The organism is Photobacterium lutimaris (assembly GCF_003025555.1).
GTDB classification, from domain to species: domain Bacteria; phylum Pseudomonadota; class Gammaproteobacteria; order Enterobacterales; family Vibrionaceae; genus Photobacterium; species Photobacterium lutimaris.
The window spans coordinates 689,291-746,961 of the sequence record NZ_PYMH01000002.1; the positions used below are offsets into that span (position 1 = coordinate 689,291).

The window sequence follows — 57,671 nt, forward strand, 5'->3', positions numbered from 1 at the left end:
AGCCCATTTCGAATGTACCGCACGGAACCGTATCATCACCCGAGATGGGCCGGTCGATGGCTTGCTGTTTTCGCTGATCCCCAGTGACATTGCCCCTTCGACACCGCCGAGCCTAGGATTGCCATAATCTCGGCTGAAGTCCCCCTTTCCCCCACCTTTCACCAGCGGGTGAGCTCTGCTACTATCAGCAAGTATATTCAGCTTTGTATTACGAAATAAGGAACTTACGTGTTTAAAATTATCCTGGGTATCGCCCTTATTGCGCTAGTTATCTTCTTTATGCAACGCTCGCAAGGTAATAAGCAGGCAGCAGCTGAAAACATCACAGCTGGTGAAACCTTCCTTGCCGAAAATAAGGAAAAGGAAGGGGTACAAACAACGGCATCAGGCCTACAGTACTTGGTTCTGCAAGAAGGAACAGGTTCGGTGCACCCTAAGGCAAGTGATAAAGTGACCGTTCATTACCATGGCACCCTACTTGATGGCACGGTATTCGACAGCTCAGTCGAGCGCGGTGAGACCATCCAGTTTGGCCTCAATCAGGTTATCAAGGGCTGGACAGAAGGCGTCCAGTTGATGGTTGAAGGTGAGAAGACACGGTTCTTCGTCCCAGCCGATCTGGCCTATGGCAACCGTTCGATTGGCGCTATCCCACCAGGCTCAGTACTGATTTTTGATGTTGAGCTGTTTAAAATCAACTGATCACCACGGTTAGACGACATAAAAAAACGCCCCTAAATAGGGGCGTTTTTCATTCAAGCTTATAACTGACGGACGTCAGGATGTTGACTACTCGCCTGCTCATGATAGATATCCGCGAGGTACGTCGCCAAATCAGCGTCTTCCAGCTCGGGGGGAATAGCAACATCATAAATACGGGCACGCATTGCGGTCTCTGATTCTTTGAACAGCAACCAAAATCCATCTTTTTTCTGCACTGACATCTTGGTGCCGAATACATCAAACATTAAGAACATCATTGTTCTCCTTTTTGTGCCCCGTATAGCGTTACTCGCTTAGTGAAGCTTCAGGTTTGGGCGCAACACGCGGTTAATGCGGCCTACCAGCATCATCAGGCTGGTTTTAATCACGCCATGAAGAGCGATTTGGTGCATGCGGTACAACGAAATGTATACCACGCGAGCAATACGGCCTTCAACCATCATCGAGCCTTTGGTCAGGTTCCCCATCAGGCTACCTACAGTCGAGAAGCGGCTCAACGAAACCAACGAGCCGTGGTCACTGTAAGTATATGGCTTCTGCTCACGATCTGTGATCTTAGCAACGATATTTGAAAAACAGCGGCTTGCCATTTGGTGAGCGGCCTGAGCACGTGGCGGAACAAAGCTACCGTCTTCCTGAGCACAAGACGCCAAATCGCCAATCACGTAGATATCGTCATCGCGCGTGGTCTGTAGCGTCGGTTTAACCACCAGCTGGTTTATACGGTTAGTCTCAAGGCCTGCAATATCCTTGATGAAATCAGGCGCTTTGATACCTGCCGCCCATACCATAATTTGGGCTGGGATATGATCGCCATCTTTGGTCGTCAGACCTGTTTCATCGGCCTTGGTTACCATAGTCGCAGTGCGAACATTCACACCAAGCTTGGTCAGTTCACTGTGGGCAGCAGAAGAAATGCGCGGCGGCAGAGCAGGCAAGATACGCTCACCGGCTTCAACCAAGTTAACATTCAAACGTGAGCTGTCCAGATCACCAAAACCATAGTTTTTAAGTTCTTGTACTGCATTATGAAGTTCTGCCGATAGCTCAACACCTGTTGCACCGGCACCGACAATTGCGATATCGACTGTTTTTTGCTCTTTGTTGGCATGCAGTTTCAGGAACTGGTTGTTCATTTTTGTACGGAAGCGGTGTGCCTGCTCTGGGCTATCCAGGAAAATACAGTTCTCACGTACACCAGGGGTATTGAAATCGTTTGAAGTCGACCCAATAGCCATAACAAGAATGTCATACTCCAGCTCACGCTCAGGCATCAGCAGTTCATTTTTCTTGTCATGCAACGGAGCGAGTGTAATCACCTTGCGCTCGCGGTCGATATCTTTCAGGCTGCCCATCTGGAAATCAAACGAGTGGTTTTTCGCATGTGCACGGTAGCTAAGTGCATCAACGCCTGCATCCATCGAGCCGGTTGCAACTTCATGCAACAGTGGCTTCCACAAATGACTTCCCTTACGGTCGACCAACGTTACTTTTGCGCGGCCTTTACGGCCCAATGTACGCCCCAGCTTCGTTGCTAGCTCCAACCCACCGGCACCACCACCGACAACAATAATTCGCGTCATCATGACACTCCTTCCAAAAATATAAAAAATCACAAATTCGATCTGACCCGACCTCGATCCAGTCAGCATAATTCTTTTTTTTCAACAGCTTAACTTTAAATATATCTGGGATGCTTGCTACATCTTCTTGATTAGATTAACTCAACTTTTTTTGATCCATCTCAAAAAAAGTTAAGATTTGCATTATAAGCGAATATTATTTCAAGGCAAGAAATAATTGATTAGGATCAAGATAGCAGAGGATTTTCGTGCCAGTATCAGAGGGTGATTTTAAGCAGACGGACCAATGCCGCCTGCTTGCAGGAAAGTGTTACGCGCTTTCTTTGAATGCTTTTATTGTTTGGAGGTGCTGGGAGATTTTCTTGAATTTATGTGTTTCTTTTTCATCCCAAATGATTTTGTAAAAATCACCTAAGGCATCTTTGGTAAGATTATTGTCTAAAACTTCATCATTTTTTGAAAGTATGCAAAGGCAATTACCCGCATTTTTTGTACGAAAATCTGTGACGCATTTGGTTGAAATATCAGCATACTCTTCAGGACGATCGATACGACCTTCCATGTTGCGTTCTGGGGACAGGTTAGGATTGAAAATAACTTGCTTCATACCGCACAGAAAACCAATCCGCTCAGACCAATACCCGCCAAGCCCCACACCACAAATCAGCGGGTGCTCATCAGCAGACTCTGCCTTTAATTTATGCACTTCTTTTAGCAAATGCTGCATATCATGCTTAGGATGCAAGGTACTGTAATTCACAAAACGTACGTCAGGATCAATGAACTGAAGCTGCAATACCTTTTCATGGTTACCAGGGCTTGTTGAGTCAAAGCCATGCAGATAAATAATCATTTTTCTTCCCTATTGTGATTATCAGTAAAATCAATCTACCACGTTTTGTATGGTTTGTTGACACTCCTTTCACAGGAAATAATCGCTATTGATTGATAAGTAGAGCGACATCCTTACGCAGGTCGATAAGCTTACGGTTTAGGTAAGATTGCTGCTGCGGTGACATCGTATGGTTGAGGCGGCGCATTAACTCAAAACGGCGGTTGAGATAAAAACGGACCTCGGCTTGGTGCTCACTGCTGTTCAGGGCCACCATATCCCGCATCAACTGGGTAAACTGTCCTTTAAATGCCGGTTGAGTCCGAGTTTTCATCAGCTGTTGCCAGCGCGTTAAGTAACCATTACGCAGAGAGCGAAAAATTGGGGCCATTTCCAGTTGGTAGCCTGCCAACTCTGTCAGTAACTCTTTTTGCCTGCTAGTTAGCGATCCGACCCAGTCTTGCGTAAAATCTTGTAGCCGCCCTGCACGTTTGGTTAATTTTTGCGAGTCGCTTAACTGACTGCGCTCTTCATCAAATTCAGCAAAACGTTGACGCAAACTCGCCTCAACCTGCGCGACCTGGGTATTGTCCAACTGAGAAAAAACGTCTGCCAGGGGATCGGCCAGTATCGCTGCAGAATCTTGCCCGAGCTGGGTGAATACCGTGTAGTATTCCTGCACTTGGCCGTAGCTCATGGGGGCGAGCAGATCGGCTTGCAGCCGATCAATCGCGCGGTGAATTTTGGGCATTTCCTGCCGCCGGTGAAGTGCCAAGGCACTGTCCAGTCCGCGATCGAACACCGACTCTTGGGAAGAGGTGAGCGTAACATAGGAAGAAAGGCGGTAACTTAGCCATACATCAATGTTGTTGTAGGCCAATCGCGTGGTACACCCAGTAACAATCACTACGCCCAAGGTGAGTACCGCCCATTTCGGGAGCCTATTACTCATCATATTCCCCTCGTTTAACCCTACGCTTGATGCCCATCAGGTCAAGTTACGTAACCGGGCGCCACATAAGATCACCCCGAACCTATAGGTACGAACTACTTGCCGTTTCTTATTGTAGACGAGGGAAAGCTAAAAGTATCGACTAATCAGATAATTGCAGTTCATTCCACAACTTACCTTGCAATACTCGTGCTTCCCAGAGATAGCCGTCATCGGGTTGTGACTGGTTTGAAAAGCATTGTGCCCCAACATAAAACCATAGCATCGCCAAATAATCACACCAAGGCTGCCAATACGTTACAGCCGTTAGCCACCGAGACTGCTCTGCCGCATCGGTGATCCCCTGTAGCTGGCAATAATGACTGACAGACACCGATAACTCCAACTGGTTGGCTGCGATAGTCAGCGCCAAATCCAATGACGGATCACCAGCTGCGGCATACTCCCAGTCAATCACTTTGTGCTGACCGTCCGGAGCCATAATCACGTTATACCACCCCAGATCATGGTGGCAGCAAGTGTCAGCAAACCATGTTGGAACGGATTTGGATTGGAAATAGGCATGAATACGGCAAAGTTGATGGTCATCCACAGCACTAGCGACATACTGCCAATAATGAGCGCCTCGCTGCTGACAGTCGAGCCGCCACGCAGGCAAAGGAAGGTGATGAATCGTCCCCAATAAAGCCATGACGGTTTCAACAGGGAGATCGGGCTTAGCGGTTTGCCCTACGGCCCACTCGACTAATAGCCCCTCAGCGAAAAGGGCAAAAGGGCGTGGTGCTACCGCGTGCTTGCCGGAAAGATAAATGGCCTGGAGTACATCATGCTCATGCTGGCGTGACACCCCGAAGGACTGTGATGAGGCAGAATGAGGCCGCCATACAAGGGTATGGCACCGGCCAGTCTGACAGTGCTTAACATCTACCTGCCAGCAGCGATTGCTGAGGCCGCCGCTGAGAGGCTGTGCACTGACGAAGAGGTATTCCGGTAACCTGACTCTGATCAGAGCCTGCACGTCATCGATACTCATGTCACCGGAATGCCCTTGTTACCAGCCCAGAAGGCTCTTCGATTCTTGCTTGCGGATCTCGGTTTCGTCAGCCCACTCAATCAAGCCCGTTTCCAAGTCCATCAAACGCATGGTCATCTTGTAGTACACGTCCTTATCACTACCGGCTGACTTAACGATGCTCGACAGGTTACCGTAAAGCATGTATTCCGCCCCGACCATTTTACCGAACTGAATGGCGGTGCTCTGGTTAACCAACTCATCGTTGTTCTGGAAATTAAGCTGCTTACGTACATCTTCTACGCGAGTCATGTCTACAAAGCGGAATTTGCCTGAGTTCAGCAAGCGCGTGCTGACTGAGTCAGTGATTGACTCGGTATCAATATGTTCGCTGGTTTTGTTTTTGATGCTATCGACAACAATGATAGGGCGCTGGCCATTACCGGTAATGTAAGCCACCGAGCCGGAGGTCAGCATGCTGTCTGTCATTTCTTCTGCAATCTTTTGCAAGTCTGTCGAGCCAAACTCAATGGTGGTTGTTTCAGCCTGCTGAGCATCACCGTAGCTCACTTTCTGGGCACAGCCGCCCATCAGTGCTGCCACACCCATTAATGCGATTACGCTTTTTTTCATTGTTTTACCTTTATTAGTCAAACAGCACTCGCAACAGTGCCAGTCCCAAAATTAATAATCTGCTTTTCGGATATATATCCGGTATTGCGTTGCCTGAGGGCTTCTGGCAACGGCTTGTAATGTCATTGTATCTTTACCGTGCAACACAACCTGGCGCCATGGGCTATCGCTGCCACTGACCTCTAGGCCCAGGGCGTCATACCAATAAAAGCGGTATTGAAGGTTGAGATCAGAATCGATCTGACTGGTAACCGGAACCCCGGCCTTCATCAGCCCATTGACGTCAGAAATGTTGGCCTGCTCAATCGATAGACGACTGGCCAATTGAGAGTTACCAATGACCACGCTTTGGTTACTGCTTTCAATGCTGATCCCAGACGTTGTCGAGGAGCATGCTGCTAGGCCCAAGACCATCCCCAATACAAGTAATATTCTCATTAGTTATTCCCCAATAAGACTGACCATCCGGTCAGCTGATTTCCCTGACGAGACACCCAAACCATGGTTGTTCTACCGGCTTTGACATCTACATCTATCTGATGGCCATTCCAAGCCAAATCATACTGCCCTGCCGCGATATCTTGCTGGGCAATTGCCACTGAGGCCGGCAAGCTTTGCCAACTCCTGGTATCTGGTTGTTCGGTAAGGGTGTTGAAAATATTGGTCAGCACGTTGCCGATATCGTCCCCTTTCCTCGCCGCTGTTTTGCGTACTTCGTTCTTGGCGGCGACCCGTAACGCCTGTCGCAGCACAATCATGGGTAAATCTTCTTGTAATCTGTAACGTGCCATGCCATCGACATTGGCGACGGTACTGTCAACAAGTGGCTTGCCATTGAGTTGTAATGGCGAATAAGCGTTATTGGACGGGTTGGCATAATAAGGCAGCGCCAAATTATAAATCACCCCATCGCCTCGGCTGTCCGTCAACCAAATAGGTAAACGCCAGCCGTCTCTTGCCGAAACCACCCCTTGCTCGTCAAACACGATAACCCTGCCAGTGCTGGCAGAAGGTGTTTGGTATTTGCCATAACGCGCTTGCAAAGATGGCAGATCATTATCCATCCGCATCCGCGTCGCCAGACGCAGTACTGTCTCTGCGACAAACGGGTTGTTAGGCGCAACAGCCAGTGCCCGTTTGTAGTCTATGTAAGCACTGTTCAGATCACCGTCGGCTTCGTACAGTACTCCAGAGAGAAAGAACAAATACCCATTCTGGATATTGCCCAGTTGGCTGCCGACATCAGGGTAGCGCGCCAAAACAGCACCGAGATTTTGATCCAACCCTTGTCGGCGTGCTTCTTTCGCCGCCTTGTTCAGTTCAGCTTCTCGCAGTCTTTTTGCGGCTTCCTGTACTTGGTTCGCACGACGTACCTCTACCAAGGCGCCGCTGAGATCTCTTTGCTGGAGGTAGTTAAGAGCCAGGTACAAATGTAAAAAGCCCAGCTCATAATCTGCCGGCTGATAGGTGATCATGTTGTCGTTGGTCAGTAACGAGCCAACTTGATTGAACCCTTCCGAAATCTGGATATTGGCCTGGCGCTGCTGCTCTTTTACCGCATTGTCAGCTAACTGTAACGCACCAAAACTTTGTGGATACTGGCCAGCGACAAAGCCAACCCGCCCTTTTTCCATTCCATCAAGAATTTCACCTGCAGGCGCATCAGGCAATACGTCCAGCGCTTGTTGATACAAGCCCTGCTGCATTGCCTGATGGGTCTTACTATTTGCCGCACTATAATGACTAAATAAGCTCTGGGTCGACAGGTTCGCACAAGCAACCAATCCCAAAGACAGCACCGCTACGACGGCATGTTTCAACATCTTATGACTAACCCTAATAAAAAGCCTGAGTGCCCTTACCGTCGGCAAACACGCCGTAAATACACGCCACTCAGACTTCAATTTGGAACAGAAGTTCACTTGTCCTCGGTTTGCCTGCTAGCTCACCAAGCCTTGTGCTAACCCACAAGCATTGGCCCGAGAGGACGACCACCCAGCAAATGCATGTGGATATGGTATACCTCTTGGCCACCATGCGGATTACAGTTCATGATCAAACGGTAACCGTCTTCAGCAATGCCTTCCTGCTCAGCCAATTTACGGGCAACTGTAAACAGGCGTCCCATCATCAACTCGTCTTCTGCTTCCACATCATTGACGGTCGGCAACAGTTTATTCGGGATGATCAAAATGTGACTTGGCGCACGCGGGTTAATATCGCGGAAAGCCGTCACCAAATCGTCCTGGTAAACAACATCAGCTGGGATTTCCTTGCGAATAATCTTACTGAAAATGGTCTCTTCAGCCATGTCTTGCTCCATTTATCGTTATCGAATCTACACTTGCAGTATGCTCGACTACGCTCACAAGAGCAATATTGAACATTGTTTTTAATCTTTTTTCCAGTGTTTTTTTTCCATCCACCACATTCAATTCCGCCAAGTACCTTGAGCTGAGCGACTCGAACGAGTTCGTGAGCAAATACCAGACAGTCGAATAACAAAGTTATTTTTTGATGCAGCGGTCAAAGAATGTAAGAAGCCAAATCATTTACTATTTGGTATTAATCTCAAGGACTATATCAATAATTTATTGTTTAACTGAGTCAAGTTTGACGTATTTTAGTTTGCTTTTTTTGCTTCTAAAAATTTAAGCGTCACATTTTGTACGAAGACCAAAACCATAATTCTAACTTCGTATTACATTGCCATAAGTAAGATCTGCTGTCGCTTGCTTGTATTTTTTAGGGATATTATGAAGACAACGAAACAGACCTCCGTCATCCGACGTATGTATACCGGAATCGCCATCATGGTAATGCTATTTGTGGCCACTCTGGTCATGATGCTCGATGGCACCAGCCGGATCCATCAACAACTCCAAATCGTCACCAACCAATCTTTACCCTTGGTATCACTGTCAAACCAAGTCAGTGTCAGGCTTTTGGCGGCAGATAAGATCTACAAGGATTTTCTCACCAGCCAAGATCTGGCTCGAATGGACAGCTACGAAGAGCAATTCGGACACGCCCACAAACAGTTTCTGGCCGCCTTCGAACAGCTTGAGAATGCCGCACAAGACAATACGGCTCTCAGCAGCCAACTTGAAGCACTTATCGCACTGGAGAATCGTTATTTCCGCGAAGCCCATACTGCAATGGATAATTACCGGGCCCAACTGATTGCCCAGGCAGATCGCCAACAGTCAGCCCGACGATTCCAGCAGCTGCATAGTAGCCTCAATAATCGGATGAAGGATTATGTTGACGACCAAGAAAGCATTTCAGTCAAAATGATCGCCAAAAACTACTTTGTCAAACTGCAGGAAACGGAGGTCGTCACGTCAGATGCGCTGGCAACTGAAGATATCGAGATCATTGATAACGCGATTAAAAGTAACAGACGTAATATCAATCACCTCAACAATGCCTATCGCTCTTTGCTAGCAATGATGCCTGATCTCAAAGCGATATTTGATAAGTCGATCACACAGTACACGCTGGACATTGGCCAATCCGGCGGGGTACTGGATGATCACTTCCAATATATCGACGCACGCAACCGGCTCTATGACAATATTGCTATTCTTGCGAATGAAATCGACCAGGCCATGGAATTACTCGCAAGCTTCAGTGCGCAGGCAAATACTCAGATGAATACTGCGATCACCAACGCTGACAGGACTTACAGCCAAGGTTACCGCAATGCAACCTTGCTTGGGGTCGGTACCACGCTGTTTGCTTTGTTTATTGGTTGGTATCTTGCGCAAAGCGTTCGTAAGCCGCTAAATGCAACGTTAGCGACCCTTGAAGCATTGGCAAGGGGTGATATGACCAAGCGCAGCCAAGTCAACCAATTCGTTGAATTCAGCAAGCTGGGCAACTACATCAATACCCTTGCTGATAACCTACAAGAGATCCTCGGCAAGCTCAGCCAAGCCTCGAGTGATCTCACGGCAGTCGCTGAAGAGAACCAATCAACCACCACCAAGGCCAAGAACCGACTGCATGAGCAACGCCAACAAACGGCCTCTGTCGCCACTGCGATGACCGAGATGGAGCAGTCTGTCACCGACGTTTCCCACAGCGCGCAAAATTCCATGGAGCGGGTCCACGAGGTTGAAAAGGCATCCGCCACTGGCCGCGAAGTCATGAGCCGAAATATCAACACCACCCACCAACTCTCGACGCGGTTGGACAAGTCAGTTCACGCGGTCTCGGATCTTCAGGAAATGAGCAGCAATATTGGTTCAATCCTCGATGTGATACGCAACATTGCCGATCAAACCAACCTTCTCGCGCTCAATGCCGCCATCGAAGCGGCGCGTGCCGGTGAGCAAGGCCGCGGCTTCGCCGTGGTCGCCGATGAAGTGCGGGTACTGGCCAAGCGAACAACCGATTCGACATCGGAAATCGAGCAGATGATCCAGCGCTTACAGTCCAGTTCGGGGCTCGCTGTCGAGGTGATGCAGAGCTGTGTCAACGAAATGGATAACAGCCTGACTCAGGCATCCGATGCCAACAGTGCGATGGAGGAAATCCAAGCGATTATCCTTGAGATCAGCCAGATGAGCAGCCAAATCGCCCAAGCCGCTGAAGAGCAGCGCAGCACCACCGGATCGATTGCCCGCTCGCTGGAAGACATCAGCCATATTGCCGATTCGAATTACCGTTCGATGGAAGAGGTCGCCGAAGCCAGCAGCAAACTTGATCACCTTGCCCACCAGCAAAACGATCTGGTCCATCGCTTCAAGCTCTAGGCTTTTTCATCACCCAGCACAGCAAAAAGCCAGCCTCCCCAGCTGGCTTTTTCATTACAACGACTTGATCACCAACGCATCCAGATTGGTATTAAACAATTCAGTACCGCTTCAGGCTTTACCACCAGAAGCAATCGTTTGCTCCTTTTGCTCCAATTAATTCAATAGTTTGAAGATGCAGCTTTACAAGCTCAACCAGAGGTTTTAGAATCGGTCGATTTTTTTTGGGAGGGAAGCAACAATGACGACTATTACGATTACACGTCCTGATGACTGGCACTTACACCTGCGGGATGGCGACGTGCTCAATGACACTGTTCGCGATACCAGCCGCTATATGGGCCGAGCCATCATCATGCCAAACTTGGTTCCGCCGGTAACCGATACTGAAGCCGCTCTTGCTTACCGCGACCGTATCCTAGCCGAAAAGCCTCAAGGCAATTTCTCTCCTCTCATGACGCTCTACCTCACCGACAACACCACGCCTGACGAAATCCGCAAAGCCAAAGCAACCGGCCATATCTATGCCGCCAAACTTTACCCTGCTGGAGCCACCACCAACTCTGATTCCGGTGTCACATCGATCGACAAGTTGATCCCGACACTGGAAGCAATGCAGGAAGAAGGGATGTTGCTACTGATCCACGGCGAAGTGACTACCCACGAGGTCGATATCTTCGACCGTGAGCAGCAATTCCTTGATACGGTACTTGGCCCAATCGTCAAAAAGATGCCTGATCTAAAAATCGTGGTTGAGCACATCACCACCAAAGATGCAGTAGAATTTGTTAACAATGCTGGACCAAATGTGGCGGCAACCATCACGGCACACCACCTGATGTTCAACCGTAACCACATGCTTGTCGGCGGGATCCGTCCACACTTCTACTGCCTGCCTATCCTGAAACGCAATACCCACCAGCAAGCACTGGTTGCAGCAGCGACAAGCGGCAGCCCGAAGTTCTTCCTAGGTACCGACTCGGCACCACATGCCCAAGGACGCAAAGAATCGGCTTGTGGCTGTGCTGGCTCTTACACGGCCCATGCCGCCATCGAACTATACACCGAAGTCTTCGAGCAGGCAGGTGCGCTAGATAAGCTTGAAGCGTTTGCTAGCTTCAACGGACCGGACTTCTACGGTTTGCCTCGCAATACAGATACCATCACTCTGACAAAAGAAAACTGGGTTGTACCTGAGACCATGTCTTTTGGCAACGATGTTGTTGTGCCAATTCGTGCAGGCGAAGACATGACGTGGAAAGTGACGGCTTAATCCGCCACCAAGACAATATCCGGTCAGCTTGACTCTCGAGTACGATTTGCCAGCCAAGCCGCGATGAACCAATAAGAAAGGGGTGCCTATATGGCACCCCTTTTGTCATTTAGGCTTTCAAGCCATAATCTGGTTTAGCTGTGCACCGGTTCCACTACGGCGGGATTACTGCCCGGCAGTGGCAAATGGTGGAACAGACGATAAAGCACAGGCACCACTATCAACGTAAGTACCGTCGCAAAACCCAAGCCGAACATGATGGTCACCGCCATCGGCTTAAAAAACACATCCGGTAACAAGGGGACCATGCCCAATACGGTGGTAATGGCCGCCATACAAACCGGCCTGACGCGGCTCACTGCCGCATCCACTACCGCTTGGTATTTTTCCTTACCACTGGCAATCTCGATTTCGATTTGATCCAACAATACAATACCGTTTTTCACCAGCATCCCGGATAAACTGAGGAATCCGAGCAAGGCCATAAAACCAAACGGTGTATTGAGCAGCAGCAAGCCTGTTGTTACCCCAATAACCGCCAGCGGTACCGTCGCCCAGACAATCAGGGCTTCCTTCACTTTATTGAACAAGAAAATCGTGATCAAGAACATCACCAAATAGCCCATCGGCATGGTCTGGAACAAAGAGGCTTTCGCATCAGCCGATGACTCATACTCCCCGCCCCACTCCAACGAATAGCCTGGCGGGTAATCCAACCCTTCAATTTTCGATTGGATCCTAGCTTGTACGGTCGCAGCCGTTTCGTCACCCAGAGGATCCGGATCAGCCATCACGGTGAGCATCCGCTTACGATCCTTACGTGCGATAAGAGGGTCTTCCCAAATGACATTAGTCCCGTTGATCACCTGCTGGAGGGGGATATAACCTTGCGTTGCCGGGCTCCAGATCTTCATCCCTTCAATAGTACTGACATCCACTCGCTCTTCATCAGGCAAGCGAGCAACAATCGGCATCAAGTTCGTCCCGTCTCGATATATCCCGACAGTTAAGCCAGAGAAGGACATCTGCAACAGATCGTCGACATCTTTTTTGGTGATCCCGTAACGACGGGCTTGGCTTTCATTGAAGATAGGTTCAATAACCTTGTTGCGCTCACGCCAGTCGTGGCGGATATTAAATGCGCCAGGATCGGCATTAAGAATATCCACAACCTGTTTGGCAAGAGTACGCAGTACAGTGGGATCGGGACCAACCAAACGCGCCTCTATTTTCGAGCCGGATGATGGGCCAAGCATGATTTGCTTGAGCTTATATTCAAGTTCTGGATGTTTTGTATCCAGCGTCTCTCCGACCTTGCCCATAACCGGCAACACATCCTCGAAATTCTTGACCCGAATAACCAGTTCGCCATAAGAGGAATAGCTCTTCTCCGGCGAGTAGGTCAGCATGAAACGTTGTGACCCCTTACCGGCACTGGTACTGACATACTCAACCCGCTCATCCTGTGCGACAAAGCCTTCTAACTCTGCCAGGGTTGCATTGGTTGCCCGAATATCTGTGCCTTCCGGTAACCAAACATCAACCATGAACATCGGCGTGGTTGATGAAGGGAAGAAAGATTGCTTGAGCAGAGTAAAGCCGTACAGGCTTGCTCCCAACATAGCAACCAATACAATCACCGTCAGCCAGGCTCGACGCATGCAGAATTCAAGAAACGTCTTGTACCAAACAAAGAGCTTACCAGCATAAGGATCAGCGTCAGGATCTTCGCTACCGCTCTCCACCCCCCTGAAGAACAAGTCACTGAAAAACGGCGTCAATGAAATAGCCGTAAACCAGCTAAGCATCAGAGAAACCAGGAGGACGGTAAACAACGTTCGACAATATTCACCGGTCGAGTCCTGGGATAAACCGATCGGCGCGAACGCCATCACCGCAATCACCGTCGCGCCAAGTAGTGGCCATTTGGTTTGGGTTACAATGTCTGAAGCGGCCTGCATCCGGGTCCGCCCCTTTTGCATGCCTATCAGCACCCCTTCAACCACCACTATCGCATTATCGACCAGCATACCCAGAGCGATAACCAACGCACCCAGTGAGATCCGCTGCAAATCGATAGCCAGCCAACTCATAAAGACAAACGTACCCAATACCGTCAGCAGCAAGATCAAACCAATAAGCAGACCTGAACGCAGTCCCATAAAGAACAGCAATACGATGATTACGATCGCTACGGCTTGGCCAAGGCTCACAACAAAGCCACTAACCGACTTGTCCACCTCAGTAGGCTGGCTGTATACCACTCCGATATCGATTCCGACGGGTTGCTGTTCCTTGAGTTCGCGCAGCCTTGTCTCAACCCGCTTACCGACATCAACAACGTTGACCCCCTCCACCGCCGAAATTCCAACATGAAGCGCCTGCCTTCCGTTGTAACTGATCAGATTACTCGGCACCTCTTGGAAGTCCCGTTTTATTTCGGCGACATCTTTAAGGTAAATCAACCCTTCGGCACCGCTATCAGTGATGATCAAATCACCCAGCTCATCGACGTTCTGGAATTCACCGGTGGGATGGACGCGGATATACTCGGTGCCGATACGCACCGCACCCGCACTGGTGACAAGGTTCTGGGTCTCAAGTGTGCTGTAGATAGTCTGCGGTGAGATCCCTAAGCTGCTTAACCGCTGCATCGATATTTCGATGAATACCTGCTCTTGCTGGGTCCCCGTCACCGAGACCTTACCGACACCATCCACCAACTCAACTTCTCGGCGTAGATAGTCTACGTAATCGCTCAGCTCTTTATAGCTGTAGCCCTCGCCGGTCACGGCCAGCAACATTCCGAACACATCGCCGAAGTCATCCACCACCGAGGGCTCATGTACGCCCGGTGGCAGTGAAGGTTTGAGGTCATTGACCTTACGTCGCATTTCATCCCAGATCTGCGGAAGATCTTGCGGCCCGTAGTTGTTCTTCATGGTGACGGTTATTTGAGAGAGTCCACGGCTGGAAACCGAGTTAACCTCATCCACATAGATCAACTGCTGGATTGCTTTTTCGATCGGATAGGTCACCTCTTCTTCAACTTGCAGAGGTGTTGCCCCAGGATAGGCGGTGATCACCATCGCATCTTTAATCGTAAATGCGGGGTCTTCCAACCGTCCTAGCCCGAAGAAAGCCATGGTACCGCCAATCAGGAAAATCAGTGTCAGCATCCAGCTGATCACTTTGTTGCGAATAAAATAAGCTGCAATATCTTGTTTCATAATCAGCCTGCCTCCTTGTCCACAATGGTGACCGACTGGCCTTCACGTAATCTATTAGCCCCTTCGACAACAATATGCTCGCCGGCTTCTAGCCCCTCCAACAGGCGAACACCTTCAGGCACCACCTTGTCGGTAACAACTTTGCGTTTGGTCACTGTGTTATCGTCGTTGACGACCCAGACAAATTTATTGTCCATCGCCAAATCATCACCGTCTTCATTGACGATGGCTTCAAGCGGTATAACCGCTTCTCCCTTTCGGTAGACTTTTAGTTTCTGGGCATCCGCTTTCACCTGAACCGCCATGCCATCGAGAATAAAGCGGTCTTCGGGCATCGGCATAGTCAACGTCACCAGGAATGACCCCAAGTTAGGATCAGGCTCGGTGGTGAACTCTTTGAGTTGGGCTTTAAATTCGGATCCATCTTCAAGCAAGATTATCGCCTTAGGTTGAGACTCCTGGACTTCCACCGCCGTGCTTTGTGAATAGATCATGTCCGGTGCCTGGATAATAATATCGACCTGGTCAGCAAGGTGCAGGTTCATCACCAACTGGCCTACTTGTACATTCTCAAATTGCTCAACAGGTACCCGCGAGATCACCCCGGAGAAAGGCGCTTTAAGCTCAGTAAACGACAGGTTGAGTTTGGCGTAATCCAAACGGGCTTTGGCAATCCTCCGTTGTGCTCTCAGCTCATCAAACTGCGACTGCGGAAGGAAGCCTTGCTTGACCAGCTTGGCCGAGCGGCGGTATTGGCTATCTGACACATTAAACTTAGCCTGAGCATCATCGACTTCCAGCTTATAATCGGTTGGGTCAAGCCGGGCCAACAATTGTCCCTTCTTGACCATATCGCCGGGACGCACTCCAATAAAACTGACCTCCCCTTGGACCCGGAATGACAAACTCGATTTGTCTGCCGCTGCGGCGACTGCCGGAAAAGTCAATTGGGGTGCCGATTGCGCCATGAACACTTCTGCTACCGAAACGGGCACAACGATGGTTCGAGGCTCTAAAGCGGCTTTGTCACAGCCGGCGAGCAGTGTTATCCCACCCATCAACAAAGGTACTAGCGTTAACTTTTTCATCCTACAGCCCCCGCTCTTTTACCCACTTGCGAACTTTCTGTCCTTCTTGCAACTCCTGCACACCAGATGTCGCAATCAAGTCACCATCATTCAACCCATTCAGTACCCGGCGTTTAGCATCAAGGGTGACTGGAACCTTACTGACAATCCCTTGTTCATCCACGCGCCACACAAAGGTACTTTCCCCTTCGGTTAAAATAGCCCGTGACGGTATAGAGCCACTGGAGCTTTGTGGAATAATCACCCGTACATGTCCTGCCATACCGGGTAGTAAGTTAAACCCCTGAGGACGTTCCATAAATAACGTTACTTTGTAACTCGACGTTTTCTCATCGGCTTCGGTATCAATTTCCTTGAACTCAGCAGAAAACGTCTGGTCAGGAATAGTATCGAAAGTAACGGTGGGATCTTTTTCAAGATTGGCATGGCGCTGGAAGCGTGACAAAAGTTGATCTGGCAACAGGAAAGTCACATTGATCAAGCCAGCGCTTTGAATATGCATCACCGGTTGTTTGGCAGCAACATATTCATAATTTTCAACTAATGATAAAGACAGAGTGCCATCGTAAGGTGCAAGCAAACTCGCATAGTTCAAATTGGCCTGAGCCTTATCCAAATCGGCTTTAGCTTGATTAAGCTCAGCTTCCGAGCGGTCGAAATCCAGTTCAGACACCACGTTGGTTTTCAGCAACTCTTTATCACGCTTGTATTGTACTGCAGCCAGTTCATAATCAGCGTTGGCCTGCTCTAGCAATAAACGAAGTTCATCGGTATTGAGATGAGCAAGGACTTGTCCCCGCTTGACAACATCACCGGGGTTACCGTTGAGCTTATCTAACTGTCCTGACACCCGGAAAGCCAGTACGGCTTTATCTCCCGCTTCGACAACCGCGGGAAATGTCCGAAAACTTTCAGTATTGCCTACTGATACAGCCTCGAGCTTGACAGGCCTAGAGTCTGGTTCAGGAATGACGACTTCTTTATCCCCGCATCCTTGTACCATTAATGCTAACAAGGCCGGGGCCCACATCATGCGTCCCATAAAATCCTCTGTATTTCTTCTTTTTTGTTGTAATTATTTATGATACCAATTGCGCCGAGCGCGATTTCGTAACACCAAAACGCTTGTTAATACTATAGCCCACATGCCGCTACAATAATGAAACAAACCTCAGGAAAACAACTAAAAACAGCTTATTAAACATAGCAACGAAACTAACAGAGCGTTGATGAGACAACGATAGGCCACAACAGGAAATCAGGAGATGTCAGTAATAATCAGGTAAAGGAAACTTAAAATAGACGAATCTGTGATTTTTTGAGGCGAATTCACCTATTTTTATATTACTCAATAACGAATCCCCTTTGGCTGTCAGCCCAAACAATAAAAAAAGGAGCCTCTCGGCTCCTTTTTCAGTAGATGAAAACCATCTCACTCGTTTTCTAAGGCGATGAAATTAGCTCTCAAGCTCTGCAATTTTCACTTTCCAGGTATCCGGCCCGGTCTGGTGAGCATTCACCCCTTCAGCATCTACCGCAACCGTTACGGGCATATCTACGACGTCGAATTCGTAAATCGCTTCCATACCCAAGTCTTCAAACGCGACCACGCGAGCCTGCTTGATTGCTTTAGCCACTAGGTAAGCAGCACCACCAACCGCCATGAGGTAAACGGCCTTGTGCTGCTTGATTGATTCAATCGCTGCAGGACCACGCTCAGCCTTACCGATCATGCCGGTGAGGCCGGCTTGCTCAAGCATCATATCGGTGAACTTGTCCATACGTGTCGATGTCGTAGGGCCCGCAGGACCGACAACCTCATCACCGACAGCATCAACAGGACCGACGTAGTAGATAAAGCGATTGTTGAAATCAACCGGAAAATCTTCGCCCTTGGCTAGCATATCCTGGATGCGCTTGTGTGCCGCATCACGGCCTGTCAGGATTTTTCCTGATAGCAGTACGGTCTCGCCAGAACGCCAATCCTGCACGTCTGCTTTGGTAATTTCATCAAGGTTGACACGGCGTACGTTGTCTCCAACTTCCCATGTCACTTCCGGCCAATCTTCAAGCTTAGGCGGAGAGAGATCTGCCGGGCCTGTACCGTCCAGGGTGAAGTGCACATGGCGTGTCGCCGCACAGTTCGGGATCATACAAACAGGCTTGGAAGCCGCGTGCGTTGGTGCGGTTTTGATTTTGACATCCAACACAGTTGTTAGACCGCCAAGGCCCTGTGCACCAATACCCAGCTTGTTTACTCGGTTGTAGATATCCAGACGCAGTTCTTCTTCTGCATTCTGTGCACCTCGCTCTTGCAGTTCATGGATATCAATAGATTCCATCAGAGATTCTTTTGCCATTACTGCTGCTTTCTCGGCGGTACCACCAATACCGATACCCAGCATACCCGGCGGACACCAGCCAGCCCCCATTAGAGGAACGGTTTTTTCAACCCATGCCGCGACATCATCCGATGGGTTTAGCATCACCATCTTGGTTTTGTTCTCAGAGCCGCCGCCTTTAGCCGCAACCTGAATTTCAACTTTATCACCTGGTACCATATCAATATGGACAACGGCTGGCGCATTATCCTTGGTGTTTTTACGGCTACCGGCTGGATCGGCTACGACAGAGGCTCGTAGCGGATTGTCCGGGTTGGTATACGCTTGGCGTACACCTTCATCAATCATTTCCTGTACAGTCAGATCGCTATCCCATTGTACATTCATGCCAATTTTGACGAAGCAGGTCACAATCCCGGTATCTTGACAGATTGGACGGCGGCCTTCAGCTGACATACGCGAGTTGATAAGGATCTGAGCAATCGCATCTTTCGCAGCTTGGCTCTGCTCTTTGTTATAGGCCTTTTCCAAAGCTTGAACAAAGTCGAGCGGATGGTAGTAAGAGATGTACTGCAGCGCATCGGCTACACTACTAATCACATCTTGTTTACGGATGACGGTCATATCTGCCCTCGTTGATTTTTTATCATTCCCTGGCGCCCGATTTTTTGCTTCCAGTGTAGGGGGTGATTCACATTAGAAGTAAGTAATGCAACCACACGGCCATGATCCTCATGGCATTTCTCCATCCAGCTTATTTAAGTGCTACCAGCTAAAAATAATGCTTTCAGGACGTCCTTGGGCGTCGGATTAAATTCTGCGTTTATGATACTCTTGCGAATAATTTCGCGCCATGCGCCAGACGTACACCTGTCACAAAAAAGAAAATGATTTGTAAATCACATCCAGAACTGAGTATCGAACAACTCGACTACCACAAAAACGCCTCGCTAGCGTGGTTTGAATCGTTAGCGGGCCAGCCGTGGGCTATGATATTACGCTCTGCAGCTTCGGATCATCCAGATAATCGATTCGACATATTAGTTGCTGATCCTTTAGCCACTTTAGAGACATATGGTGAAACAACCCGTATTAATTTTTCAAATGGTGATGAAAAGTCCAGCAGCGATGACCCGTTTGCTTTGCTCCAAGCACTACAAGCACAACTGCTTCCATCGACAACCCCTTTGAAAGATGTACCTTTTATCGGGGGGGCCGTTGGGTTGTTCAGTTATGATTTGGGGCGACGGGTCGAAAAAATAGCGACCACTGCCCAGCATGATATTGCCACCGCTGATATGGCAGTAGGCATTTACGACTGGGCACTCATTGCCGATCACCTCACCGAACAGCTCTATTTAGTCTCTCAGGAAGGCAGTGACCGCATGCAATGGCTGCAACACCATCGCCACTGTGCAGAGCAAACAACTGCCGCTACCAATTTGCAACACCCTGCTGCTTTTGCATTAACATCGCCGTGGCAAGCCAATATGGATAAAGACGAATATTGCACCAAATTCGACCGTATCCAGCAGTATTTGCTATCCGGCGACTGCTACCAGATCAACTTAACCCAGCGTTTTTCAGCCCGTTACCAGGGTGATGAATGGCAGGCGTACCGCTTACTGGAAGAACGAAACGGTGCACCTTTTTCAGGTTTTCTCCGCACCAGCGACAGTGCCATCCTTTCTGTATCACCGGAAAGGTTTCTTCAGCATCGCGAAGGCCATATCGTAACCAAGCCTATTAAAGGTACCCGCCCACGAGATGCCGATCCTTGTCATGACAGGTGGTTGGCCGATGATCTACGCTCTGCGGACAAAGATCGCTCCGAAAACTTGATGATCGTTGATTTACTGAGAAACGATATCGGACGGGTCGCCAAGCCGGGCACGGTGAAAGTCCCGTCACTGTTCGATATCGAAAGCTTTCCTGCTGTACACCATTTGGTGAGCACCGTAACAGGTGAGCTTGATCAGCAATACACAGCAACCGACCTGCTGCGTGCCTGCTTCCCTGGGGGGTCGATTACCGGGGCGCCGAAAGTCAGGGCAATGGAAATTATCGAAGAACTAGAGCCAAATCGACGCAGTGCCTATTGCGGAAGCATTGGCTATATCAGTCGCTGTGGACAGATGGACACCAGCATCACCATTCGCACCTTGGTTGCTAGCAACCAGTCACTACACGTCTGGGCCGGCGGTGGCATTGTAGCGGATAGCCAAGCGGACAGTGAGTACCAGGAAACACTCGATAAACTGAGCCGCATCCTGCCCGTTCTTCAGAACTAATCTCGCTTTACGGCACCAAAACAGCACAAGACCAAGACGAACATCATGTTTGTCTTGGTCAAAAAAGAAATTCACTAAGTGGCTGTTTCAACATCTATAGTTATTAGTATGCCGTAATAGCGACACCACGGAAGGTTTATGAATATCCAACAACAGATCATCACCCGCTTCTTATTGGCTCCGCAAGCCAACTACGACCAAAGCCACACGCTTCGTGTTCGCCAGTACAATCAGGAAAACCGTCCATTAAAACCGGCTGCGGTCTTGATCCCGCTTGTCCCCCGCCACGGCTCTTTCAGCATGATTTTCACCCGTCGGGCTGAACACCTGAAACACCATCCGGGACAAGTTTCATTTCCCGGCGGAAGGTATGAGCCACAAGATATTGATTTAATTGATACCGCTTTACGTGAAACGCAAGAAGAGACCGGGATTTTATGCAACCGTGATAGCATTATTGGACAACTGCCAAGCTTACCAACAATCAGCGGTTATATTGTCACACCCTATTTATCGGTGATCGCACCGGATTACAGGCCACATCTGGATCCTAACGAGGTTGATGAGCTGTTCGAAGCCCCTATCGAACATGTATTAAACCCGATGAATATACGGATACAAAAAGTTACCTTGAGAGGGAAAAATCACAATATTTATTCAATTCCATTCAGCAAATATTCAATCTGGGGAGCTACAGCCCAGATGCTCAAACTACTGTCAGATCAGCTCTGGTATGAGAAAATCTAATCTGACACGTTAATTCCCCTAATTTTACCCCACCAGCAAGTGTGATCAAGGTCACACTGAATTGTATTGCAATTTCATCCAGCTACAGAACGAGATCTTGATCAAGGTTTTCCTGCAATAAATCACGAAAATGCGCCCCGTTCCTAATTTCCGTTCCGTAATTAACTTTGGATATATAATCATGCAAACATCTACAAGCACCGCAGCAACTACTGCTGCAAAAGCAGGATGGACGTATAAAGACATAACATGGGCACTTTCTCTATTCGGTACTGCTGTTGGTGCTGGCGTATTGTTCCTGCCAATCAAAGCGGGTGCTGGTGGTTTCTGGCCGCTTGTTATTCTTGCCCTACTTGCTCTTCCAATGACTTGGTTTGCTCACAAGAGCTTGGCTCGTTTCGTTCTTTCTGCGAAAAACCCTGAAGCAGATATTACAGATACTGTTGAAGAGCACTTCGGTAAAGCTGGCGCAAACATCATCACTTTTGCTTACTTCTTCGCCATCTACCCAATCGTTCTTATCTACGGTGTAGGTATTACCAATACTGTTGATTCTTTCATGGTTAACCAGCTAGGTATGGAATCTCTTCCTCGTTGGATTCTGTCTGGTGGCTTGATCATGGCCATGACTGCAGGTGTTTTATTCGGTAAAGAACTGATGCTGAAAGCAACTTCAGCGATGGTTTACCCACTAGTATTGGTTCTACTAGCACTATCTGTATACCTAATCCCTGATTGGAACGCGTCTATGGTTTCTGTTAGCCCTGACTGGAGCGCAATGCCTTCAATCATCTGGCTAGCTATCCCAATCATCGTATTCTCGTTCAACCACAGCCCGATCATCTCTCAGTTCTCTAAAGAGCAGCGTCGTGTGTACGGTGAAAATGCCGTTCAGAAAACCGACATGATCACTGGTGGCGCAGCAATGATGCTGATGGGCTTCGTGATGTTCTTCGTATTCTCTGTTGTACTATCTCTATCTCCAGAGCAGCTAGCTGACGCACAAGCACAAAACATCTCAGTACTGTCATACCTAGCAAACATCCACGAGTCACCAATGATTTCCCTGATGGGTCCAATGGTTGCTTTCGCTGCAATCACATCTAGCTACTTTGGTCACTTCCTGGGTGCTCACGAAGGTCTAGTTGGTCTAGTGAAGTCTCGCTCTGACATGTCAAAGAGCAAGATCGAGAAAATCTCTCTAGGCTTCATCGTCGTAACAACTTGGATTGTCGCAGTCGTTAACCCAAGCATCCTGGGCATGATTGAAACAATGGGTGCACCAATGATTGCAGCCATCCTGTTCCTAATGCCAATCTTCGCAATGCAGAAAGTACCAGCAATGGCTAAGTACAAGACTTCTGCTCCAGCACAGATTTTCACAGCGCTATGTGGTATTGCGGCGATTACTTCTGTAATCTACGGTGCACTATAAGGCTCGTTATCATCAACTTAATGATAATTAACCCGCACGAATTGAATTAGTAAGAAAATGTGCTACAACGCATAGTCTTCTGACTCAAATTCCGTACAATAGAGACACTAAAGAGCAGGACGCATTTGCCCCTGCTCTTTTGTTTTAATTATCCCGCCAAGGAAGGGGCGGGAATGATAAAAACTATAACAGTCTGGCGGTAACTAGATAGCTACCGTGACTGAGGTATTAGCAATGATCAGTGTTTTTGATATCTATAAAATCGGTGTGGGTCCTTCCAGTTCACACACTGTCGGCCCAATGAAAGCAGGTAAAGAATTTATCGATGACCTGCGTGCCATGGGCAAGCTTCGTGACGTGACTAAAATTACCGTGGATGTTTACGGTTCGCTTTCTCTAACCGGTAAAGGTCACCACACTGATATCGCAATTATTATGGGCCTGGCTGGTAACAGCCCTGAGCATGTTGACATCGACAGCATCCCTGGTTTTATCACCCGTGTTGAAGAGACAGAGCGACTACCCGTTGGCATGCACTGCCACACAGTAGACTTCCCGCGTGAAGGCGGTATGAACTTCCATACGACCAACCTTCCTCTTCACGAGAATGGCATGACCATCAACGCCTTCATCGGCGAAGAATTAGCTTACACCAAAACTTACTACTCTATTGGTGGTGGTTTCATTGTTGACGAAGAGAACTTCGGCAAAGCATCAGAATCATCAGTTAAAGTTCCATACATGTATACCACAGCCGACGAGCTGGTAAACCAGTGTAAGGAAAACGGTCTGTCCGTCAGCTCAATGGTAATGTCCAACGAGCGAGCGATGAACGCCGAAGACGAAATCAACACGTACTTTGCCAACATCTGGCGTACCATGCGTGAGTGTATGGATCGCGGTATGAACGAAGAAGGGATCCTGCCTGGTCCTCTGCGTGTACCACGTCGTGCGGCCGCCCTTCGTCAGCAACTAATGACAACTGAAAAGCTAAGCAACGACCCAATGACGGTTGTTGACTGGGTGAACATGTATGCGTTCGCGGTTAACGAGGAAAACGCAGCTGGTGGTCGCGTAGTAACAGCACCAACAAACGGTGCCTGCGGTATCATTCCTGCCGTTTTGGCTTACTATGATAAATTCATCCAGACAGTAGGCTCGAAAGAGTACACGCGCTACTTTGCTGCATCTGGCGCTATTGGTGGTCTATACAAGCGTAATGCTTCTATCTCTGGTGCTGAAGTAGGCTGTCAGGGGGAAGTGGGTGTGGCTTGTTCTATGGCGGCTGCAGGCCTTGCAGAGCTGATGGGTGGTAGCCCAGAACAAGTTTGTATGGCGGCTGAAATCGCAATGGAACACAACCTTGGCCTAACTTGTGACCCAGTTGCTGGTCAGGTACAGGTTCCATGTATCGAGCGTAACGGTATCGCAGCGGTTAAAGCAATCAACGCTTCACGTATGGCACTGCGCCGCTCTTCTGAGCCTCGCGTATCACTGGATAAAGTTATCGAAACGATGCTTGAAACAGGTAAAGACATGAACGCAAAATACCGTGAAACCTCTCAGGGTGGTCTAGCAATCAAAGTTATTTGCTAATCCAACCCGCAATAAAAATTGAAAAGCTACCCGATGGGTAGCTTTTTTATACCCGTAATAGTGCAACCCATCAGCGTACGACTGAGCCTCGGTGGTTAAAATGCCCCACCCGCGCTATGCAAGAGCTGTTCAATATCTTCAGCCAGCGCTTCGCTACATTGCAGCGTAGTAACCCATGATATTGGGATCCCTTGGCTGTCACCAAAGCCATAGCATGCCCCAGCAATCGCCCCAACCAATATCCCGCGGCCACAGCTATCACCGCCTACGGCAATATTTTTGAGTACCGCCTCGGTATAACTCGAACTGTTTTGCAATACCCAAGCGGCCACCGGCAGGCTGTCGGCAAGGTGACAAGCACTGTTGGCAATGGAAAAAACATGCGAAAGATCGTTCACATCGCCGCTGAGCACCCGTACCTGCTCGATCTTTTCCTGTACCACTTCGGGGCATTTTACTTTCAGGACATTGAGTACAGGCTCCATCCGCCTTGAGCGTAGTGCTTCATTAAGGGCGCTGGCAAATGCCTTGGCGCAGACCAGAGCCTGTTCGTTTTGATGAGTAATACCGACAATCCGGTCTATTTCGTTTTCCAGCTTCTCAGATGGCATCTTCAAGGCAACCAAGGCGGGAACAGCACATAATGCTGGGTTCTGATCATCATCGCTCCCGGAGTCTTCCGGCCAGTCCTCAGGCGGAAGGGAAAACAGCGACAGTAACAAAGCTTTGGTCGGGCTATCGACATAGCCAATGAACTCCCCGCCAGGGCCGAAGTAATCGATAATTTCCTGCTGCAAGCGATGGGTGTCAACGTCAGGCTCACTGAGCAGGCGAATATACAATGCCAGCCACTCACCGTAAATCGTCAGCTCGCCAGCTGTGAGCTTATCATGGGCATAGTAGCCTTCGACCCCTTCATAGTGGTGGGCATCGGGTTCAATAAAAGGAAAGTGCGGTAGGGACTGGAGGGTGCGGATACGTTCCGGTGAATAGATCCAATGAGTACCCATGCTGGCAGCATCTGCGACGAGGGCTCCCATCAAGGCTGCATAACGTTGTGCCATATTCTCATCCTTTCATGAGCTACACGCGATGCAATAAGCTTATACCAAACTGAACAAAATTCTGACCCAGCGACAAGAAATAAAAAACCCGCCGTAAAGGCGGGTTATATACCCAAGCTACTTCAAGATGTAGATTCAGCGAGAATTTATAAGCTTATAGACAAGGCATTGTTTTGAAGATCTAGTGACTCTAAATCAAGAAACAATAACGATGTATAGAAGCTTAGAAAACTCGCCCTTCGGGAGGGTGTCAGCGCATTCACTCCTTCGTTGAATGCGCTGACAACCCTCTGAATCCTGCACCTTGAGGTAACTTGGGTATAACAATCAGCGATTAGCTAAATATTACGCAGCAGCTTTAAGTGCCTTGTCTTTTTTCAGCTCGCCAACAGGCAGGATAGTACGGCCGTATTCGTTGTTCAGTACCTGCGCCATTGCGAAGTAAATCGCACTTGCACCACAGATGATGCCTTCGAAGCCTGCGATAGTACCGATTAGCGCGCTGCCAGTGAAATCACGTGCTGCTAGCAGGAAGAACAGGACGGTTAGAGAACCGAATACAAATTGCTTAGCACGTGGGTAGCACAGTGAACCGATGAACATAAAGCCTGTGAAGATGCCCCATAGAAGTAGGTACCAACCCATGAAGCTAGCAGGGCTAGCAGGCAGACCCATGTACGGCATAACAATCAGACCAACCAGTGTCAGCCAGAACAGACCGTAAGAAGTGAATGCTGTGGTACCAAACGTATCACCACGCTTGAAGCACATCATGCCTACGATAACTTGGCTCAAGCCACCGTAAAAAATACCCATAGCTAGGATCATCGAATCAATTGGGAAAAAGCCCGCATTGTGGATGTTCAGAAGGATGGTAGTCATACCAAAGCCCATAAGACCTAGTGGTGCTGGGTTAGCTAATTTCGTAGACATGTTTTCCTCAAATAGGAGTGGTTCAACAAAAATGATAAAAATTAAAATATGGGTGCATCAATCAATGCGCGGCGAATTCTAAAGGACGAAGACAGGCAAATCAAGCCATAAGCCGTGCAAAACTTAACCAAACTCAAAAAAAGTTTTAATTTTCCACTTTTCTGTAAAGCAATTTTTAATCACCAATCATGAATAAGTGTTAATAAATGTAATCCTATAGAGTATAAACAACACTCAAAACCCAATAAAAATAAAATAAATCATACACTTAAAACAACCACCAGCATCCAACCCTGTCATAAAGTGTCATAACACGGCATTTTGTGTGCCTACTGTCCTATCTCGCCATGAGTCTAGGCTTCGGGCAAAAAAAAGCAGCATAAATGCTGCTTTTTCAGGCGTATTGACTTTCAACTCAAGAGGAAGGAGTGATCATATTTCCTTACCCTCATCCTCTTCATTCGCCGCGACTGCAACAGCACTGCTATTACTTTCAGCCTCACCCGCTTGCTTAACCGCATTCATGTGCGCAGGCCGTGCTTCCAACTCGCCAGTATTGAGCAACCCTGTGGCTTGCTGATCTTGCAACGGAACCGCTGGTACTGGTGGAATGGCCGATAACTGTGCTTGCAGCTTGGCTATTTGTTGATTCTGCTTTTCGATCAACCCCTTTAGGGTCTCAAGCTGAAGCTGTTGCTGATTGGGTTTCGCCTTGCGCTTGACCAACTCATATTGCTGGCGTGTATCAGCAGCATCCGAACTTAATCGCTTGGCTTGCTCTGCCAGCGGTTGGTCACGCAAGTCGGAATCATTGAGCGCCTTAGAAATACCAAGCATCTTCCCTTCAATGGCAAGAATATAATTCTCATATTCATCACGGTTACGATCACGAAGGTATTTCACCTCCTCGGCAATATGCGCAGCATGGGCCAGTTCAAACTCGATGCTAGAAACGACCTGGTTGATAGCATCAAAGGCTCGTGGTTGATTATCGATTAAGTCCTTACCTGCTTTAATTTCATCTTCCACCGTTGAATAACTGAGCGGAGCATAATAGCGGACATCTTCTCGGCGCAGCTGGCGCAGTGCTTCCTCTTGTGGGGCAATATAGATACGCTTTATCACCCTCACTTCCAAACTGTGGGCACGTGATAGGAATTCAGTCTGCTCTTCGCGAGCCCGATTGAGGTTGCCCCGAGCCACAAAGGAAAATAAATTGCTATAAAAACGGTTGAGCCGAACAAACTCACTGCGATAGTGGGCATTGGCATCAATCGAATTCAGGTAGGCCAATTGAGTCATTGCCGGCTCCAAGACCCTGTCGGCAATTTTTTTGAGATCCACCAATTCGGTATAATTGCTCTTTACTGCCTCTATGTCATTGTAGAAACGATCCAGATACGTCACGGAAGAGAAAAGTGAATAACTTTGATTGGCTAGGTCTGGCGAAGATTGAATATCTTTGAAGAGATTGTCGGCGCGCTGCCAACTTTCCATCATAGTGGTATATCTTTCCGGGGCATAAAGCATTAGCCCCTCTGCGTCGACAAGGGTATTGCGCCAATGGCGGTGAATTTTATCAGCAGACTGAAGTACGCTTTCAACATTCACTTCCGTTGATAATCCGTTGTCATTATCTGGCGTGCTTGCACAACCAGCGAGCAAAGCAGCCAATAATGCCATGCTGGCTACTTTCCCAACATACTTCATAAATATGTGTTCCGATTCTTTTTCCAGCCAGAGAGATTGTTCAGGCCGGTTATTATTGTCTTTTCTCTCGATATTCTATCTGACTCACTGTTTTATAAAAAGTTCATCGGCTTGTTTTATCGAGTTTTGAACAAAACTTGACATAAGGTCAACTTTTTCGCGCATATTACCGTCAGGTTTTGCCATCTGATCAAGCCGCATCAAAGTGTCAGGCAATATTATTTTAGGCTAAATCCTTGGCCTTCAATAAACTGTTTCATAAATGGACGGGCTTCTTTATTCAGGGTCCCAGAAATTTGCTCACTCCAAGACATATCTTTACTGCCGCCAGAACGGTGTTGGTAATATTTCCTAACATGCTGGTCGTAGCAGGCCAGTATCTCCCGGTTTAACGGGGCATAACTGTTTTCGTGCACGACAAGCGACCGGGGAAGACGGGGTTTGATCTCCGGTGATTGGGCCGGATGGCCAAGGCAGAGGCCAAATAACGGCAGTACATGTTTAGGTAGGGATAATAGCGAAGAAACGTTATCGGGATTATTTCTCAAACCACCAATATATACCCCCCCCAACCCCAGAGACTCCGCCGCCAAGAGGCTATTCTGGGCCATTAACGCCGCATCGACGGCACCAATTAAGGTTTGTTCACTGAAACCCAGTTTTGCTTCAGGGTAAATCTGTTGATGACGATTGTAATCAGCACAAAAGACAAAAAATTCGGCTGCACTGGCGACATATTCCTGACCGCCAGCATATTGTGCCAACAGCAACCGCTTTTCATGGTCTGTTACCCGAATAATACTGACACACTGAATGAAGCTAGATGATGACGCTGCAATAGCACAATCCAAAATGGTATGACACTGACGTTCATTTATCGGTTCAGACGTGAATTTTCGGATAGAGCGGTGCTGCAGAATGGTTTCAATCGTCTGGTTCATACATATCCCTATAACAGTGAGCCTCACGGTGACTACACCACTTTATCATAGGTGCCCGCTTTGACCCACCGCTATACCTTATCCGCCTGTAAATCGGTATTAGGAATACCGCATTGCCATTTAATTCTCCTGACTATACAGGTCATCAGTGGTCATTGCGTTCTGTGCTTTACATGGGCATATTTGATTGAGAATACTTAGCAATCGCTCTTTGTTCAGTGGCAACGGATTCCCCTTAATGGAGTTGGAGAGTAATGCATCTTCAGCCACCTCATCAAACATCACATTACAGAAGCCATACTCAGTCACAGACGGTAAATTCAAGCGCTTGAGTGTCCGCTTAGTCCAGTCAATACCGTCAATGATTTCTGCATTCATCCGGCCCGTCAGAATACAAGCCAGTTGGCGGTAACGGTTGAGAACATCGGCTCTGCCCGCCTCGCGCGCGGCCAAGACATTTTCCTGCATAACATATGGGGCCAATTGAGCGGTGATCAAACCATGGGGTGCGTGCAACCGGCCCCCCAGTGAAGAGGCGAGTCCGTGAGCGGCTCCCAATTTGGCATTCGCCAGCGCCATACCGCCCAGCATAGCGGCAAAGGCCATATCCGATCGGGCACGGGGATCGTCATCTTCACAGGCAGCCAAAATAGCACCTGACAGCCGTCTCAGACCTTCCTCACACACCATATCGGTTAATGGGTTGGGTTCGCCGCAGACATAGGACTCCATCAAGTGGGTAAAGGCATCCATCCCGCAGCAGCCTGACATGACCGGCCCCATGCCGTAGGTCAAAGTAGGATCAACAATTGCCAGGTCCGGCAACATCTCAGGGCTACGCAGGCCGACTTTGACATTTTCCTGGGCCGAGCGGAGCACCGCACTCTTGCTGACTTCCGACCCCGTACCTGCGGTGGTAGGAACGGCAATAAACGGAATAGGCTTGGCCTGCAACGGCACGTTACGCCCAACAACCTCTACGTAGTCATAGACACTGCCTTGGTTGGGAATTAACGCGGCCAAGGCCTTCCCAGCATCAAGTACGCTTCCCCCACCAATCGCCAGCACCATATCGGGCCGGAATTTCCGCCCCATCGCCGCCATCTCTTCCACCATCGCAATCAAGGGCTCGCCATGCACTGCCACTTGCTGATAACGCATCCCCTGCTGCTTGAAATAACTGATCAATGGTTCCGCTCGGACACTGTCCCGCCCCGTCACAAGCAGCACACTGTAGCCAAACTGGTTTAACGTCGACAGCGAGTTATTCAGTGCGCCTTCTCCGAATATAATCCGGGTGGCCGTCATAAACTGGAACATAAACACTCCATTACGTATTTTTGTTTAATTATGATCGAGTGTGACCCTCTGCCTATTCCTGTTTTTGATTCTGAGCAACTTTTCACCATTGAATACCAGTATCGTGACCATAACCTGCTGGCTGTCACACTTCATCCCAAGCAACATAACGCCTCCATTTAAGCTTGTATGCCCGGTACACCGGTGGATTTATCTTCAATCGGTTTTGTCTATAACAGCAAGAGATAAATCCCTCTTTCTCATCCCAGCCAGTCACGTTATAGTAACTGCATCAAATTTAAGGAGAGACGTTATGTTCGTTGTTATTTTTGGCCGTCCTGGTTGCCCATTCTGTGTTCGTGCAAAAGATCTGGCTGACAAGCTAAAAGAAGAACGCGAAGGTTTTAACTACCGTTACGTTGATATCCACGCTGAAGGCATCAGTAAAGCTGACTTGGAAAAAACGGTTGGCAAGCCTGTAGAAACAGTACCTCAAATCTTCATCGACCAAGAGCACATCGGTGGCTGCACAGAATTCGAAGCATATGCGAAAGAAAACCTAGACTTGTTTCAGTAAGCACTAAGCAACAAGTTTGGTAACATTTTTTTAAAAAGGCTGAAATATCAGCCTTTTTTATTATCTTAAGCTTTATTTGCCAGCAAATTAATTCGAAAAATTTCTGTTAATAACGATCATTTTCGGTATGCCACCAACCTAAAATCAGCTAGAATTTCGTCACTTTTATTGCTGGTCCCTCGTTGCGGAAAAAACTGTAGTGAACATCGATGTCGCCGCCCTTCTCCATCAGAATGATATTCTGTTGCTCTTTGTTGTACTTGCTGTTGGCCTGTCGGCCGGAAAAATACGCATAGCGAATATGCAATTAGGTAACTCTATCGGAGTTCTCATCACTGCCCTTCTTTTTGGTAATGCCGGTTTTACCTTTGACTCCGAGGCGTTGAATATCGGCTTTATGCTGTTTATTTTCTGCGTTGGTATTGAAGCCGGTCCTAACTTCTTCGGCATTTTCTTCCGTGATGGTAAACATTATTTAATGCTCGCGCTGGTGGTGATTCTTTCAGCGATTGTCATTACGGTGACCATGAGCAACTATCTAGGTCTCGGCTTAGGCTTGAGTACTGGTTTAATGGCGGGCTCACTGACAGCAACACCGATATTGGTCGGGGCAAAAGATGCTCTGGCCAGTGGGTTATCCAATATCTCAGATCCTGACAGTATTCAGCAGATCATCGACAGTATCAGTGTTGGCTATGCCATGTCTTATTTAGTTGGTTTGGTCAGTGTCATTATGCTGGCCAAATTGATGCCAAAACTGCAAAAGCAAAACTTGGCCGAATCATCTCAACAGATCGCCCGTGAACGCGGGATCGGTGAAAGTGCCCAGCGCAAGGTCTACCTGCCAATTATCCGAGCCTATCGGGTTGGCCCCGAGCTGATCAACTGGATTGATGGCCGTAACCTGCGCGAACTGGGTATCTACCGCCAAACCGGTTGCTACATCGAACGGATTCGCCGAAATGGCATTTTAGCGAATCCCGATGGTGATGCTATCTTACAGGAAGGCGATGAGATCGCGCTGGTGGGCTATCCAGATAGCCATGCCCGCTTGGATCCGAGCTTTCGTAACGGCAAAGAGGTTTTCGACCGTGATCTGCTCGACTTGCGTATTGTCGAAGAAGAAATCGTGGTTAAAAACGACAGTATTGCGGGTAAGCGTCTGTCAGAGCTAAACCTATCGGAATACGGCTGCTTCCTCAACCGCGTAGTCCGTGCCCAGATAGAAATGCCAATGGATCATAATATCCTGCTGAGCAAGGGAGATATTCTTCAAGTTAGTGGCGAGAAGAGCCGTGTACTCGGGCTCGCCGAGCGAATTGGTTTTATCTCGGTACATAGCCAGATTGCTGACCTGTTGGCTTTCTGCTGTTTCTTTATCATTGGCTTGCTGGTCGGTACCATCACCATGACTTTCGGGCAGATTGCCTTTGGTCTAGGTAGCGCAGCCGGTTTGCTTGTGGCAGGGATCACCCTTGGCTTTCTGCGGGCCAACCACCCGACTTTCGGCTATGTACCTCAGGGCGCACTGAACATGACCAAAGATCTCGGCCTGATGGTCTTTATGGTCGGCATTGGCTTGAGTGCCGGCTCCAACTTATTCGACTCGTTATCGCAAGTCGGCTTGGCGGTGTTCTCGGCAAGCCTGATGGTGAGCGTGATCCCGGTTGTACTGGCTTACCTGTTTGGGGCCTATGTGCTCAAGATGAACCGCGCCTTACTGTTTGGGGCGATTATCGGTGCCCGCACCTGTGCACCGGCAATGGATATGATTAATGAACATGCCCGCAGTACCATTCCAGCGCTTGGCTATGCCGGCACCTATGCCATCGCCAACGTCCTGCTGACCATTGCCGGGACACTGTTTGTGATCCTCAGTTGACGGCCATTGACCAACTAACCTGTGGTTTTACAGCCTCATAGGCACAAGACAAAATAACATGCCCCCAGCACACTCTTGCTGGGGGCATTTTTTTGCTTAACAGACAAGTGGCGAGTCAGCACAGATTCAGTCCCTATCATCTAAGCTATAAAGAGCTAAATTCTCCGTATATCCCTGATTAGCACCACAAATTGCTAGGAAATATTCGCCACCTCTTACTCTATTCAGTATATTGGTTGAATAGAATGAAAAACTATTGGTAATCAAAACTATGCGTATCCTTATTGTTGAAGACGACCCGATTCTGAGCCACCACTTAAAATCCCAACTGAGTGAAATGGGCCATCAGGTCCAGTGTGCCGCTACGGCAGAAGAAGGTCTCTTCTTTGCCCAAGATTACCCAAACGATGTGGCTATCGTTGATATCGGCCTACCCGATCGTGATGGTATCAGCCTGATCAAAGATATGCGCGAGAAAGGTTTACGCCTGCCAATCCTGATTCTGACTGCCCGCTCAAACTGGCAAGACAAAGTCACTGGGCTTGAGGCCGGTGCCGATGACTACCTGGTTAAACCGTTCCAGAAAGAAGAAATGGTCGCGCGACTCAGTGCTCTGGTCCGCCGCAGTGCAGGCTTTGTCAAGCCAGAGATGACTGCCGGTGATATCCGTGTCGACCTGCTGGCCAAGCAAGTCTTTATCCAGGAGAATCTGCTTGAGCTAACCGCATTTGAATATGACTTGCTGGAATACCTGATGCGCCATAGCCGCCAGGTCGTCTCCAAACAACGCCTGCTGGATGTACTTTACGAAGATCAGGAAGGTGATCCAAACACTATCGAAGTCATGATCAGCCGCTTGCGTAAGAAGTTCACCAATAATGGGCAGGATAACCCGATTTCAACCATCCGTGGCCAAGGCTATATTTTCGAGCTTCAAGCGCAATAATGAAGAGGATTATCCAACCAAGGCTCCGCCGTAGGGTCCTCGTCACCTCGGTGGCGATTATTGTTTTGATCACCTCAGCACTTGCTGGGGTGATTAACCAGCTTTATAGCCAAAGTTATATGGCCGCCTACTCATCTGAGCTTGTCGCCCAGATGCCAATGGTTGTCGCTCAGTTAAACCGAGCGGGCCTGATCAAAGATGTCGACAAATGGATTGACTCCGTTGACCCATCCGATACTGATTATATGTCGGTAGTGTGTGACAAATCCGATCACACCATTTGGCTTTCCGATGAGGCCAAAGAAGCCAACATCGGTAATATCTGTGGCGAGTTACCCGACAGCATCCCGGTTCCAACCTTGGTCGAGACCCCGGAAGGCGAAAGCTATATTGCCTATAACATGAGCCAAGAGAGAGAGGGTGGTACGGTTTACCAACTTGTGGTTCTGCGCTCCGGTGATTCCTATGTCTCATCACTCAACCAGCTACACAAGCGTACAACGTTCTATTTGGGGCTTTTTGTTCTTATCGCGATCGCATTCTTGATTGCCGCTTTCCATTGGAGCTTCCAGCCGCTGCGAAAGATGGCTTTACAGCTTGATCAAATGACCGACTCCAAACGGGACAAGCTTGATGATGATTTTCCTATGGAATTACAAGACGTCACCTTGGCGCTCAATCGCTTGATTGAGATCAGCAATGCCCAAAAAGGCCGTTACCGCCATGCGATGGATGACTTGGCACATAGCCTGAAAACCCGACTGGCTGCAACCAACGCCCTACTAGATGACAAAGACATACCGCGCTTTGAGCTCAACCAGCGGGTAATGGAGCAGATCAGCCAAATGGATGAGCTGGTACAGTATCAACTGAAGCGCGCCATGATGGGCCAACAGGGGCTGCAGAAAGACAAGACCGAATTAAAACCGCTCACTGACAGTTTCAGCCGCTTGCTCAGCAAGGTATATAACGAGAAGAACGTCGCATTGCGCTGCTTCTTCAACGACAAATTGACGCTGCCGGTCAACCGAAGCGACTTGATGGAATTGCTCGGTAACCTGCTTGAAAATGCCTACCGCTTCTGTATTGCCGAGGTTCGGGTAACAGTGAAGGAAAAGCCAGATCGGTTTATCATCGTTATTGAGGATGATGGCCCGGGCGTGCCGGAAGATGTGCGAGAAGCCATTTTCCAACGCGGCGTTCGAGCAGATCAGCTCAACCCCGGTCAAGGTATCGGCCTGTCGGTTTGCCACGAGATAGTCATGAGTTACAAGGGCACGATTCATGTTGAATCTGCATCGATTGAAGGCGCAGCCTTTGTGATTGAGCTGCCCAAAAACTAAGCACCAAGGTGCTTTGGTATAAACAAAAAAACCGCCTTCCGGCGGTTTTTTTATTTAAACACTTTGCATGAAATTAGATGTCTTTAACATCAAACTCTGCAATAGGGCTTACGTCAGCACTGTAATCAACTGCTTCGACACCAAAGCCAAACAGCTTCAGGAACTCATCTTTGTATTGCTGGTAGTCAGCAACATCAAATAGGTTCTCGTTGGTGACGGTTGGCCATAGATCACGACAATGCTTCTGAATATCTTCACGTAGTTCCCAATCATCCAGGCGTAGACGGTTTTCACCGTCAACGTCGGCAGCGCTGCCATCAGCCTTGAATAGGCGCTGGGTGAACATACGGTGGATCTGCTCCATACAACCTTCGTGAACACCTTCTTCACGCATCTTCTTGAAGACCATAGCGATATACAGAGGCATAACAGGAATAGCAGAGCTTGCCTGAGTCACGACACTCTTCAGCACGGCAACGTTGGCTGTACCACCCGTTGCAGATAGCTTATCGTTAAGTTCAGAAGCCGCACGGTCAAGGTCCATTTTCGCCTTGCCCAGAGCACCATGCCAGTAGATTGGCCAAGTGATCTCCGTACCGATATAGCTATAGGCAACTGTTTTGCAGCCATCAGCCAATACGCCAGCATCAGACAGCGCATTGATCCATAGCTCCCAATCCTGACCGCCCATGACAGTCACAGTATCTTCAACTTCCTGCTCTGTCGCCGGCTCAATACTGGCTTCAATCAAGACGTCTTTATTGGTATCAACGGCTGTCGCCGTGTAGGTTTCACCCATTGGCTTAAGTGATGAACGAACCACTTCGCCAGAGTCGGGCATTTTACGCACGGGAGAAGCCAGTGAGTAAACCACCATATCAATCTGACCCAGATCTTCTTTGATCAGATCAATCACTTTCTGTTTTGCTTCGTGAGAGAAAGCATCACCATTCAAGCTCTTGGAGTACAGACCTTCTTCTTTAGCAAACTTATCGAATGCGGCAGAGTTGTACCAGCCTGCTGTACCCGGTTTCTTTTCAGTTCCCGGTTTTTCGAAGAACACACCAATTGTTGCAGCACCGCCACCGAATGCAGCAGCAATACGCGAAGACAAACCATAGCCGCTTGATGAACCAACAACCAGCACACGCTTAGGGGCATCGGCAATTGGGCCCTGCGCCTTAGTGTATGCAATCTGCTCTTTGACGTTTTCCTCACAACCCACAGGGTGAGTCGTTGTACAAATAAATCCACGAATTCTAGGTTTGATGATCATTTTCAACTTCCCTTACACAATTGACAGTAGGATAAAAGGTAAATGACAAAATCGCATTAAATTTATGAGCGAAAACGCTAAATTCGACAGTGGTTGGAGGTGTTACGCGCGGAAAGTCACAAAAAATACCAAAAAAAGTGCCACGCGATTGCGTGGCACATGGGAGACACCAGGTTTATTGTTCACAAGGCCTGAGCCTTAGGCTGCTTTCCCCGGTTGTAAGCCGCCTTTTTTAAAGTGGGCAGCAGAGAAGTGATCCACTTGAATCGCTTTCTGTCTGAGCTGCTCAGCATTTTGCATTTTTTCCACTTCAGCTTCTGTGACGATCCCCGCATCAAGGGCAATTTGTAACTTCTCTGTTAATGAAACCTTGCGCGGGATCTCACCGGCTTTAACGGCCTTGGCAATTTTACGCTCAAGATCCTTCACCCCATACATGGCAACAAATGCCCGCTCCATCAGCCCGACCGGATCATCTTCATGTTTACCGACATAGCAAAGGTGAGTCAAACGATCACGCTGCTTACCGGGGCGCATCAGCAACTCGGCAATCTTCACGGCCAGCTCATCCTTCGGTGCGGCATAATGAATGCCAAGCGGGAACAGCAAAGTACGCAGTAAGCGGCCGACTCCCTTACGCGGGAAGTTCGCCAACACCTCATCAAAAGCCACCCCACACTGGTGTAGGCTATGTTGCAGACCGTAGTGGACAAACGGCAGATCTTGCTGCTGACGACCTTCATCTTCATAGCGCTTAAGCACTGCAGAAGCCAGATACAAGTGGCTCAATACATCACCCAAACGTGCCGAGACCATTTCGCGTCGCTTCAGCTCACCGCCCAAGCTCAACATGGCAAAGTCAGCAGCGACTGCCAATGCCCGGCTCATTCGAGATAGCTGCTTATAGTAATTAGCGGTTTCACCACTGACCGGCGAATTGTTGAAACGTGAACCACTAAAGGCATTAAGCAGTGATTTACTCACATTACCAACAGCAAAACCAATGTGGCTAGCCAACAGTTTATCGAAATCCTTGGCTCCTTCCCTGCTATCGGGATTGGCTGCCGCTTCCATCTCGCTAAGTACATATGGGTGACAGCGAGTCGCCCCCTGACCAAAGATCATCAGGTTACGGGTCAGAATATTGGCCCCTTCTACTGTGATAGCAACCGGCATACCAAAGTAGTGGTGGCCAATATAGTTCATTGGCCCAAGTTGAATCGCGCGGCCAGCATGCACATCCATCGAATCATTAAGGATGGTACGGGCCATCTCCGTCATATGGTACTTAGCAATCGCAGTGACGATTCCCGGCGTTTCATCCATATCAAGTGACGTCGTTGTCAGAGTTCTGGACGCCTCTAGCATATAAGTAAAGCCACCAATACGTCCCATCGCCTGCGCGACACCTTCAAAGTTACCAATCGACATACCAAACTGCTTACGGACATAAGCGTACGCACCTGTCGTTCTCGCCGTCAGGTGTCCAACCGCGGTACCAAGCGCAGGCAATGAAATCCCTCGGCCAGCCGACAAGCATTCCACCAGCATACGCCAGCCTCGGCCGACATAATCCTGACCGCCAATAACCCAATCCATCGGGATAAAAACATCACTGCCTCGGGTTGGACCATTCATAAAGGCAAGGTTAAGTGGATCATGGCGCTCACCGATTTCGACACCGGGATGATCAGACGGGATCAGGGCACAGGTAATACCTAGCTCTTTCTTCTCGCCAATGAGCCCGTCAGGATCTTGCAGCTTAAAGGCTAAGCCAAGCACGGTGGCAACAGGTGCAAGGGTAATGTAGCGCTTATTCCAACTGACACGGATACCCAATACTTGCTCGCCTTGGTACTCGTCGTAACACACCACACCCTGATCGGGAATCCCCCCCGCATCTGAGCCCGCTTCCGGTCCGGTAAGCGCAAAACACGGAACATCTTCGCCGTGTGCCAGGCGTGGCAGCCAGTAATCTTTCTGCTCTTGGGTGCCATAGTGGGTCAGCAGCTCTCCTGGCCCCAAAGAGTTAGGTACCATCACCGATACAGCCGCACTCAAACTCTTAGTTGCAATGCGGGTCACAATGGTCGAGTTGGCATGGGCTGAAAAGTCCAAGCCACCGTATTCCTTACCGATAATCAGCGAGAAGAATTTTTCTTTGCGCAGATACTCCCACACTTCAGGTGGCAGATCTTTATCTTCCTGGACAATCTGATAGTCGTTCAACATGTCCAACAATGGCTCTAGCTTGTTGTCGATGAACGCCTGCTCCTCTGCACTCAATGTCGGCTGCGGGTAAGTCAGCAAGGTATTCCAATTCGGATTCCCGCCAAACAACTCACCATCCCACCAAACGCTACCGGCCTCCATGGCCTCTCGTTCGGTGTCGGAAAGTGGTGGCAACACTTTTTTGAACATCTTGAATGCGGGATCACTGAGATAGCGTTTTCTTAGCTTGGTTAACGTACTCATGTTTCAGGTCCTTTTGTCACTTTTATCGTTATTGGTTTTTTGGTCTTACGTGTATACCCAAGTGACTTCAAGTTGCTTGGGTATACCTCTATCGTGTTCCTGTTTGTTGTTCGCCAATCAGCGAAAGCGATTGTTCTATGGGTGCCGCAACGCCTGCTGCCAAGTAAGGCACCAAACGCTCAATCAAATCTTCAGGTTTAACCTGACGGGAAAAGTCATTTTCGGCGATCTCGCACAACGCCGTTGACGATGCCATGGTGAAAACAGATGCCCCGAGCGTAAAGTGCAGACGCCAGAATAAGGTTTCGGGATCCAAAGAAGGGTTGGCCCTGCACACTGCGGTAGTAAATAAAGTCAGAATTTGCTCATAGCGGGTCATGATGAACCAGCGCAAATGGCCTTGAACATCGGTATACCCCCTACCAATCAAAGACATAAACACAGTAGCCCCATTGGTGCGGTGATCATTCAGTGCTAACAGCGGTTCTTTGATACAACGGAACACATCTTCCATTGAGAAATCATCGCGGGTCAGCAGTACTTCCAGTTCTGACTGCAAGCGAGGCATGAAGGTATCGAGGTAACGGCCCAGCACCGCCCTGACCAAGGTTTTCTTATCGCCGTAATGATAATTGACAGACGCCAAATTGACCCCTGCTTTGCTAGTGATGGTTCGCAGTGACGTGTCTTTGAAGCCGTGTTCGGCAAAGAGTAGCTCAGCAGCATCTAAGATACGTGCCTTGGTTTCTCCCTTTCCAGCCATATTCATTCACCCGTATTAAACACTTGTTTAAACTTTACATCTAAGAAACATTTTTAACAAGTCGCAAATATACACCATGTTGTAAGGCATTGATAAATTCGATTTTTAATGTGTAAGCCGTGAAGGTGATCAATGTTTTGCGCGACAGCACAGTGACAAAGTCACAGAGTGGATAATGTCTTACCGGCGTCTCATGCAAATGGATTGAGAACTAGGCAAATAAAAAAAATCTGAGAAAGTGAAAAATTTTTGGAACAAAGTGCACATTCGCGGGTCATAATTAATGCCACTGCTTTTTCTTAGAAGACATTCTTCGAAACCCGTCCCCACCTATGGAGATGGGTTTTCTTTATTTGGTCGCCTGCTTTTATCCACTTATCAATCTTGATTTAAAATCAATCAGTTATAAAAAAATCATGGTTTTTCTATTTTTTTCTGAACCAATGCGCAAATCACCAGTCCTATATAATGACATTTAGATTAAAGACTTATCACAAATTGCTGGCCGCAAATTGCATTTACTCTTTAATCTGCTAATGCCACTGCTGCTAAACTCCTAATTGTATATAGAGCTTTCGCCCACTGATTGTCAGTGGGCTTTTTTTTACCCGATATTTAGACAATTCCTTACAGTTAACTCAATAGAGACACGTACATTCCGTAATGTTTATACCCGTGGCATTTGGTATACATGCCCTTTTTTCACTATCACCAAAAAATTTTAATTTTTTTTGAACCAATTGGATTTCAACCAGTCATATATAGTGACATTCATATTAAAGGCGCACTTTCAGTTAACGACTAACTTCGGAATGATGCGATTTTAATTAAAGATGCCACTGCTGCTAAACTCCTAATTGTGTATATAGAGTTTTCGCCCACTGACTTTCGGTGGGCTTTTTTTTAGCCAAATCTTCAGGCGAGTGATGGTATCGATGTATCACACACATCTTTCGTAGCCCATAGCCCATAGCCCATAGCCCATAGCCCATAGCCCATAGCCCATAGCCCATAGCCCATAGCCTATCTACCTAATTTCTCGCTAACATAAAAAATTTTTAATTTTTTTGAACCATTTGATTTTCGGCTAGTCATATATAGTGACATTCATATTAAAGGCGCGTTTTTGAGTTAACCCTGAATACCGCGATTTTAATTTAAGATGCCACTGCTGCTAAACTCCTAATTGTGTATATAGGTTTTGCCCACTGACTTTCAGTGGGCTTTTTTTTGATCTGAAGAAAAAATATTATTTTTTTGAACTATTCGATTTTCAGCCAGTCTTACTTAACATGATTCAGATTAAAGACGCGGTTCTGATAGATTAATCCTTCCCTTCTTTAATTGTGATGCCACTGCTGCTTAACTCCTAATTGTGTATATAGGTTTTTGCCCACTGACTTTCAGTGGGCTTTTTTTTATGCCTCGCAATAATCCCACACACAGAACAGTAACGTCAGGGACTCGGTATATATTGCAGCTCTACTCTACACTTCCTCTATTTGAACAAAGGCGTCATAGCTCAGGGGGCTCTGAAAGTAAATTGTCATGGTCATTATTCATAGAGAGCCACTGACACGTCTGCGCCGCATCAATCACTTTAGTATTTTGGTCGATCGAATCAGTAAACACAGGGAGCGGTAAACCTGCTAACTGTGCCATTTTGCAATAATACTCTTCTCGCGTAGGATGTTGCGCTGAGGCGAGATGCAGCACCTGCTGCTGTGGCCAATGATTTAGCAATTGGGATATAGCCGTTATACAGTCATCCAAGTGGATGAGGTTTACCCTATCCATACCATTTTCTATGCCTTGGCGACCCGATAAAAAACGAACCGGATGCCGATTTGGCCCAATAAGCCCTGAAAAACGTACCACCAACGCCTTACTCCCCCATTCTGCCAGCAGATACTTCTCTATCGCGAGATGGGCTTTCCCTGACAACGTATTAGGACGAGGTTCAGTCGTTTCCTTGATGACTCCCTTGCACGTACCGTAAACGGCGGTTGTGCTGATGAATACTACCTTGCGGCAACCCAACGCTTTGGCCGTATCTGATAGCCGCTTTATTTTGGCTATCAGCTCTTCAGCCGCATCTTTGCCGCGACCGGGCGGTACATTGATCACTAACAAATCGGTGTTGAAAAATTGCTTTATCTGGGGAGCAAGTGCAGCAGGGTCCTCCAGCGACAGGGGAAGTGTAAGGGCAACACCATGAATACCGCTTTCAGCTAATGCTTGCGCCTTTTCAGTATCTTGTTTACTGCCCCAGGTTTCTATTCCTAGCTGCACAAAATGCTTTGCCAGCGGCAAACCAAACCACCCGCAACCACAAATACTGATCTTGTTTATCAATCCTTGTTGCATAGTTTCTCCTCGATCACAAAACCTTGAAAGTCGGTTTCATTTGACCGCTCTATTTTTCACCTTCATTTATTTCAGCCTGTAAATTAATTCCCATACATTGAAAATTAGCTACAGAAAAACCCGATATCTGCCCTAAAAACCGTAATTTCCATTAAAAATATTTTCAGTTTTGAAAGAAAAAATTCGATCCCTGTCAAACTATAATAAAAAGAGAAAGCGTTATTCATAGATTTACTAGGAGCAGATCCATGAAAAGTAGTATAGTTTCATCAAAATGGCTTTAAGCACTTTATACGGTAAGTAAGCCACTAACGAAATTCAGTAACGAGCGGTAACCGCCATGAATACCCTAGAGAAAATTCAAAAGAACCTTGATAACTTCAGTAAGTCTGAGCGTAAAGTGGCTGAAGTTATTCTTGCGTCACCACAGACAGCTATTCACTCAAGTATTGCGACACTGGCTAAAATGGCGGATGTGAGTGAGCCAACGGTTAACCGCTTCTGTCGTCGCTTAGATACAAAGGGCTTTCCAGATTTTAAACTGCACCTTGCCCAAAGCCTAGCCAACGGTACGCCTTATGTGAACCGCAACGTCGAAGAAGACGATGGTCCTGATGCTTACACCTCAAAAATCTTCGAGTCGACCATGGCATGCCTTGATGTGGCAAAGAACAGTCTTGACCCGATGCAGGTGAACCGCTCAGTTGATTTGCTAACCCAAGCCAAGAAAATATCCTTCTTCGGCTTGGGTGCATCAGCATCTGTTGCTCACGATGCCCAAAATAAGTTTTTCCGTTTTAATATTCCGATTGTTTGCTTTGACGACATTGTGATGCAGCGCATGAGCGTGATCAATTGCAGTGACGGTGATGTTGTGGTGATGATTTCACACACTGGCCGCACTAAGAGCCTGGTCGAGGTTGCTCGCATGGCGCGTGAAAACGGTGCCACTGTTATCGGCATCACCGCCAAAGACTCACCGTTAGACCGTGAGTGTTCAATATCAATCTGTTTGGATGTGCCTGAAGATACCGATGTCTACATGCCGATGGCGAGCCGCGTTGTACAGATGACGGTTATTGACGTTCTGGCAACCGGCTTTACCCTACGTCGAGGTGCGGGTTTTCGCGAAAACCTAAAGCGAGTTAAAGAGTCACTTAAGGACTCGCGCTTCACCAAAGAAGGCATCATTTAACCGCAAGTGATTATATGCCTGGCTCTCACGGCAGTTACAATCACTTAGCCGATACAAGGCGCAGCTCAGGCTGTGCCTTTTCTTTTGTGCTATTTCTATTATCCACTCTCAGGCCACGACCTTCGGCTACACTTACCTCAACCAAGCAAGCAAGCAACCCTCTGCAGCTATGAATCAGGTCACCCATTAAAACCCAACACTATTCATACATCTTGATGAAATAAAGCACACAACTAGTCCTACAATATGTTTTTTTCTTACAGTTTGTTGATAAATAACAGCTTATTTCTACCTGTGTGTGTAGTAAAATTTCAAACAATTCAATGAAGCAGATTTCTACAGGTAATCGTTTCATTGGCAAACAATGATACAGATGGAGTTTCCGATGTCTGAAAGGCTACGACGTACTAAAATCGTTACTACTTTGGGTCCTGCAACCGATCGCGACAACAATCTAGAGAAGATTATTGCTGCTGGTGCAAATGTTGTGCGAATGAATTTCTCTCACGGCAGCCCTGAAGATCACATCCAACGCACCAAAGCTGTACGTGAAATCGCCGCGAAGCTAGGCAAGCATGTAGCAATCCTAGGTGACCTCCAAGGCCCGAAAATCCGTGTGTCTACATTCAAAGATGGCAAGATTCAACTGGCAATCGGCGACAAGTTCACCCTGGACAGCGATCTAGCAAAAGGCGCAGGCGATCAGTTCGCAGTTGGCCTTGACTACAAAGAGCTTCCGAAAGACGTTGAGACCGGCGATATCCTGCTACTTGATGACGGCCGTGTTCAGCTCAAGGTCACTGCTGTTGAAGGCAACAAAGTTCACACTGAAGTCACGGTTGCTGGCCCGTTGTCAAACAATAAGGGGATCAACAAAAAAGGCGGTGGCCTTTCTGCTGAAGCATTAACAGATAAAGACAAAGCCGATATCATTACCGCCGCTCAAATGGGTGTCGATTACCTAGCTGTATCTTTCCCACGCAACGGCGAAGACATGAAATACGCTCGCCGTCTGGCAACAGAAGCAGGCCTTGAGGCTAAGCTGGTCTCTAAAGTCGAGCGTGCTGAAGCCGTTGCCACCACAGAAGCAATGGATGACATTATCATGGCATCTGATGCGGTAATGGTAGCCCGTGGTGACCTTGGTGTTGAAATCGGTGACCCAGAACTAGTTGGCGTTCAGAAGAAACTGATCCGCCGTGCTCGTAGCCTGAACCGTACCGTGATCACGGCTACCCAGATGATGGAAACCATGATCACCAGCCCGATGCCAACGCGCGCAGAAGTGATGGACGTGGCCAATGCTGTTCTTGATGGTACTGATGCCGTGATGCTTTCTGCCGAAACTGCGGCAGGCAGCTTCCCCGTTGAAACGGTAACTGCGATGGCGAATGTTTGTCTAGGCGCTGAAAAAGAGCCGAGTATCAACGTTTCTAACCACCGCCTAGCGCGTACGTTCGAATCGCCTGAAGAAACCATTGCAATGTCTACCATGTATGCGGCAAACCACATGGAAGGTGTAAAAGCGATGATCGCGATGACTGAGTCTGGGCGTACGCCACTGATGATGTCGCGTATTTCATCTGGCAAGCCTATCTTTGCGATGTCTCGCAACGAGAATACGCTAAACCGCGCGGCGCTATTCCGCGGAGTGACACCGGTTTACTTTAACCGCGATAGCGATGCCGGCCTTGACGCCGCGAAGCATGCTGTTGCAACTCTGAAAGAAAAAGGTTTCCTATCTACGGGTGACTTGGTCATCATCACTCAAGGTGATGTGATGGATACTGTTGGCTGCACCAACAACATGCGCATTCTAAGCGTAGAGTAATCTATAGCCTTGCATACAAAAAGCGTGATGGTATTGCCATCACGCTTATTTCTAGCTACATCCCATGAGTTAAACTTAGGGGTATGCTTTATCCACCCTTACCCCATTATTGAAGTACAAGATCCTCACCTTATCTTTGGGCTGAAACAACATGCGAGTATCGACATCTTGAATAACATCAATCAAGGTCCCGTCCTCTGCTTTGATCAACAACTCTACTAACCGGTATTGGACAATCTGCTGCGTCGTCTGGCGCTGATGAGCCATTCCGGCTCCCGCGACAGCACCCACAGCTGTCGCCACCTCACGCCCCGTTCCCCCCCCGAACTGGTTGCCGATCAAACCACCGATAACCCCTCCCAACAAGGTTTCCCAACCATTATGCTGAGATTCAATCACATCCTGATGGGTGATATAGCGAACACTGTCGACATCGCCAAATACCACTTTGTTAACCGTTCTCGCCTGATTTCGATTGTACGGCGCCGCAGAAAGTGCCAGAGGTAAAATTAACAATAACACTAACCATTTTCTCATCATATAATCCTCTTTCCCGGCAACCTTATATACCCAAGTAAATTAAGCTACATTTAGTGTAATTATGGCAATTTATCTTCCGGAACTTGACCCGGTCAATACTGATTTCCCCGCCCCTGAAACGGCACTGACAGAACCTAATGGCCTGCTTGCCTTTGGTGGCGATCTACGCCCTGAGCGTCTTGTCAGCGCGTACCGACAAGGGATCTTCCCATGGTTTTCCGATGGTGAGCCCTTGCTATGGTGGAGTCCGGCCCCTAGGGCCGTATTTCTACCGGATCAATTCCAGCCCAGTAAGAGCTTACGGAAATTCTACCGAAAATCTGGCTACCAAGTCACATTGAACCACGCTTGCCACGATATTATTGAGCTCTGCGCTAGCACCCGTAAAGCAGAAGAGACCTGGATCACCGCAGAAATGATCCAAGCCTATCAGCACCTACATGAACTTGGCTATTGCCATTCCGTGGAAGTATGGCGGCGGGGACAGCTCATCGGTGGGCTGTATGGTATCAGTGTCGGCGGTATGTTCTGTGGCGAATCCATGTTCTCACTGGCCGACAATGCGTCCAAGATAGCTCTATGGCTATTTTGCGAACACTTCAGTGCCCACGGCGGCCAACTTATCGATTGCCAAGTCATGAATGACCATCTTGCCTCGCTAGGTGCCGCCGAAATGGAGCGCAACCTGTTCACCCATTTTCTCCACCAGCAAAGAGATGCCATACTAAATGAAACCTGTTACCACCGTCAGGAGTTAGTTTACTCACCGTCATGACCAGTATTAACAAGCTCCCGCTACGCATCGGCTTGACGCCGGAATCACAGTGCAGCTACCTACCAGGGCAAGATGAGCAGCTGGGTGTGGTGATGGATCAGCACTGGCTATCACCGCCTGCCTATGGCGTTTTGCTTGCATCCGGCTACCGCCGCAGCGGCAGTGCCATTTATAAGCCCATGTGCCAACAGTGCAGCGCCTGTGTACCGCTGCGCGTTGATTGCCCCGCTTTTCGCCCATCGAAAAGCCAGAAACGTCAACTCAACCAAATGGCTAAACTGCGGTGGGAATTCAAGACTGAACTGGATCCAGACTGGTATCGATTGTATGAGCGCTATATTACCCAGCGTCATGCCGATGGCAGTATGTTCCCGCCGAACAAAGCGCAATTTTTTGAATTTTGCACCGCCCCATGGATGGACACCCTCTTCCTTCATGTTTACGAGGACGAAACGCTGATAGCCATTGCGATCACCGATGTATTCGAGGATGCAATGAGCGCTGTGTATAGCTTCTTTTCCCCTGATAGCACACTGTCATTAGGGACGCTTTGTGTCCTTTATCAAATTCAATACTGCCAACGTTCTGGCCGCCGCTGGCTTTATCCTGGGTATCAGATAGACCAGTGCAAAGCCATGAACTATAAAATTCGTTTCAAGCCATACGAAAAGCTGACAGCAGAAGGATGGCAACATTTTGATGAAAGCTAAGCTGCATTTTTCACCGTTGCCTGAGCTAAATACGATAAAATACGTATTAATGCGTTAGAGTAGCTGACAAAGTACACCCGCAGATGTAAAATTGCGGCCTAAACTTTACACTCAAACAGTTTCAAGGCATTATCCAGCCCGATCAGATGAATGGCTGGTAGCCTAAGAGGATTCAATGGCAAAAGAAGACGTAATTGAAATGCAAGGTACTGTACTTGATACACTGCCTAACACCATGTTCCGCGTAGAGCTTGAGAACGGTCACGTTGTTACCGCTCACATTTCTGGCAAAATGCGTAAAAACTACATCCGTATTCTTACTGGTGACAAGGTAACTGTGGAATTGACTCCATACGACCTAACCAAAGGCCGCATCGTCTTCCGCGCACGTTAATCTTAAAATAAGATTACAGAATACAAATAAAACCCGGCCTACTGCCGGGTTTTATTTTATCTGCCCTCCCCAAATGACTCTCTTTCCTCCCTGTTAGCAACAGATCTGAAAACTAGGTTTACCAAACAGTTTCGATGAGCAATCCTTATCAACATCACGAAATTATTTTATTTGCCTCGATCCGCATTCGGTTGTCTAATCCCCCTGCACCCAAAGGCCATGAGCGAACGAGGTGTATGCGAGGGAGCCGCCCTCACCTTACTCTGTCATACCGTGAAATCTGTCAGCAGCACGGCCGTTTAGGAATGACAATGAAACCTATCGCAATGCATGATGCACTGGTGCAACTAAGCCTAGTGAACGTTTGCGACATCGCAGCCACCATTCACCCCAAAGACCGACCGCTTAACGTCTCGCCTCACCTTGGCCGTCGTAAAAAGCGTATGTCACAAAGGCGAACGCAAAGGACGCTATCTAGCTGCGTCTAGACCAACTTTGTTCACCGATGATGATGCTGAAGCCCATAGCATTCTCTGCACTTCGCACATCTGCCTGATGAGTTTTAACTAACCTGGTGCTTACAGTCCTGAGGCTGGGCCTTGCCACAGCTGTCGATACACTGTCTGTACCCAATCACTGTTCGAGGACAAATTAATGAGTGATTGGCCTATCCAAAATGCGCGTGACGTTTACAACATCCCTTACTGGGGACAAGGCTACTTTGACATCAACCCTCAGGGTGAGGTCGTTGTCAGGCCTGACATCCAAAACCCGTTCAATACGATTGCCCTGTCCCAGTTGGCAGATCAGCTAATTGCCAAGGGCGCGTCTTTGCCGGTATTGGTGCGCTTTCCCGATATTCTCCATCACCGGGTCGATACCCTGTGTACGGTATTCAACCAGGCAATTGACCACTACCAGTACCAGGGTGAGTATTTGGCGGTCTACCCGATCAAGGTTAACCAGCAAGAAGCCGTGGTCAGTGAGATCCTCGCTAGCCAATATGCCAAGCAGCAGCGTCAATTAGGTTTGGAAGCCGGCAGCAAGCCGGAGCTGATGGCGGTACTGGCCATGGCCCAACAAGCCAGCTCCGTGATTGTCTGCAACGGTTACAAAGACCGGGAGTATATCCGTCTGGCGCTTATCGGTGAAAAACTCGGCCATGACGTTTATATCGTACTGGAAAAGCTGTCCGAGCTTAACATCGTAATGCAAGAGGCGATTGAGCTTGGTGTCAGACCACGCCTTGGCCTGCGTGCTCGCCTTGCCTCTCAGGGCAAAGGCAAATGGCAGGCCAGCGGTGGCGAAAAGTCCAAATTTGGTCTGTCGGCTTCCCAGGTATTATCGGTAGTCAACCAGCTGCGTGATAATGATATGCTCGACTGCCTGCAGTTGTTGCACTTCCACCTCGGCTCGCAAATTGCCAACATCCGTGATGTACGCAGTGGTGTCGGTGAAGCAGGCCGCGTCTATGCCGAGCTGAAAAAGCTCGGTGCAGGGATCACCACGGTCGATGTCGGTGGCGGCTTGGCGATTGACTATGAAGGTACCCGTAGCCAGAGCAGTTGCTCGATGAACTACAGCCTGCGCGAGTATGCCAACAATGTTGTCTACACCCTAGGCGATATCTGCAAAGAGTACAGTATTCCGATGCCGAGAATCATCTCGGAATCAGGTCGTAATCTGACCGCTCACCATGCGGTACTGATCACTGACGTCATTGGTGTAGAACGGTATAAACAAGAGCCAGTCAATCCACCAGAGACAGCTGCACCGCAGATCTTGCACAACATGTGGCACTCGTGGCGGGAGCTGATGACACTGACCGATGCCCGCTCTCTGATTGAGATTTACCATGACAACCAAAGCGATTTGGCCGAAGTCCATACTCAGTTCGCCCTCGGGATGCTGAGCTTTACCGAGCGGGCTTGGGCTGAACAAATTAGCCTGCGGCTGTGCTACGAGCTGGAAAAAATGCTGTCGGCAAAAAACCGGGCCCACCGCCCGCTGCTGGATGAACTGCATGAGCGCCTTGCTGACAAGTTTTTTGTCAACTTCTCGCTGTTCCAGTCACTGCCTGACGCATGGGGGATCGACCAAATCTTCCCGATCCTGCCGCTGAGCAATCTCGACAAGGAGCCTGAACGCCGCGCGGTCATTTTGGACATCACCTGTGACTCTGACGGCGCTATTGAGCAATACGTTGAGGGACAGGGGATCGAGAAGACGCTGGCAGTCCCGGCTTGGAGTGATGAATCGCCCTATCGTATGGGGTTCTTCCTTGTTGGCGCTTATCAGGAGATCCTGGGAGATCTACACAACCTGTTCGGTGATACCGATACAGCGATAGTCCGCGCCCAGCGAGAAGGCGGTTATGAGATTGAGCGAATTGATCACGGCGACAGCGTTAAAGATGTCCTGCGCAGTGTCCATCTCGACTCTGCCACCTTCTTGGCACAGTACGAACTGATGGTTAAACAGCACCTGCCTGAAAACGAGCATCGCGCTATTTTGGCCGAGCTTGAAGAAGGGCTAAACGGCTACACCTACTTGGAAGATGTCCAAAGCCAGCGCTAATTCGCAAACCTGCAAAGAAAAATGAGAACAGGCCACCAGCCCACTGGTGGCCATTGACCGACCCTAGGAGCCAACAACTATGGCCACGCTTGCTACTCACCCTGATTACTCGCTAACGGCGAATGCCTTCGGCTTTCTGCGCCAACCGCTACAATTCAACCCGCACGCAACCGATGCCGATGTCATCATCACCGGCGTCCCGTTCGATATGGCGACGACCGGGCGCTCTGGCAGCCGCATGGGTCCAAATGCCATTCGCCAAGTATCAACCCACCTTGCTTGGGAAGGAAAACGCTGGCCTTGGTCTTTCGAGCTAAAAGACAAGATCTCTATTGCCGATTGTGGTGATTTGGTTTTTGACAGCGGTGATGCTGGCCAGATGTGCGAACGTCTTGAGCACCATGCGACATCATTATTGGAAGCTGGAAAAACCCTGCTGACATTCGGCGGTGATCACTTTGTCACTTTGCCGCTGTTACGTGCCCACGGAAAGAAATTCGGTAAGATGGCCCTTATCCATTTCGATGCCCATACCGATACCTATGATATGGGTAGCCAATTTGACCACGGTACCATGTTCTACCATGCGCCGAACGAAGGCTTAATTGACCCTGAGCACTCGATTCAAATTGGGATCCGTACCGATTACGACAACAAGCTCGGTTTCCGTGTTTTGGATGCCGGTACAACCAACGACTGGTCTGTCGAGCAGATTGTCGAGAAAATTAAACACACCGTGGGTGACATGCCGGTCTACCTGACCTTCGATATCGACTGTCTAGATCCGGCCTTTGCCCCAGGCACAGGTACGCCGGTATGTGGCGGGCTGACATCAGATAAAGCGCTGAAAATCATTCGTGGTTTGCAGGGAATTAATCTGATCGGTATGGATGTCGTCGAAGTTGCGCCAGCCTACGATCATGCCGATATGACCGCGTTGGCCGCTGCGACCATTGCCACCGATCTGCTGCACTTGTTTGCAAGTAGTAAGTAAGGCAAAAAAATAACCGCCCAAGGGCGGTTATTTTATTTCTGGATTAAAACAATTACAGCTTAATGGGCAGGTTCGAGATCACTGCTGAACTGGAAATCCAACTCATCGTTTACGATATCTACGCGTACCGAACCACCGTTGACCAAGCTACCAAATAGCAATTCGTTCGCCATTGGTTTTTTCAGGTTGTCCTGAATCACTCGGGCCATCGGGCGGGCACCCATAGCCTTGTCATAACCTTTGTTGGCCAACCACTCACGGGCTGTCGACGACACTTCCATCGATACACCACGGGCATCGAGCTGAGCCTGCAGTTCGACAATGAACTTGTCGACCACCAAAGAAATAACGTCTTTCTCAAGATGGTTGAACCAGATAATGCCATCGAGACGGTTACGGAACTCTGGCGTGAAGACGCGTTTGATTTCGCCCATCGCATCAAGACTGTGATCCTGTTGGATCAAACCGATCGACTTGCGGACAGTCTCGGTTACACCGGCATTGGTGGTCATCACCAAGATAACATTGCGGAAATCCGCCTTGCGACCGTTGTTATCCGTCAGGGTACCGTTGTCCATTACCTGAAGTAGTAGGTTAAAGACATCCGGGTGTGCTTTCTCAATTTCATCAAGCAGTACCACGGAATGTGGGTTCTTAATAACAGCATCAGTCAGCAAACCGCCCTGATCGTAGCCCACATAGCCTGGAGGAGCACCAATTAAACGGCTCACGGTATGACGCTCCATGTACTCAGACATATCAAAGCGAAGCAGCTCAATACCCAGCGTACGTGCAAGCTGTACCGTCACCTCTGTCTTACCTACCCCCGTCGGGCCGGCAAATAGGAATGAACCCACAGGTTTATTCTCGGCGCCCAATCCAGCACGGCTTAGCTTAATCGCCTCGGTAAGGACATCGATAGCCGGATCCTGACCGAACACTAGCATCTTGAGTTTGTTATCCAGCTTCTGCAGCACATCACGATCACTGGAAGAGACTGACTTCTCAGGGATACGCGCCATCTTGGCAATCATCGCCTCAATATCACTGACATTGACTGTTTTCTTGCGGCGGCTGGCTGGTGCCAAGCGGCAACGAGCACCCGCTTCATCAATGACGTCAATGGCTTTATCGGGCAGGTGGCGCTCATTGATATACTTAGCCGACAACTCCACAGCCGCACGGATAGCCTTGTTGGTGAAGCGAACTTCATGGTGCGCTTCGTACTTCGGCTTCAAGCCCATCAGGATCTTAGTGGTATCGTCGAGCGATGGCTCGATAATATCAATCTTCTGGAAACGGCGTGACAACGCACGCTCTTTCTCGAAAATGTTGCTGTATTCCTGATACGTGGTCGAGCCCATGCAGCGCAGCTTACCGTTGCTCAGCAGCGGCTTAATCAAGTTAGCAGCATCGACTTGGCCACCAGAGGCTGCACCCGCGCCAATGATGGTATGAATTTCATCAATGAACAGGATGGCTTGATCTTCTTTCTCAAGCTGCTTCAAAATGGCCTTAAAGCGCTTCTCGAAATCACCACGGTATTTGGTACCCGCCAGCAGCGAACCGATATCCAGTGAATAAATCACACAGTCTTTGATCACATCAGGCACTTGGCCTTCAACAATACGCCATGCGAGACCTTCGGCTATTGCCGTTTTACCCACACCAGCCTCACCAACCAACAATGGGTTGTTCTTGCGGCGGCGGCACAATACCTGGACCGTTCGCTCAAGTTCAGTATCACGACCAATTAGCGGATCGACCCCACCCGCACGGGCAAGTTGGTTGAGGTTTGTAGCAAAGTTCTCGAGTTTATCTTCTGAGCTCTGCTCTGAACGTGGTTCTTCACCACCCACATCTGGGCCGTTGATATCATCGTTGTCGCTGTCTTTGACAGTGCCGTGTGAAATGAAATTAACGACATCCAAACGGCTAATATCACTCTTCTTGAGCAAGTAAGCCGCATGTGATTCCTGCTCGCTGAAAATCGCGACCAATACGTTTGCTCCGGTCACTTCGCTGCGGCCGGAAGACTGAACGTGGAATACAGCACGCTGTAATACACGCTGGAAGCTGAGTGTAGGCTGAGTTTCCCTGCTTTCATCATCCACTGGAATCAGTGGCGTCGTTTGTTCAATAAACGAATCAAGCTCTTTGCGCAACGTATCAAGATTAGCTCGGCAGGCCAGTAACGCCTCCTGGGCTGCTGGGTTTTCCAATAATGCCAACAGCAGGTGTTCAACCGTCATAAACTCATGACGTTTCTCTCTCGCTCGCGCAAAAGCAGCATTCAAGCTCGCTTCAAGTTCTTTATTTAGCATAAGGCACCTCCCCTAAATACCACTCAATGATGGCGTGCCGGAAAAAGACTATGCCTTTTCCTTCGTACACAGTAGCGGATGTTCATGCTCCCTCGCATACATCATCACCTGAGCCACCTTAGTTTCGGCAACCTCGGCAGTGAAGGTTCCGCACACCGCTTTCCCCTCGTAATGCACAGTTAGCATCAACTGTGTTGATTTCTCCAGATCCATGGAGAAGAACTTCTGTAACACTTCTATCACAAAATCCATCGGTGTGTAATCATCATTGCTCAAAATTACTTTGTACATCGATGGTGGCTTAACCTGGACTTCCTTTTCCTCCAAGACATCTGAGTCAGGAATGATCCACTCGTATAACTTACTCATAAACTTAACTTACCAATACAGTAGGAATAGTCTACCAAGAAACAATGAGTTATCACTCAATAACGTTTTCATGGTTTATTCGACTGACATTTCCCTACCTCTATATTCAGACTAATGCACACATTGTATTCCAGCAAATCAGAGATGACTATGACTAAGCCGACAATCCGGACGAATTGCCGCCGTTTTGAGTCAGACTGGGAGATAACGCCAAAGTGCATGAACTGCATATCTTGTATACCAGAAAAGCAAGAATGTGCAGAAAGATGTCAAAAATTTAATGTGGCACCATATTTTAACAAAATGTTATGCAACCAGCTTGACTGCCCAACTCATTTTACTAAAGTGTAACCTGTAGTAGATATTAACTGCATCAAATTAGCATTAGTATGCAAGTCGTGTTAGAAAGGAGATAGCAGACTAATGCAAAATGGAACTTGAATGCACAGAAGGAAGTAAGCATGGCAACAGGTACAGTTAAATGGTTTAATAACGCTAAGGGATTTGGTTTTATCTGCCCTGAGACAGGCGAAGGCGATATTTTCGCCCATTATTCGACTATTCAGATGGATGGCTACCGTACACTAAAAGCAGGCCAGCAGGTCAACTATACAGTTGAAACTGGTCCTAAAGGGTTCCATGCCAAGGAAATCGTTCTTGTTGAAGGTGAAGCCGTAAAATAGTCACGTTCATTTATACGATTCTTTCTGAAGGCGAGCAACTGCTCGTCTTTTTATTACCTTTACCTTCCGCAATAAAACACGGCATTCGCCCGACGATCATCCCTTCTTCCCCTTCAATCAAACTGCATAAATCACGCATAACCACCCAGTAAGACAAACCCACAACAATTAACAAAACAATCACAAACCATTGCGAAACTCACCTATTATCTATCCTTCTAGCATAAAACAGGCACAAAAAAGCCCAGCTCTTGGCTGGGCTTTTTCTTACTTTATCGCAATGATGACACAGAATTACATCTGCTCAATCATGTCATCAGCAAACTCAGAACACTTACGCAGTGTTGCACCTTCCATTTGGCGCTCAAAATCGTAAGTCACCGTCTTGTTGCTGATAGCCGCTTCCATTGAACTGATGATCAAATCAGCCGCTTCTGTCCAACCTAGGTGGCGAAGCATCATCTCAGCCGATAGGATCAATGAACCCGGGTTCACTTTGTCTTGGCCAGCGTACTTAGGTGCCGTACCGTGGGTTGCTTCAAACAGTGCCACACCATCACCAATGTTTGCACCCGGTGCGATACCAATACCGCCAACCTGTGCAGCCAATGCATCAGAGACATAGTCACCGTTCAGGTTCATCGTCGCAATGACATCGTATTCTGCAGGACGTAGCAGGATTTGCTGCAAGAATGCATCAGCAATGCTGTCTTTGATAACGATTTCTTTGCCCGTATTCGGGTTCTTCAGCGTCATCCATGGGCCGCCGTCTAGCAGCTCAGCACCAAACTCTTTCGCTGCCACTTCGTAACCCCAATCTTTGAAGGCACCTTCGGTGAACTTCATGATGTTACCTTTGTGAACCAACGTTAGCGAGTCACGGTCGTTGTCAATCGTGTACTGAATGGCAGCACGCACAAGACGCTTGGTACCTTCTTCAGATACCGGCTTGATACCGACACCACATTGCTGTGGGAAACGGATTTTCGTGGCGCCCATTTCATCTTGCAAGAACTTGATGACTTTATCAGCTTCTGCAGTACCCGCCTGGAACTCGACACCCGCGTAAATATCTTCTGAGTTTTCACGGTAGATAACCATGTCAGTCAGTTCTGGCTGCTTAAGTGGGCTTGGTACACCATCGAAATAGCGCACTGGACGAACACAGATGTATAGGTCTAGCTCTTGACGAAGCGCAACGTTGAGTGAGCGGATACCGCCACCAACAGGGGTTGTCAACGGGCCTTTGATTGCAACTTTGTAGTCACGGATAAAATCAAGGGTCTCTTGCGGTAGCCAAGCATCTTCACCGTATACTTGCGTTGATTTTTCACCGGTGTAGATTTCCATCCAGGCAATCTTTCGGTCACCGCCATACGCTTTATCGATAGCGGCATCAACAACTTTAATCATAGCAGGGCTTACATCAACCCCAATACCGTCACCTTCGATGTAAGGAATGACAGGGTTGTTAGGAACGACCAGTTTACCTTCAGAATCCAGAGTGATTTTCTGACCTTCAGCTGGTACAACTACTTTACTATCCATTTAAATCTCCTAGCGTCCATTTGTTATCTTTTTGTAAGATGCGCGCAAATCATACTTGAATTTTTATCGATACGCCACTCATGGAATTTTTCGAGTATAATAGGCATGTCAATTTACTTTTCTCTCGTACAACTCGCTATTTATGAAGCCAAACACCTCTTCGCGTCAACCCAAACGTAATAATAATGAGCGCAGAACATCAAGATTGCGCAATAAACCAAGGCGTCCCCGTGGCCCCACAAGGATCATATTATTTAACAAACCTTATAACGTCCTCACCCAGTTTACAGGCGAGCCGGGGGATCAGACCCTGTCTGATTTTATTCCGGTAAAAGACGTCTATCCCGCCGGCAGATTGGACAAAGACAGTGAAGGATTGTTAGTACTGACTAACGACGGCATATTGCAGGCGCGGTTGACCCAACCAACGTCCAAGCAACCCAAAACCTACTGGGTTCAGGTTGAAGGTTCTCCTCGCGAGGAAGAGCTTGAGCAGCTGCGCCGTGGTGTTACCCTGAAGGACGGTCCAACCCTGCCGGCTGAGATTGACATCATCGACGGTCCTGAGGTTTGGGAACGCGTGCCACCAGTCCGGGAGCGAAAAAGTATACCGACCACGTGGTTGGCAATCACCCTCAAAGAAGGCCGTAACCGTCAGGTACGAAGAATGACCGCGCATATCGGCTATCCGACCCTGCGTCTTATCCGTTACCAAATGGCAGATTGGACAGTTAACGACCTCGCCCCCGGCGAGTGGAAAGAAGTCCAACTCGGTACCTCCTAATCCGGTTTGCCGGCAGCATTTTGCTACCGGCAAACACTTCACATTGTTACCCTGCATTTTTACGATTTTAACATTAAAAACACTACACTTTTGCGCCGCCCTCATCTATCATTGCCACCACAAGCAAACGTTTGCGCAAATGAAAAAATGACGTCGGTAAAATTATTAAAGTGTGATTCCGCTCTCGCTCTGTTTCGGCCTGTAGCTTTCTGTTAGAATCGCGCACTTAACTTTTATTAACGACTGAAGAGTAAAATGTCAGATCACAGCCAGAAAAAAGTCATTGTCGGCATGTCCGGCGGTGTAGATTCCTCGGTATCCGCGTACCTTCTTCTTCAACAGGGTTATCAGGTTGAAGGCCTGTTTATGAAAAACTGGGAAGAAGACGACAACGATGAGTACTGCTCTGCAGCCGAAGATCTCGCTGACGCACAAGCTGTATGTGACAAACTGGGTATCCACCTGCACACCATCAACTTTGCAGCCGAGTACTGGGACAATGTCTTTGAATACTTCCTCGCAGAGTACAAAGCAGGCCGTACACCAAACCCAGACATTCTTTGTAACAAAGAAATTAAATTCAAAGCCTTTTTGGACTTTGCCGACGAAGTGCTGGAAGCCGATTACATTGCCATGGGTCACTACACCCGTCGCAGCTTCCCATCCACTGAAGGCGAGCTGCCGAAAATGCTACGCGGTGTCGACAATAACAAAGATCAGAGCTACTTCCTGTACACTCTGAGCCACGAGCAAATTGCTCGCAGCCTGTTCCCTGTGGGTGAACTGGAGAAGCCAGAGGTTCGCCGCATTGCGGAAGAGCAGGGCCTGATCACCGCGAAGAAAAAAGATTCAACCGGTATCTGCTTTATCGGTG

At 48.4% G+C, this 57,671-nt stretch carries 49 protein-coding genes (2 of these 49 running past the window's edge); 23 read left to right on the forward strand and 26 right to left on the reverse strand.

The window, feature by feature from the left end:
• Together C9I99_RS08640 and bamJ are read left to right on the forward strand one after the other, a co-directional pair.
• Window positions 1–127: the 3' end of a GNAT family N-acetyltransferase gene (locus C9I99_RS08640; protein WP_107348439.1), read on the forward strand. Its footprint begins 455 nt before the window's first position; the window shows 127 of its 582 coding nt (coding positions 456–582); its start codon lies beyond the left edge, outside the window; it ends in the stop codon at window positions 125–127.
• A gap of 101 nt (window positions 128–228) precedes the next feature.
• Complete coding sequence (bamJ, locus tag C9I99_RS08645) at window positions 229–702, forward strand: BamJ family beta-barrel-assembly machinery protein (RefSeq protein ID WP_107348440.1); 474 nt, start codon at window positions 229–231, stop codon at window positions 700–702.
• A gap of 59 nt (window positions 703–761) precedes the next feature.
• Here the strand turns inward: bamJ and C9I99_RS08650 are convergent, their stop codons facing one another.
• The 9 genes from C9I99_RS08650 to hinT all read right to left on the reverse strand — a co-directional run bounded on the left by C9I99_RS08650 (window position 762) and on the right by hinT (window position 8,046).
• Window positions 762–980, reverse strand: a complete 219-nt coding sequence (locus C9I99_RS08650; protein WP_338069659.1) for a DUF7661 family protein — start codon at window positions 978–980, stop codon at window positions 762–764.
• Between the two features lie 36 nt (window positions 981–1,016).
• Complete coding sequence (locus tag C9I99_RS08655; RefSeq protein ID WP_107348442.1) at window positions 1,017–2,306, reverse strand: NAD(P)/FAD-dependent oxidoreductase; 1,290 nt, start codon at window positions 2,304–2,306, stop codon at window positions 1,017–1,019.
• A 310-nt stretch (window positions 2,307–2,616) separates the two neighbouring features.
• Window positions 2,617–3,159 (reverse strand): alpha/beta hydrolase YcfP, encoded by a 543-nt coding sequence (ycfP, locus tag C9I99_RS08660; protein WP_107348443.1) that lies wholly within the window; start codon window positions 3,157–3,159, stop codon window positions 2,617–2,619.
• A gap of 85 nt (window positions 3,160–3,244) precedes the next feature.
• The gene (locus C9I99_RS08665; protein ID WP_146151174.1) at window positions 3,245–4,093 is read right to left on the reverse strand and encodes a DUF6279 family lipoprotein; all 849 of its coding nucleotides are present in this window, start codon (window positions 4,091–4,093) and stop codon (window positions 3,245–3,247) included.
• 139 nt (window positions 4,094–4,232) lie between these two features.
• Window positions 4,233–5,123 (reverse strand): phosphotransferase, encoded by an 891-nt coding sequence (locus C9I99_RS08670; RefSeq protein ID WP_107348445.1) that lies wholly within the window; start codon window positions 5,121–5,123, stop codon window positions 4,233–4,235.
• Window positions 5,124–5,141: 18 nt separating this feature from the next.
• A complete protein-coding gene (gene lpoB, locus C9I99_RS08675) occupies window positions 5,142–5,735 on the reverse strand; it encodes a penicillin-binding protein activator LpoB (RefSeq protein WP_107348446.1) in 594 nt (197 codons plus the stop codon).
• Window positions 5,736–5,786: 51 nt separating this feature from the next.
• Window positions 5,787–6,173, reverse strand: coding sequence for a YcfL family putative periplasmic lipoprotein (locus C9I99_RS08680; protein ID WP_107348447.1), 387 nt, complete (start codon window positions 6,171–6,173; stop codon window positions 5,787–5,789).
• Entirely contained in the window at window positions 6,173–7,558 is a 1,386-nt protein-coding gene (locus C9I99_RS08685) for a COG3014 family protein (RefSeq protein ID WP_107348448.1), read from the reverse strand. The genes C9I99_RS08680 and C9I99_RS08685 overlap by 1 nt, the downstream gene beginning before the upstream one ends.
• Before the next feature lie 137 nt (window positions 7,559–7,695).
• Window positions 7,696–8,046, reverse strand: a complete 351-nt coding sequence (hinT, locus tag C9I99_RS08690) for a purine nucleoside phosphoramidase (RefSeq protein WP_107348449.1) — start codon at window positions 8,044–8,046, stop codon at window positions 7,696–7,698.
• A gap of 445 nt (window positions 8,047–8,491) precedes the next feature.
• Between hinT and C9I99_RS08695 the strand changes: the two genes are divergently transcribed.
• A complete protein-coding gene (locus C9I99_RS08695; RefSeq protein WP_146151175.1) occupies window positions 8,492–10,495 on the forward strand; it encodes a methyl-accepting chemotaxis protein in 2,004 nt (667 codons plus the stop codon).
• A gap of 241 nt (window positions 10,496–10,736) precedes the next feature.
• On the forward strand, window positions 10,737–11,768 hold the full coding sequence (gene pyrC, locus C9I99_RS08700) for a dihydroorotase (protein ID WP_107348451.1): 1,032 nt from the start codon (window positions 10,737–10,739) through the stop codon (window positions 11,766–11,768).
• 134 nt (window positions 11,769–11,902) lie between these two features.
• Here the strand turns inward: pyrC and C9I99_RS08705 are convergent, their stop codons facing one another.
• From C9I99_RS08705 to C9I99_RS08720, 4 genes are all read right to left on the reverse strand, one after another.
• Window positions 11,903–14,998, reverse strand: coding sequence for an efflux RND transporter permease subunit (locus C9I99_RS08705; protein ID WP_107348452.1), 3,096 nt, complete (start codon window positions 14,996–14,998; stop codon window positions 11,903–11,905).
• Between the two features lie 2 nt (window positions 14,999–15,000).
• Entirely contained in the window at window positions 15,001–16,086 is a 1,086-nt protein-coding gene (locus C9I99_RS08710; protein WP_107348453.1) for an efflux RND transporter periplasmic adaptor subunit, read from the reverse strand.
• 1 nt (window position 16,087) lies between these two features.
• Window positions 16,088–17,128: an efflux RND transporter periplasmic adaptor subunit gene (locus tag C9I99_RS08715; protein ID WP_107348454.1), complete on the reverse strand. Its 1,041-nt coding sequence runs from the start codon at window positions 17,126–17,128 to the stop codon at window positions 16,088–16,090.
• A 415-nt stretch (window positions 17,129–17,543) separates the two neighbouring features.
• Window positions 17,544–19,052, reverse strand: coding sequence for a fumarate hydratase (locus C9I99_RS08720; RefSeq protein WP_107348455.1), 1,509 nt, complete (start codon window positions 19,050–19,052; stop codon window positions 17,544–17,546).
• Between the two features lie 263 nt (window positions 19,053–19,315).
• On the opposite strand from C9I99_RS08720, the gene pabB reads away from it, so the two are divergent.
• The 4 genes from pabB (at window position 19,316) to C9I99_RS08740 (ending at window position 24,497) form a co-directional block, all read left to right on the forward strand.
• Window positions 19,316–20,719, forward strand: a complete 1,404-nt coding sequence (pabB, locus tag C9I99_RS08725; protein WP_107348456.1) for an aminodeoxychorismate synthase component I — start codon at window positions 19,316–19,318, stop codon at window positions 20,717–20,719.
• Window positions 20,720–20,857: 138 nt separating this feature from the next.
• Window positions 20,858–21,466, forward strand: coding sequence for a CoA pyrophosphatase (locus tag C9I99_RS08730; RefSeq protein WP_107348457.1), 609 nt, complete (start codon window positions 20,858–20,860; stop codon window positions 21,464–21,466).
• 181 nt (window positions 21,467–21,647) lie between these two features.
• Complete coding sequence (locus tag C9I99_RS08735) at window positions 21,648–22,901, forward strand: aromatic amino acid transport family protein (RefSeq protein WP_107348458.1); 1,254 nt, start codon at window positions 21,648–21,650, stop codon at window positions 22,899–22,901.
• A 234-nt stretch (window positions 22,902–23,135) separates the two neighbouring features.
• Window positions 23,136–24,497: an L-serine ammonia-lyase gene (locus C9I99_RS08740; protein WP_107348459.1), complete on the forward strand. Its 1,362-nt coding sequence runs from the start codon at window positions 23,136–23,138 to the stop codon at window positions 24,495–24,497.
• Between the two features lie 95 nt (window positions 24,498–24,592).
• Here C9I99_RS08740 and C9I99_RS08745 read toward each other — a convergent pair whose 3' ends face one another.
• The 5 genes from C9I99_RS08745 to C9I99_RS08765 form a co-directional block, all read right to left on the reverse strand.
• Window positions 24,593–25,561, reverse strand: a complete 969-nt coding sequence (locus tag C9I99_RS08745) for an ADP-ribosylglycohydrolase family protein (RefSeq protein WP_107348460.1) — start codon at window positions 25,559–25,561, stop codon at window positions 24,593–24,595.
• Between the two features lie 345 nt (window positions 25,562–25,906).
• Entirely contained in the window at window positions 25,907–26,494 is a 588-nt protein-coding gene (locus tag C9I99_RS08750) for an acetate uptake transporter (RefSeq protein WP_047879424.1), read from the reverse strand.
• A 432-nt stretch (window positions 26,495–26,926) separates the two neighbouring features.
• Window positions 26,927–28,204 (reverse strand): hypothetical protein, encoded by a 1,278-nt coding sequence (locus C9I99_RS08755; RefSeq protein ID WP_107348461.1) that lies wholly within the window; start codon window positions 28,202–28,204, stop codon window positions 26,927–26,929.
• A 218-nt stretch (window positions 28,205–28,422) separates the two neighbouring features.
• A complete protein-coding gene (nfsA, locus tag C9I99_RS08760; protein ID WP_107348462.1) occupies window positions 28,423–29,145 on the reverse strand; it encodes an oxygen-insensitive NADPH nitroreductase in 723 nt (240 codons plus the stop codon).
• A 120-nt stretch (window positions 29,146–29,265) separates the two neighbouring features.
• Window positions 29,266–30,465, reverse strand: a complete 1,200-nt coding sequence (locus C9I99_RS08765; protein ID WP_107348463.1) for an iron-containing alcohol dehydrogenase — start codon at window positions 30,463–30,465, stop codon at window positions 29,266–29,268.
• A 292-nt stretch (window positions 30,466–30,757) separates the two neighbouring features.
• Here C9I99_RS08765 and C9I99_RS08770 point away from each other — a divergent pair, with 292 nt between their 5' ends.
• From C9I99_RS08770 to C9I99_RS08785, 4 genes are all read left to right on the forward strand, one after another.
• Window positions 30,758–31,021, forward strand: a complete 264-nt coding sequence (locus C9I99_RS08770) for a GrxA family glutaredoxin (RefSeq protein ID WP_107348464.1) — start codon at window positions 30,758–30,760, stop codon at window positions 31,019–31,021.
• 199 nt (window positions 31,022–31,220) lie between these two features.
• Complete coding sequence (locus C9I99_RS08775) at window positions 31,221–32,903, forward strand: aspartate:alanine antiporter (RefSeq protein WP_107348465.1); 1,683 nt, start codon at window positions 31,221–31,223, stop codon at window positions 32,901–32,903.
• A 271-nt stretch (window positions 32,904–33,174) separates the two neighbouring features.
• Window positions 33,175–33,849, forward strand: coding sequence for a response regulator (locus tag C9I99_RS08780; protein ID WP_107348466.1), 675 nt, complete (start codon window positions 33,175–33,177; stop codon window positions 33,847–33,849).
• Window positions 33,849–35,192: an ATP-binding protein gene (locus C9I99_RS08785; protein ID WP_107348467.1), complete on the forward strand. Its 1,344-nt coding sequence runs from the start codon at window positions 33,849–33,851 to the stop codon at window positions 35,190–35,192. Before C9I99_RS08780 ends, C9I99_RS08785 begins: the two co-directional genes overlap by 1 nt.
• A gap of 73 nt (window positions 35,193–35,265) precedes the next feature.
• Here C9I99_RS08785 and fabV read toward each other — a convergent pair whose 3' ends face one another.
• From fabV to C9I99_RS08805, 4 genes are all read right to left on the reverse strand, one after another.
• A complete protein-coding gene (fabV, locus tag C9I99_RS08790) occupies window positions 35,266–36,468 on the reverse strand; it encodes an enoyl-ACP reductase FabV (RefSeq protein WP_107348468.1) in 1,203 nt (400 codons plus the stop codon).
• 198 nt (window positions 36,469–36,666) lie between these two features.
• A complete protein-coding gene (locus C9I99_RS08795; protein WP_107348469.1) occupies window positions 36,667–38,943 on the reverse strand; it encodes an acyl-CoA dehydrogenase in 2,277 nt (758 codons plus the stop codon).
• An 88-nt stretch (window positions 38,944–39,031) separates the two neighbouring features.
• Window positions 39,032–39,706: a TetR family transcriptional repressor PsrA gene (gene psrA / locus C9I99_RS08800; RefSeq protein WP_107348470.1), complete on the reverse strand. Its 675-nt coding sequence runs from the start codon at window positions 39,704–39,706 to the stop codon at window positions 39,032–39,034.
• Between the two features lie 1,515 nt (window positions 39,707–41,221).
• Window positions 41,222–42,073, reverse strand: a complete 852-nt coding sequence (locus C9I99_RS08805; protein WP_107348471.1) for an NAD-dependent epimerase/dehydratase family protein — start codon at window positions 42,071–42,073, stop codon at window positions 41,222–41,224.
• A gap of 340 nt (window positions 42,074–42,413) precedes the next feature.
• On the opposite strand from C9I99_RS08805, the gene C9I99_RS08810 reads away from it, so the two are divergent.
• Window positions 42,414–43,268, forward strand: coding sequence for a MurR/RpiR family transcriptional regulator (locus C9I99_RS08810; protein WP_107297457.1), 855 nt, complete (start codon window positions 42,414–42,416; stop codon window positions 43,266–43,268).
• Between the two features lie 385 nt (window positions 43,269–43,653).
• Entirely contained in the window at window positions 43,654–45,099 is a 1,446-nt protein-coding gene (gene pyk, locus C9I99_RS08815; RefSeq protein ID WP_107348472.1) for a pyruvate kinase, read from the forward strand.
• 75 nt (window positions 45,100–45,174) lie between these two features.
• Here the strand turns inward: pyk and C9I99_RS08820 are convergent, their stop codons facing one another.
• The gene (locus C9I99_RS08820; protein WP_107348546.1) at window positions 45,175–45,636 is read right to left on the reverse strand and encodes a glycine zipper 2TM domain-containing protein; all 462 of its coding nucleotides are present in this window, start codon (window positions 45,634–45,636) and stop codon (window positions 45,175–45,177) included.
• A 64-nt stretch (window positions 45,637–45,700) separates the two neighbouring features.
• Between C9I99_RS08820 and aat the strand changes: the two genes are divergently transcribed.
• The 6 genes from aat (at window position 45,701) to speB (ending at window position 51,089) form a co-directional block, all read left to right on the forward strand.
• Window positions 45,701–46,414, forward strand: coding sequence for a leucyl/phenylalanyl-tRNA--protein transferase (gene aat / locus C9I99_RS08825; protein ID WP_107348473.1), 714 nt, complete (start codon window positions 45,701–45,703; stop codon window positions 46,412–46,414).
• A 5-nt stretch (window positions 46,415–46,419) separates the two neighbouring features.
• The gene (locus C9I99_RS08830; RefSeq protein ID WP_107348547.1) at window positions 46,420–47,124 is read left to right on the forward strand and encodes an arginyltransferase; all 705 of its coding nucleotides are present in this window, start codon (window positions 46,420–46,422) and stop codon (window positions 47,122–47,124) included.
• A gap of 175 nt (window positions 47,125–47,299) precedes the next feature.
• Window positions 47,300–47,518 carry a translation initiation factor IF-1 gene (gene infA / locus C9I99_RS08835; protein WP_005298441.1) on the forward strand — a complete coding sequence of 73 codons (219 nt, stop codon included), beginning with the start codon at window positions 47,300–47,302 and terminating at the stop codon, window positions 47,516–47,518.
• A gap of 311 nt (window positions 47,519–47,829) precedes the next feature.
• Entirely contained in the window at window positions 47,830–48,006 is a 177-nt protein-coding gene (locus C9I99_RS27180; protein ID WP_166645387.1) for a hypothetical protein, read from the forward strand.
• A 166-nt stretch (window positions 48,007–48,172) separates the two neighbouring features.
• The gene (gene speA, locus C9I99_RS08840; RefSeq protein ID WP_107348474.1) at window positions 48,173–50,095 is read left to right on the forward strand and encodes a biosynthetic arginine decarboxylase; all 1,923 of its coding nucleotides are present in this window, start codon (window positions 48,173–48,175) and stop codon (window positions 50,093–50,095) included.
• 79 nt (window positions 50,096–50,174) lie between these two features.
• Window positions 50,175–51,089 carry an agmatinase gene (speB, locus tag C9I99_RS08845; RefSeq protein WP_107348475.1) on the forward strand — a complete coding sequence of 305 codons (915 nt, stop codon included), beginning with the start codon at window positions 50,175–50,177 and terminating at the stop codon, window positions 51,087–51,089.
• A 59-nt stretch (window positions 51,090–51,148) separates the two neighbouring features.
• On the opposite strand, the gene clpA is transcribed toward speB, so the two are convergent.
• Window positions 51,149–53,413: an ATP-dependent Clp protease ATP-binding subunit ClpA gene (clpA, locus tag C9I99_RS08850; RefSeq protein WP_107348476.1), complete on the reverse strand. Its 2,265-nt coding sequence runs from the start codon at window positions 53,411–53,413 to the stop codon at window positions 51,149–51,151.
• Window positions 53,414–53,461: 48 nt separating this feature from the next.
• Window positions 53,462–53,782, reverse strand: a complete 321-nt coding sequence (gene clpS, locus C9I99_RS08855) for an ATP-dependent Clp protease adapter ClpS (protein WP_107348477.1) — start codon at window positions 53,780–53,782, stop codon at window positions 53,462–53,464.
• A 461-nt stretch (window positions 53,783–54,243) separates the two neighbouring features.
• Between clpS and cspD the strand changes: the two genes are divergently transcribed.
• A complete protein-coding gene (gene cspD, locus C9I99_RS08860) occupies window positions 54,244–54,465 on the forward strand; it encodes a cold shock domain-containing protein CspD (protein ID WP_107348478.1) in 222 nt (73 codons plus the stop codon).
• Window positions 54,466–54,759: 294 nt separating this feature from the next.
• Here cspD and icd read toward each other — a convergent pair whose 3' ends face one another.
• The gene (gene icd, locus C9I99_RS08865; RefSeq protein WP_107348479.1) at window positions 54,760–56,013 is read right to left on the reverse strand and encodes an NADP-dependent isocitrate dehydrogenase; all 1,254 of its coding nucleotides are present in this window, start codon (window positions 56,011–56,013) and stop codon (window positions 54,760–54,762) included.
• Window positions 56,014–56,155: 142 nt separating this feature from the next.
• Here icd and rluE point away from each other — a divergent pair, with 142 nt between their 5' ends.
• Both rluE and mnmA read left to right on the forward strand, forming a co-directional pair.
• Window positions 56,156–56,797 carry a 23S rRNA pseudouridine(2457) synthase RluE gene (gene rluE, locus C9I99_RS08870; RefSeq protein ID WP_107348480.1) on the forward strand — a complete coding sequence of 214 codons (642 nt, stop codon included), beginning with the start codon at window positions 56,156–56,158 and terminating at the stop codon, window positions 56,795–56,797.
• A gap of 255 nt (window positions 56,798–57,052) precedes the next feature.
• On the forward strand, window positions 57,053–57,671 hold the 5' portion of the coding sequence (gene mnmA / locus C9I99_RS08875; protein ID WP_107348481.1) for a tRNA 2-thiouridine(34) synthase MnmA. Its footprint extends 497 nt past the window's final position; 619 of the gene's 1,116 nt are visible here — the first part of the coding sequence; it begins with the start codon at window positions 57,053–57,055; its stop codon lies off the right edge, out of view.

Excerpts from the sequence above, each read along its gene's own strand:
- hinT (WP_107348449.1), bottom strand. The coding sequence starts at position 8,046 with ATGGCTGAAGAGACCATTTTCAGTAAGATTATTCGCAAGGAAATCCCA.
- C9I99_RS08650 (WP_338069659.1), bottom strand. The coding sequence starts at position 980 with ATGATGTTCTTAATGTTTGATGTATTCGGCACCAAGATGTCAGTGCAG.
- C9I99_RS08695 (WP_146151175.1), top strand. The coding sequence starts at position 8,492 with ATGAAGACAACGAAACAGACCTCCGTCATCCGACGTATGTATACCGGA.
- aat (WP_107348473.1), top strand. The coding sequence starts at position 45,701 with ATGGCAATTTATCTTCCGGAACTTGACCCGGTCAATACTGATTTCCCC.
- speA (WP_107348474.1), top strand. The coding sequence starts at position 48,173 with ATGAGTGATTGGCCTATCCAAAATGCGCGTGACGTTTACAACATCCCT.
- C9I99_RS08705 (WP_107348452.1), bottom strand. The coding sequence starts at position 14,998 with ATGAAACAAGATATTGCAGCTTATTTTATTCGCAACAAAGTGATCAGC.
- cspD (WP_107348478.1), top strand. The coding sequence starts at position 54,244 with ATGGCAACAGGTACAGTTAAATGGTTTAATAACGCTAAGGGATTTGGT.
- fabV (WP_107348468.1), bottom strand. The coding sequence starts at position 36,468 with ATGATCATCAAACCTAGAATTCGTGGATTTATTTGTACAACGACTCAC.
- pabB (WP_107348456.1), top strand. The coding sequence starts at position 19,316 with ATGATTTGTAAATCACATCCAGAACTGAGTATCGAACAACTCGACTAC.
- C9I99_RS08770 (WP_107348464.1), top strand. The coding sequence starts at position 30,758 with ATGTTCGTTGTTATTTTTGGCCGTCCTGGTTGCCCATTCTGTGTTCGT.
- C9I99_RS08670 (WP_107348445.1), bottom strand. The coding sequence starts at position 5,123 with ATGAGTATCGATGACGTGCAGGCTCTGATCAGAGTCAGGTTACCGGAA.
- icd (WP_107348479.1), bottom strand. The coding sequence starts at position 56,013 with ATGGATAGTAAAGTAGTTGTACCAGCTGAAGGTCAGAAAATCACTCTG.
- clpA (WP_107348476.1), bottom strand. The coding sequence starts at position 53,413 with ATGCTAAATAAAGAACTTGAAGCGAGCTTGAATGCTGCTTTTGCGCGA.
- C9I99_RS08795 (WP_107348469.1), bottom strand. The coding sequence starts at position 38,943 with ATGAGTACGTTAACCAAGCTAAGAAAACGCTATCTCAGTGATCCCGCA.
- C9I99_RS27180 (WP_166645387.1), top strand. The coding sequence starts at position 47,830 with ATGAAACCTATCGCAATGCATGATGCACTGGTGCAACTAAGCCTAGTG.
- C9I99_RS08685 (WP_107348448.1), bottom strand. The coding sequence starts at position 7,558 with ATGTTGAAACATGCCGTCGTAGCGGTGCTGTCTTTGGGATTGGTTGCT.
- speB (WP_107348475.1), top strand. The coding sequence starts at position 50,175 with ATGGCCACGCTTGCTACTCACCCTGATTACTCGCTAACGGCGAATGCC.
- ycfP (WP_107348443.1), bottom strand. The coding sequence starts at position 3,159 with ATGATTATTTATCTGCATGGCTTTGACTCAACAAGCCCTGGTAACCAT.
- C9I99_RS08810 (WP_107297457.1), top strand. The coding sequence starts at position 42,414 with ATGAATACCCTAGAGAAAATTCAAAAGAACCTTGATAACTTCAGTAAG.
- C9I99_RS08820 (WP_107348546.1), bottom strand. The coding sequence starts at position 45,636 with ATGAGAAAATGGTTAGTGTTATTGTTAATTTTACCTCTGGCACTTTCT.
- C9I99_RS08805 (WP_107348471.1), bottom strand. The coding sequence starts at position 42,073 with ATGCAACAAGGATTGATAAACAAGATCAGTATTTGTGGTTGCGGGTGG.
- C9I99_RS08785 (WP_107348467.1), top strand. The coding sequence starts at position 33,849 with ATGAAGAGGATTATCCAACCAAGGCTCCGCCGTAGGGTCCTCGTCACC.
- C9I99_RS08740 (WP_107348459.1), top strand. The coding sequence starts at position 23,136 with ATGATCAGTGTTTTTGATATCTATAAAATCGGTGTGGGTCCTTCCAGT.
- C9I99_RS08745 (WP_107348460.1), bottom strand. The coding sequence starts at position 25,561 with ATGGCACAACGTTATGCAGCCTTGATGGGAGCCCTCGTCGCAGATGCT.
- rluE (WP_107348480.1), top strand. The coding sequence starts at position 56,156 with ATGAAGCCAAACACCTCTTCGCGTCAACCCAAACGTAATAATAATGAG.
- lpoB (WP_107348446.1), bottom strand. The coding sequence starts at position 5,735 with ATGAAAAAAAGCGTAATCGCATTAATGGGTGTGGCAGCACTGATGGGC.
- C9I99_RS08730 (WP_107348457.1), top strand. The coding sequence starts at position 20,858 with ATGAATATCCAACAACAGATCATCACCCGCTTCTTATTGGCTCCGCAA.
- C9I99_RS08720 (WP_107348455.1), bottom strand. The coding sequence starts at position 19,052 with ATGACCGTCATCCGTAAACAAGATGTGATTAGTAGTGTAGCCGATGCG.
- pyrC (WP_107348451.1), top strand. The coding sequence starts at position 10,737 with ATGACGACTATTACGATTACACGTCCTGATGACTGGCACTTACACCTG.
- pyk (WP_107348472.1), top strand. The coding sequence starts at position 43,654 with ATGTCTGAAAGGCTACGACGTACTAAAATCGTTACTACTTTGGGTCCT.
- psrA (WP_107348470.1), bottom strand. The coding sequence starts at position 39,706 with ATGGCTGGAAAGGGAGAAACCAAGGCACGTATCTTAGATGCTGCTGAG.
- C9I99_RS08750 (WP_047879424.1), bottom strand. The coding sequence starts at position 26,494 with ATGTCTACGAAATTAGCTAACCCAGCACCACTAGGTCTTATGGGCTTT.
- C9I99_RS08735 (WP_107348458.1), top strand. The coding sequence starts at position 21,648 with ATGCAAACATCTACAAGCACCGCAGCAACTACTGCTGCAAAAGCAGGA.
- nfsA (WP_107348462.1), bottom strand. The coding sequence starts at position 29,145 with ATGAACCAGACGATTGAAACCATTCTGCAGCACCGCTCTATCCGAAAA.
- C9I99_RS08755 (WP_107348461.1), bottom strand. The coding sequence starts at position 28,204 with ATGAAGTATGTTGGGAAAGTAGCCAGCATGGCATTATTGGCTGCTTTG.
- clpS (WP_107348477.1), bottom strand. The coding sequence starts at position 53,782 with ATGAGTAAGTTATACGAGTGGATCATTCCTGACTCAGATGTCTTGGAG.
- C9I99_RS08715 (WP_107348454.1), bottom strand. The coding sequence starts at position 17,128 with ATGGGACGCATGATGTGGGCCCCGGCCTTGTTAGCATTAATGGTACAA.
- C9I99_RS08680 (WP_107348447.1), bottom strand. The coding sequence starts at position 6,173 with ATGAGAATATTACTTGTATTGGGGATGGTCTTGGGCCTAGCAGCATGC.
- C9I99_RS08655 (WP_107348442.1), bottom strand. The coding sequence starts at position 2,306 with ATGACGCGAATTATTGTTGTCGGTGGTGGTGCCGGTGGGTTGGAGCTA.
- C9I99_RS08765 (WP_107348463.1), bottom strand. The coding sequence starts at position 30,465 with ATGTTCCAGTTTATGACGGCCACCCGGATTATATTCGGAGAAGGCGCA.
- infA (WP_005298441.1), top strand. The coding sequence starts at position 47,300 with ATGGCAAAAGAAGACGTAATTGAAATGCAAGGTACTGTACTTGATACA.
- C9I99_RS08665 (WP_146151174.1), bottom strand. The coding sequence starts at position 4,093 with ATGATGAGTAATAGGCTCCCGAAATGGGCGGTACTCACCTTGGGCGTA.
- C9I99_RS08710 (WP_107348453.1), bottom strand. The coding sequence starts at position 16,086 with ATGAAAAAGTTAACGCTAGTACCTTTGTTGATGGGTGGGATAACACTG.
- C9I99_RS08780 (WP_107348466.1), top strand. The coding sequence starts at position 33,175 with ATGCGTATCCTTATTGTTGAAGACGACCCGATTCTGAGCCACCACTTA.